This window comes from Autumnicola tepida, from assembly GCF_031846485.1.
In the GTDB taxonomy this organism is placed as follows: Bacteria; Bacteroidota; Bacteroidia; order Flavobacteriales; family Flavobacteriaceae; genus Autumnicola; species Autumnicola tepida.
Genome location: NZ_JAVRHQ010000030.1, coordinates 1 through 55094, shown reverse-complemented (window position 1 = coordinate 55094; position 55094 = coordinate 1). Strand labels below are relative to the sequence as shown.

Annotated in this window: 46 protein-coding genes; 33 read left to right on the top strand and 13 right to left on the bottom strand. The window is 41.1% G+C overall.

The features are described from left to right. The first annotated feature begins 108 nt into the window (after positions 1 to 108). From RM553_RS17530 to RM553_RS17505, 6 genes are read left to right on the top strand one after another with little or no spacing between them, the layout of a single operon-like run. Entirely contained in the window at positions 109 to 1101 is a 993-nt protein-coding gene (locus RM553_RS17530; protein ID WP_311536261.1) for a TRAP transporter substrate-binding protein, read from the top strand. A 1-nt stretch (position 1102) separates the two neighbouring features. After that, positions 1103 to 1570, top strand: coding sequence for a TRAP transporter small permease (locus RM553_RS17525; RefSeq protein ID WP_311536260.1), 468 nt, complete (start codon positions 1103 to 1105; stop codon positions 1568 to 1570). Beyond that, on the top strand, positions 1567 to 2856 hold the full coding sequence (locus tag RM553_RS17520) for a TRAP transporter large permease (protein ID WP_311536259.1): 1290 nt from the start codon (positions 1567 to 1569) through the stop codon (positions 2854 to 2856). Before RM553_RS17525 ends, RM553_RS17520 begins: the two co-directional genes overlap by 4 nt. Before the next feature lie 19 nt (positions 2857 to 2875). Continuing rightward, on the top strand, positions 2876 to 4336 hold the full coding sequence (locus tag RM553_RS17515; protein WP_311536258.1) for a tagaturonate reductase: 1461 nt from the start codon (positions 2876 to 2878) through the stop codon (positions 4334 to 4336). A 13-nt stretch (positions 4337 to 4349) separates the two neighbouring features. Continuing rightward, positions 4350 to 5966: a UxaA family hydrolase gene (locus RM553_RS17510; RefSeq protein WP_311536257.1), complete on the top strand. Its 1617-nt coding sequence runs from the start codon at positions 4350 to 4352 to the stop codon at positions 5964 to 5966. 13 nt (positions 5967 to 5979) lie between these two features. Then, positions 5980 to 7164, top strand: a complete 1185-nt coding sequence (locus RM553_RS17505) for a Gfo/Idh/MocA family protein (RefSeq protein ID WP_311536256.1) — start codon at positions 5980 to 5982, stop codon at positions 7162 to 7164. Between the two features lie 9 nt (positions 7165 to 7173). Here RM553_RS17505 and RM553_RS17500 read toward each other — a convergent pair whose 3' ends face one another. Next, positions 7174 to 8220, bottom strand: a complete 1047-nt coding sequence (locus RM553_RS17500) for a LacI family DNA-binding transcriptional regulator (RefSeq protein WP_311536255.1) — start codon at positions 8218 to 8220, stop codon at positions 7174 to 7176. Positions 8221 to 8659: 439 nt separating this feature from the next. Between RM553_RS17500 and RM553_RS17495 the strand changes: the two genes are divergently transcribed. The 14 genes from RM553_RS17495 (at position 8660) to fbp (ending at position 26855) form a co-directional block, all read left to right on the top strand. Beyond that, entirely contained in the window at positions 8660 to 10084 is a 1425-nt protein-coding gene (locus RM553_RS17495) for a glycoside hydrolase family 28 protein (protein ID WP_311536254.1), read from the top strand. 34 nt (positions 10085 to 10118) lie between these two features. After that, the gene (locus tag RM553_RS17490) at positions 10119 to 11132 is read left to right on the top strand and encodes a DUF4861 family protein (RefSeq protein WP_311536253.1); all 1014 of its coding nucleotides are present in this window, start codon (positions 10119 to 10121) and stop codon (positions 11130 to 11132) included. Between the two features lie 5 nt (positions 11133 to 11137). After that, positions 11138 to 12388 carry a glycoside hydrolase family 88/105 protein gene (locus tag RM553_RS17485; RefSeq protein ID WP_432271471.1) on the top strand — a complete coding sequence of 417 codons (1251 nt, stop codon included), beginning with the start codon at positions 11138 to 11140 and terminating at the stop codon, positions 12386 to 12388. A 14-nt stretch (positions 12389 to 12402) separates the two neighbouring features. Next, on the top strand, positions 12403 to 14031 hold the full coding sequence (locus RM553_RS17480) for a glycoside hydrolase family 43 protein (protein WP_311536251.1): 1629 nt from the start codon (positions 12403 to 12405) through the stop codon (positions 14029 to 14031). Between the two features lie 298 nt (positions 14032 to 14329). Beyond that, a complete protein-coding gene (locus tag RM553_RS17475) occupies positions 14330 to 17128 on the top strand; it encodes a right-handed parallel beta-helix repeat-containing protein (RefSeq protein WP_311536250.1) in 2799 nt (932 codons plus the stop codon). A 42-nt stretch (positions 17129 to 17170) separates the two neighbouring features. Further along, complete coding sequence (locus RM553_RS17470) at positions 17171 to 19072, top strand: pectinesterase family protein (protein WP_311536249.1); 1902 nt, start codon at positions 17171 to 17173, stop codon at positions 19070 to 19072. 2 nt (positions 19073 to 19074) lie between these two features. Next, positions 19075 to 19863, top strand: a complete 789-nt coding sequence (locus tag RM553_RS17465; protein WP_311536248.1) for a rhamnogalacturonan acetylesterase — start codon at positions 19075 to 19077, stop codon at positions 19861 to 19863. A 61-nt stretch (positions 19864 to 19924) separates the two neighbouring features. Beyond that, the gene (gene pelA, locus RM553_RS17460; RefSeq protein WP_311536247.1) at positions 19925 to 20977 is read left to right on the top strand and encodes a pectate lyase; all 1053 of its coding nucleotides are present in this window, start codon (positions 19925 to 19927) and stop codon (positions 20975 to 20977) included. Between the two features lie 257 nt (positions 20978 to 21234). Further along, on the top strand, positions 21235 to 21570 hold the full coding sequence (locus RM553_RS17455; RefSeq protein ID WP_311536246.1) for a cupin domain-containing protein: 336 nt from the start codon (positions 21235 to 21237) through the stop codon (positions 21568 to 21570). Between the two features lie 9 nt (positions 21571 to 21579). After that, positions 21580 to 22494 (top strand): alpha/beta hydrolase, encoded by a 915-nt coding sequence (locus tag RM553_RS17450; protein ID WP_311536245.1) that lies wholly within the window; start codon positions 21580 to 21582, stop codon positions 22492 to 22494. A 65-nt stretch (positions 22495 to 22559) separates the two neighbouring features. Beyond that, a complete protein-coding gene (gene uxuA / locus RM553_RS17445) occupies positions 22560 to 23765 on the top strand; it encodes a mannonate dehydratase (RefSeq protein WP_311536244.1) in 1206 nt (401 codons plus the stop codon). A gap of 4 nt (positions 23766 to 23769) precedes the next feature. Next, positions 23770 to 24576: an SDR family oxidoreductase gene (locus RM553_RS17440; protein ID WP_311536243.1), complete on the top strand. Its 807-nt coding sequence runs from the start codon at positions 23770 to 23772 to the stop codon at positions 24574 to 24576. Positions 24577 to 24588: 12 nt separating this feature from the next. Further along, the gene (locus tag RM553_RS17435; RefSeq protein ID WP_311536242.1) at positions 24589 to 25827 is read left to right on the top strand and encodes a tagaturonate epimerase family protein; all 1239 of its coding nucleotides are present in this window, start codon (positions 24589 to 24591) and stop codon (positions 25825 to 25827) included. A 17-nt stretch (positions 25828 to 25844) separates the two neighbouring features. After that, positions 25845 to 26855: a class 1 fructose-bisphosphatase gene (fbp, locus tag RM553_RS17430; protein WP_311536241.1), complete on the top strand. Its 1011-nt coding sequence runs from the start codon at positions 25845 to 25847 to the stop codon at positions 26853 to 26855. Between the two features lie 182 nt (positions 26856 to 27037). On the opposite strand, the gene RM553_RS17425 is transcribed toward fbp, so the two are convergent. The 6 genes from RM553_RS17425 to RM553_RS17400 form a co-directional block, all read right to left on the bottom strand. Continuing rightward, positions 27038 to 28033 carry a zinc-dependent alcohol dehydrogenase family protein gene (locus RM553_RS17425; RefSeq protein WP_311536240.1) on the bottom strand — a complete coding sequence of 332 codons (996 nt, stop codon included), beginning with the start codon at positions 28031 to 28033 and terminating at the stop codon, positions 27038 to 27040. A 117-nt stretch (positions 28034 to 28150) separates the two neighbouring features. After that, positions 28151 to 30322, bottom strand: a complete 2172-nt coding sequence (locus RM553_RS17420; RefSeq protein ID WP_311536239.1) for a S9 family peptidase — start codon at positions 30320 to 30322, stop codon at positions 28151 to 28153. A 265-nt stretch (positions 30323 to 30587) separates the two neighbouring features. Then, positions 30588 to 31979, bottom strand: coding sequence for a TolC family protein (locus RM553_RS17415; protein ID WP_311536238.1), 1392 nt, complete (start codon positions 31977 to 31979; stop codon positions 30588 to 30590). After that, entirely contained in the window at positions 31976 to 33331 is a 1356-nt protein-coding gene (locus RM553_RS17410; RefSeq protein WP_311536237.1) for an HlyD family secretion protein, read from the bottom strand. Before RM553_RS17410 ends, RM553_RS17415 begins: the two co-directional genes overlap by 4 nt. Further along, positions 33332 to 34996, bottom strand: coding sequence for a peptidase domain-containing ABC transporter (locus RM553_RS17405; RefSeq protein WP_311536236.1), 1665 nt, complete (start codon positions 34994 to 34996; stop codon positions 33332 to 33334). Continuing rightward, positions 34986 to 35672, bottom strand: coding sequence for a TetR/AcrR family transcriptional regulator (locus RM553_RS17400; protein WP_311536235.1), 687 nt, complete (start codon positions 35670 to 35672; stop codon positions 34986 to 34988). Before RM553_RS17400 ends, RM553_RS17405 begins: the two co-directional genes overlap by 11 nt. 128 nt (positions 35673 to 35800) lie before the next feature. On the opposite strand from RM553_RS17400, the gene RM553_RS17395 reads away from it, so the two are divergent. Further along, positions 35801 to 35965 carry a hypothetical protein gene (locus RM553_RS17395; RefSeq protein ID WP_311536234.1) on the top strand — a complete coding sequence of 55 codons (165 nt, stop codon included), beginning with the start codon at positions 35801 to 35803 and terminating at the stop codon, positions 35963 to 35965. A 121-nt stretch (positions 35966 to 36086) separates the two neighbouring features. After that, a complete protein-coding gene (locus tag RM553_RS17390) occupies positions 36087 to 36737 on the top strand; it encodes a flavodoxin family protein (RefSeq protein WP_311536233.1) in 651 nt (216 codons plus the stop codon). 47 nt (positions 36738 to 36784) lie between these two features. On the opposite strand, the gene RM553_RS17385 is transcribed toward RM553_RS17390, so the two are convergent. The 4 genes from RM553_RS17385 to RM553_RS17370 form a co-directional block, all read right to left on the bottom strand. Then, a complete protein-coding gene (locus tag RM553_RS17385) occupies positions 36785 to 36937 on the bottom strand; it encodes an SsrA-binding protein (protein ID WP_311536232.1) in 153 nt (50 codons plus the stop codon). A 124-nt stretch (positions 36938 to 37061) separates the two neighbouring features. Next, complete coding sequence (locus tag RM553_RS17380) at positions 37062 to 39161, bottom strand: M56 family metallopeptidase (protein WP_311536231.1); 2100 nt, start codon at positions 39159 to 39161, stop codon at positions 37062 to 37064. Continuing rightward, the gene (locus tag RM553_RS17375) at positions 39161 to 39523 is read right to left on the bottom strand and encodes a BlaI/MecI/CopY family transcriptional regulator (RefSeq protein ID WP_311536230.1); all 363 of its coding nucleotides are present in this window, start codon (positions 39521 to 39523) and stop codon (positions 39161 to 39163) included. The genes RM553_RS17380 and RM553_RS17375 overlap by 1 nt, the downstream gene beginning before the upstream one ends. Before the next feature lie 81 nt (positions 39524 to 39604). Continuing rightward, positions 39605 to 40609 (bottom strand): carboxypeptidase-like regulatory domain-containing protein, encoded by a 1005-nt coding sequence (locus tag RM553_RS17370; RefSeq protein WP_311536229.1) that lies wholly within the window; start codon positions 40607 to 40609, stop codon positions 39605 to 39607. A gap of 125 nt (positions 40610 to 40734) precedes the next feature. Here RM553_RS17370 and RM553_RS17365 point away from each other — a divergent pair, with 125 nt between their 5' ends. From RM553_RS17365 to RM553_RS17320, 10 genes are all read left to right on the top strand, one after another. Then, positions 40735 to 41682 carry a calcium/sodium antiporter gene (locus RM553_RS17365; RefSeq protein ID WP_311536228.1) on the top strand — a complete coding sequence of 316 codons (948 nt, stop codon included), beginning with the start codon at positions 40735 to 40737 and terminating at the stop codon, positions 41680 to 41682. Positions 41683 to 41800: 118 nt separating this feature from the next. Next, positions 41801 to 43987, top strand: coding sequence for a glutamine synthetase III family protein (locus RM553_RS17360; protein ID WP_311536227.1), 2187 nt, complete (start codon positions 41801 to 41803; stop codon positions 43985 to 43987). A 485-nt stretch (positions 43988 to 44472) separates the two neighbouring features. After that, a complete protein-coding gene (locus tag RM553_RS17355; protein WP_311536226.1) occupies positions 44473 to 45900 on the top strand; it encodes a hypothetical protein in 1428 nt (475 codons plus the stop codon). Positions 45901 to 45993: 93 nt separating this feature from the next. Continuing rightward, a complete protein-coding gene (locus RM553_RS17350; RefSeq protein WP_311536225.1) occupies positions 45994 to 46506 on the top strand; it encodes a hypothetical protein in 513 nt (170 codons plus the stop codon). 47 nt (positions 46507 to 46553) lie between these two features. Then, on the top strand, positions 46554 to 47294 hold the full coding sequence (locus RM553_RS17345; RefSeq protein WP_311536224.1) for a CsgE family curli-type amyloid fiber assembly protein: 741 nt from the start codon (positions 46554 to 46556) through the stop codon (positions 47292 to 47294). A gap of 5 nt (positions 47295 to 47299) precedes the next feature. Then, a complete protein-coding gene (locus RM553_RS17340) occupies positions 47300 to 47707 on the top strand; it encodes a curli assembly protein CsgF (RefSeq protein ID WP_311536223.1) in 408 nt (135 codons plus the stop codon). Positions 47708 to 47712: 5 nt separating this feature from the next. Beyond that, complete coding sequence (locus RM553_RS17335) at positions 47713 to 49092, top strand: CsgG/HfaB family protein (protein WP_311536222.1); 1380 nt, start codon at positions 47713 to 47715, stop codon at positions 49090 to 49092. A gap of 25 nt (positions 49093 to 49117) precedes the next feature. Then, entirely contained in the window at positions 49118 to 50611 is a 1494-nt protein-coding gene (locus RM553_RS17330) for a carboxypeptidase regulatory-like domain-containing protein (protein ID WP_311536221.1), read from the top strand. A 121-nt stretch (positions 50612 to 50732) separates the two neighbouring features. Further along, positions 50733 to 51911: an AIR synthase related protein gene (locus tag RM553_RS17325; protein ID WP_311536220.1), complete on the top strand. Its 1179-nt coding sequence runs from the start codon at positions 50733 to 50735 to the stop codon at positions 51909 to 51911. 331 nt (positions 51912 to 52242) lie between these two features. Next, on the top strand, positions 52243 to 52704 hold the full coding sequence (locus RM553_RS17320; protein ID WP_311536219.1) for a hypothetical protein: 462 nt from the start codon (positions 52243 to 52245) through the stop codon (positions 52702 to 52704). Positions 52705 to 52750: 46 nt separating this feature from the next. On the opposite strand, the gene RM553_RS17315 is transcribed toward RM553_RS17320, so the two are convergent. Then, positions 52751 to 53119 carry an ATP-binding cassette domain-containing protein gene (locus RM553_RS17315; protein WP_311536218.1) on the bottom strand — a complete coding sequence of 123 codons (369 nt, stop codon included), beginning with the start codon at positions 53117 to 53119 and terminating at the stop codon, positions 52751 to 52753. Then, positions 53070 to 53435 (bottom strand): ATP-binding cassette domain-containing protein, encoded by a 366-nt coding sequence (locus RM553_RS17310; protein ID WP_311536217.1) that lies wholly within the window; start codon positions 53433 to 53435, stop codon positions 53070 to 53072. Before RM553_RS17310 ends, RM553_RS17315 begins: the two co-directional genes overlap by 50 nt. Before the next feature lie 410 nt (positions 53436 to 53845). On the opposite strand from RM553_RS17310, the gene prfA reads away from it, so the two are divergent. Next, positions 53846 to 54922, top strand: coding sequence for a peptide chain release factor 1 (gene prfA, locus RM553_RS17305; protein ID WP_311536216.1), 1077 nt, complete (start codon positions 53846 to 53848; stop codon positions 54920 to 54922). The last annotated feature ends 172 nt before the right edge of the window (positions 54923 to 55094 follow it).

Genomic DNA, 55094 nt, shown 5'->3' with positions numbered 1-55094 from the left:
GGGCATCGGTTCTAAACTTTTTCAGAAAAAAGAAGACGGGAGTTTCAATTATGAAGGGATTTCAGAAAAAGTAAATTCTGCCATTAAGATTATCGAAAGCTTTAGAAAATGAAAATATTGAAATTTAAATATTTGTTCAACTTCCTGCTTGCCGGGCTGGTGCTTTTTACTGTGATGAGCTGTGAAAAGAATGATAAAACCAGGGTAATCAAACTTGGGCATGGCCTGGATGTAAGCCATCCGGTGCATAAAGCCATGGTATTTATGGCCGATCGTGTAGCTGAAAAGTCCGGTGGTAAAATGCAGATTGATATTTATCCCAGTCAGCAACTGGGTTCAGAACGGGAGACCTTAGAGCTTTTGCAGATTGGCAGCCTGGGAATGACTAAGGTATCAACCGGAGTAATGGAAAATTTTGCACCGGGATTAAAAGTTTTCGGCCTGCCGTTTTTGTTTCGGGACAGGGAACATCGTTTTACGGTATTGGAAAGTGAGATAGGAGAAGACTTCCTTAATTCCAGTATAGATAAAAGGTTAAAGGGACTTACCTTTTATGATGCCGGAAGCCGTAGTTTTTATGCTAAAACTCCAATTAAAACCCCAGAAGACCTGGAGGGGCTAAAACTAAGGGTAATGGAAAGCCAGACGGCAATAAATATGGTAAAAAATTTAGGTGGTTCTCCTACGCCCATTGCCTGGGGGGAGCTTTACACTGCTCTCCAGCAGGGAATTGTTGATGGCGCTGAAAATAATTTGCCCAGTTTTTACCTGTCTCGGCATTATGAAGTATGCAAATATTTTCTTGTAGATGAACACACTGCCTTGCCGGATGAGCTGGTAATTGGGACTCCCGTTTGGAACGACCTTTCTGAACAGGAGCAGCAGTGGCTGAAAGAGGCCGCTATGGAATCTTCAGAATATGAAAAGAAACTTTGGAGGGAAGCCGAGTTAGAGGCTTTGGAACAAATACAGGAAGCCGGGGTTACGGTTATTGAAGCCGATAAAGAAAAATTCCGTGAAAAAGTACAGCCCATGTACAAGGAATTTAGCCAGGACCCAAAGATGGCAAAAATCATAGAAGAAATACAAGCAGTCGAATAATATGAAAAGAAGCTTAGATAGAATTCTGGGAGGGATTTTAGTACTCCTCATGGCGATCATGGTTGTTGCTGTTTTATGGCAGGTGTTTTCCAGGTATGTCATGCAGTCGCCCAGTTCCATAACAGAGGAACTGGCAAGATACCTGCTCATCTGGATCGGGATATTGGGAGCGGCTTATGCCGCAGGGCAGCAGGCACATCTGTCAATTAACCTGCTTGAAGAGAAATTGAATGCAGTAAATCGAAAACGATTGAGGATTGGGATCAATATTTTGATCATTTTCTTTTGTATTACCGTACTCATTGTAGGCGGCGGAAACCTTGTGTATGTCAGTTACGACCTGGGGCAGCGTTCTGCAGCCCTGGAAATTCCGCTGTACATCGTTTATTTCGTTATTCCGCTAAGCGGCGTCCTTATCATAATCTATAAAATCAATGAGATTTTAAATCCCCAAAAGTATTTAGTATGATTTCAGAAATTCTAATCCTGGTCATTTCGTTTGTGGTGTTACTGGCAATTGGCGTGCCTGTTGCCTGGTCTATTGGCCTTTCCTGTCTGTTTACCATGCTGGCAACAATAGACTCCCTGGCAGCTTTTACCACCGTTGCCCAACGTATGGGAACCGGGCTGGATAGCTTTGCTTTACTGGCTATTCCCTTCTTTATTCTCGCAGGACAAATAATGAATCAGGGGGGGATTGCCAACCGGCTTATAAACTTTGCCAAAGCGCTCATTGGTTCGCTTCCCGGCGGACTGGTTTATGTAAATGTAATCGCGGCCATGCTTTTTGGGGCAATTTCCGGTTCTGCCGTTGCTGCGGCCTCAGCTATTGGAGGGATCCTTGGCCCACCTATGGAAAGGGAAAATTATTCCCGTGAATTTGGTGCGGCTATTAACGTGACTTCTTCCACCACAGGGCTGGTGATTCCACCATCAAATATCCTGATTGTATATTCCCTTGCCAGTGGCGGAGTTTCTATTGCATCGCTCTTTTTAGCGGGGTATCTCCCCGGAATTTTAATGGGGCTGGCTCTTATGCTGGTGGCGGCGATATGGATTAAAAAGAAAAAATATCCTGCCGGAAATGCCAGTAGTTTTGGAAAAATTGCCTCTACTTTCCTAAATGCGCTACCAAGTTTATTGTTACTGGTAGTGGTAATTGGAGGAATAGTTACGGGGATTTTCACAGCTACCGAGGCTTCCGGAATAGCGGTGCTTTACTGCCTGATCCTTTCTCTTATTTACGGGGAACTTAACCCAAAAATGCTTTACAACGTATTTTTAAGTTCTGTGGGAACAACGGCCATTGTAATGCTGCTTATCGCCACGTCCATGAGTATGTCCTGGGTGATGTCTTACGAAAATATTCCGCAGTCGGTAAGTTCAGCTTTATTAAACCTTAGTGAAAATAAATATGTGATCCTACTTATTATCAACCTGCTGTTGTTGTTCGTGGGAACATTTATGGATATGACCCCGGCGGTGCTCATTTTCACGCCAATCTTTCTACCGGTAATGGTAAATCTGGGCGTAGATCCGGTACATTTTGGGATCATCATGGTGATGAATTTATGCGTGGGATTATGTACACCGCCTGTTGGTGCAGTGCTTTTTATTGGGGTTGGCGTGGCCAAAACCACGCTTCAAAAAGTGATAAAACCGCTGCTTCCGCTCTACCTTGTAATGGCTATTGTCTTGTTGCTGGTAACTTTTATCCCTGCCATCAGCCTTTGGCTGCCAAGTTTATTTGAATAAAATTAACCATCAAAAAATTATGGAAAATACAACGACTAAAAAACTTAACCGCGCAAATGCAGGGCTTGACCATAAGCTTCCCATCAAGGTTATTCAGTATGGGGAAGGAAATTTCCTGAGGGCTTTTGTAGATTATATAATCGACCAGCTGAACAAAAAAGCCGGTTTTAATGCCGGTGTGGCCGTGGTGCAACCTTTGTCTGGCGGATTGATCGATATGCTGAATGAACAGGACGGGCTTTACAACCTGTTCATGAAGGGAGTGAAAAAGGGCGAGGAAATTCAGCAAAAAGAAACCATTTCCTGCATCCAAAAGGGCATTAATCCTTATAAAGATTACGAGGCCTATCTAAATTTAGCTGAGGAAGAAGAGCTTAATTTTTTAATTTCCAATACTACAGAAGCGGGGATCGCTTTTGACGAAACTGATGCGCTTGATGAAACACCACACAAGAGTTTTCCAGCCAAAGTAACCGCTCTTCTTTACAGGCGCTTCAAACATTTTTGGGGAGCCCCAGATAAGGGTTTAAGCATTATCCCCTGCGAACTTATTAATTATAATGCCGATACTTTAAAGGAAATTATCCTGAAGTATGCCGGGCTATGGGAGCTGGAAGAAGAATTTGTGGCCTGGGTTAAAAATCATAATGATTTTCATAACACCCTTGTAGACCGCATTGTTCCTGGTTACCCAAAAGATGATATAGAATCTTATCAAAATGAGTTGGAACTGGAGGATAAATTAATTGTTTCTGCGGAAGTCTTCTTATTATGGGTGATAGAGGGCGGAGAGCAATTAAAAGCTAAGATACCATTTGATAAAATTGATGAAAATATTAAAATTGTAGAAGACCTTCAGCCTTACCGCACAAGGAAAGTGCGCATCCTGAATGGGGCGCATACCACTATGGTTCCGTTTTCTATTCTCTTTGGAAATGAAACAGTGAAAGAAACCGTAGATCATGAATTTACCGGGAAATTCATTAGGGAAGCCGTATTTAAAGAAATAAATCCCACACTTCAACTATCTGAAGAAGAATTGAATTCCTTTGCAGAAGAAGTTTTCGACAGGTTCAGAAATCCGTTTATCAGGCACCAGCTCTCCAGCATTGCCTTAAATAGTATTTCAAAATTTAAGGTTAGGGTATTGCCGAGTTTGTTAACTTTTCAAAAAAAATACAATCGATTGCCTTTACGCCTTACCTTTGCATTCGCATGTCTTATAAGGTTTTACCAAGGCACCTGGAATGGGAACAGCCTTCCGGTAAATGATGATAAAAAAACGACTTCAGAATTAAAACATGCCTGGGAACAGCATAGCTATAAAGAAATAGCAGAACGTGTTTTAAAGAATGAAGAGTTTTGGGACAAAGACCTGAGAACGGTGCCGCAACTGGAGGAAAAAATAGCTTTGGCCCTGGAGCTAATTGAAGCAAAGGGCGTACAGGAAGGTTTTGAAGTTTTTTCCGATAAATTTTAGAAAGAAAAAAGTTATGAAAAGCAAATTGATAAAAGTTCATCCTGATGATAACGTAGCCATTGCCCTGGTAGATTTATGGCAGGGGGACCGCCTCCTGTTTGAAGGTGAAGAAATAATTGTACTAAGTGATACACAGGCTAAACACAAGATCGCCATGGTGGACCTGCAGCCGGAGGATAAAATATTTATGTATGGTGTGCTGGTGGGAAAGGCTGTTTCAGGAATAAAGAAAGGGGATAGGTTAACGACTGAAAATGTAAGGCACCAGGCGAGCCAGACTACTCAAAAAACGGAAACTACTACCTGGAAAGCTCCCGATGTTTCCAAGTGGAAAGATCGCACTTTTATGGGATATCACAGGCCAGACGGGCAGGTAGGAACTGCGAATGTGTGGTTGTTTTTTCCCCTGGTTTTTTGTGAAAACAGAAACGTGGAACTCCTCAAGGATGTTTTTGAAAAGGAATTCTCTTTTCATAAATCGGCGAAACAACGCCAGTTACTTCGAAATTTAATCAGGGGGAAAGATGAAGATGCCACTGTTGATTTTGAAGAAGAGGAAACCGGCATTTTTGACAATATTGAAGTCAAATTCATTACCCACCAGGGTGGCTGTGGAGGAATACGTCAGGATGCGGTAATGCTTTCCAAGTTACTCGCAGGTTATGTAAATAACCCCAATGTGGCAGGCGCGACGGTACTCAGCCTGGGTTGTCAAAACCTGCAGATCGATATTTTTAAAAAATCCCTGGAGGCTATAAATCCGGACATAAAAAAACCTGTGCTTATTTATGAACAGCAACAGGAAGGAACGGTAGATGAAATGCTGAATAAAATCATCAGGGATTCCTATGAAGGGATTAAAAAAGCCAACGAAATAAAGCGGCAGCCTGCGCCTTTGTCTAAACTGAAATTAGGATTGGAATGTGGCGGATCTGATGGGTTCTCGGGAATTTCGGCCAATCCTGCTTTAGGATATGCTTCAGATATTTTAGCAGCTTTAGGCGGTTCTCCAATTTTATCTGAATTTCCCGAATTATGTGGGGTGGAGCAGGAGCTGGTAAACCGCTGTGTGGATGATGAAACTGCAACTAAGTTTATGGCACTCATGAAGGCTTATGAAAATGCAGCGGAAGCTTCAGGTTCGGGCTTTGATATGAATCCCTCGCCGGGAAATATCAAGGACGGATTAATAACCGATGCGATGAAATCTGCCGGGGCCGCAAAAAAAGGTGGGACTTCACCTATACAGGCGGTGCTGGATTATGGGGAATATGTTACCAAACCGGGCCTCAATTTGCTTTGTACCCCGGGAAATGATGTGGAAAGTACTACGGGAATGGTAGGTTCCGGGGCCAATGTGGTGGTATTTACGACCGGCCTGGGAACTCCAACGGGAAACCCGGTTGCCCCTATTATAAAATTATCTTCTAATTCTACACTTGCCGGGAGAATGCCCGATATTATTGATGTGGATGCAGGAGCAGTAATTAAAGGGGAAAAGACTATCCCTGAAATGGGAGAGGAACTTTTTGAATATATTATTAATGTGGCTGAGGGTAAAATTAGATCGAAGGCAGATGAGCTGGATCAGGATGATTTTATTCCATGGAAGCGTGGCGTTTCACTATAATAAATAACAGAAGATGGATGAAAAACAGGTTGTACGGGCAGGCATAGTAGGTTCCGGTTTCGCGGCAAGATTTCACTTTGATGCTCTGCAGAGGGTATACGGTGTCAAAATTAAAATCACAGGGGCTTATTCCCCCAATCCCGACAACCTGAAGAGGTTTTCTTTAGAAAAAGGAGTAGAATCCTATAAAAGTCTTGAAGAACTTATCAGGGATTCAGATGTGCTTCATCTATGCACTCCGCCGGTAACACATGAACCTCTTGCGGTGGAAATACTTCAGCATGATAAAGATGTTATTATAGAAAAACCACTTACCGGTTACTTCGGAAATGACAAGGAAGATTTTTCGGGCGATAGTTTTTCAAGGGAGGAAGGGCTTCAGCACGCATTGCAAAGTATCAGGAATATCATAAAGGCCGAGAAGAAAAGTAAAGGCCGTATTTTGTATGCTGAAAACTGGGTTTATGCCCCGGCCATCCAGAAGGAGAAGGAAGTAATAGAGAAAACAAATGCCCAGGTCCTGTGGATCCAGGCACAACAATCCCATTCCGGCTCCCATTCCAAAGATTATGGTAAATGGAAACTTTCCGGCGGTGGCTCACTTATGGGCAAAGGTTGCCATCCGCTAACCGGCGCAATTTATCTTAAACATGTGGAAGGTAAGGTGCGTAATGGTAAACCCATACGGCCAAAATCTGTAAGCTGCAGAACCCATGCCATTACCAGGATGCCTAATTTTGAAAATGAATTACATCTACGGGATTCTTATACCGATGTTGAGGATTATGCCACCACTCACATAGTTTTTGAAGATGGAACGGTGGCCGATATTGTTGCCAGTGAGCTGCTTCAGGGTGGAGTCAAAAATTACCTGGAGGTGCATGCAAATAATCATCGTAGTATTTGTAATCTCACTCCCAATAACGCTATGCAAACCTATAATCCTGTGCATAGTAATTTTGATGATATTTATGTGGTTGAAAAAACCGGGACCAAGCAGGGCTGGTCCAGTATTTCTCCCGATGAAGCCTGGTTTAACGGCTATCAGCATGAAATGGAAGCTTTTTACCGAACTATAGGCCTGGGGGAGAATCTGGAAAGTGACAGTAATCTTGCCGGAGATGTGATAGCCACCATCTATGCTGCTTATCTTTCTGCGGAACAAAAAGGTTTGGAAACTGAAATTCCTGCTGTTTAGGAAGCTTTATTAACCTGTTACTGTTTTCAATATACTCCTTCCGGAAGAATTGCGAACAAAAAGTTCGGGAGAAAGAACAACCTTTTTTTCTATGCTCACGGCCTTGGTGCCTTTTACCTGCTCCAGGAATACCTGCGCAGCGATTTTCCCCATTAGTTGTGGAGTCTGGTCCATAGACGTTATCGGTAATTCCATATATTTTGTAAATGGCTCGTTACTGAAGCCTACCACACATACGTCTTCGGGAATCCTGATATTCCGGCTTTTAAGTTCCTGAATTGCACCTAAAGCAGAATAATCACCGGCTGAAAATATTGCGTCTGGCTTCTCATCACATTCCCAAAGTTGCGCTACTGCCTGCTGGCCGGATTCAATTTTACTGTTGGTCTGGATAATGTGCTCCGGATTTGGCGTAAAACCATGTTTCTTGAGAGCCGATTTATAACCCTCATACCGGTTTTTGTAAATTTCCAGGTTGATATCTCCGGAAAGATGGGCGATTTTATTACAACCTTCCTTAATTAAATGTTCTGTAGCCATAAAGCCCGCCTTAAAATCATCCAGCACCACAGAACTCACGCCCGGCACTTCTATCTTCCTGTCAAAAAATATTAAAGGCGTATTCTCTGCCAGGGCTTTTTTAATGTGATCTGTATTTTTGGTGGTTTTGGAAACAGACATAAAAATTCCGTCAATCTGCGTGTTTAAGAGAGCGTTCAACTGGTTGATCTCATTTTTCACTTCTTCATGGGACTGGCAGATAATTACATGATACCCATGGGGCGTGAGCTCTTCTTCAATCCCGCGGATCACCGAAGAGAAAAAGCTCCGGTTAATATACGGAACAATAACCCCCACGTTGTTGGTCCGGCCGCTCTTAAGAGCCTGGGCTAACCGGTTTTGTTTGTAATTCATTTCCAGGGCTGTTTCCGCGACTAGCTTCCTGGTTTTTTCGCTGATTTTCGGATTTTGATTAAGTGCCCGGGATACCGTGGCAGCACTTATATTCAACTTTTTGGAAATGTCATAAATGGTAACTTTTTCCTTTTGCTTCATTTAAAGTATAATAGAGCTTATCATAAACAGTCCTAATTCCAAAATAAACAACTTATGGATTGGCTTCGGACTGCTCCTGACAAATGATTAGATACAGATTTTTTAAAAATAAATAAAATTTTTGCCTTTTAGCAAATTCTATTTTATTTACGTAATCGATTACAAATTAAAGTAAAAGCTACTTATTTCAATATAATTGTAGCTTATTCTTTTTAAAATTTTTAATAGCGTATAGAAAATAAAGTGCAGCATTAAAGAAATTATTCATCTGGTACTGGGGCAAAAAGGCGGTAGTAAATTTCATATTATTTCACTTTTAAAACGTCAAATTAAAAGTATGAATTAGTATTTTTTGCTGATTTGTTATTTTTAAGAGAAAAAATTATGCTGATTAGTAAAGCTTTATTATTTTAGTGCAATCGATTACAAAATTTGGTATATGAAATTAAAAATTTTTGCAAAGCTCTCTGCGCTTTTATCAGTTATGGGCTTTTTACTTTTCCTGTCTTGTAAAGCCGGGAAAACGGAATTATCTTCTGAAAAAGCCTGGAATAGGGCTGATAAAATTCTTGAGGATATTGTAGTGCCGCACTTCCCTAACCGCACCTTTGATGTGACAGAATATGGAGCAAAGGCCGATGGCAGTACCAATAATTCTGAAGCTTTTAGAAAGGCGATAGCCGATTGTAATGCCGCCGGGGGAGGAATGGTTTTGGTTCCTGCCGGAAAGTATGTTACCGGCCCAATTCATTTAAAAAGCAATGTGAATTTTCATTTAGCTGAAGGCGCAGAAATTCTCTTTTCACAAGATAAATCCGATTATCTTCCTATGGTCCACACCTCTTATGAAGGAGTGGAACTCATGAATTATTCCCCGCTTATTTATGCCTTCAACCAGGAAAATATAGCGGTAACGGGAAAAGGAGTTTTCAATGGCCGGGCAGACAACAAGAACTGGTGGGATTGGGTTGGAAAAGAAGAATATGGATATAAAGAAGGTATGCCCAAACAAACAGATGAGCAAAATCTGCCAAGGCTGCGTAAAATGAATGAAGATGGCGTAGCGGTTGAGGAACGTACTTTTGGGGAAGGTTATAACCTGCGGCCAACATTTTTTGAGCCCTTTGGTTGCGAAAACGTTCTCGTGCAGGGCGTAACTTTTACCAACGCGCCATTTTGGGTAATGCACCCAATTAAATGCAATAATGTAACGGTAGATGGCGTGACAGTGAGGAGCCATGGTCCTAATAATGATGGTTGTGACCCCGAATATTCTAAGAACGTCCACATTAAAAACTGCCTTTTTGATACGGGAGATGATTGTATTGCCATAAAATCCGGGCGGAACAATGACGGTCGCCGGGTTGCTATTCCCAGCGAAAATATTATCGTTGAGGACTGCGTGATGAAAGATGGCCACGGCGGAGTGGTAATGGGAAGTGAAATTTCTGCAGGCGTGAGAAATGTTTTTGTGAGGAATTGCCAAATGGACAGTCCCAACCTGGACCGTGCAATTCGAATAAAAACCAATACGCTTCGCGGAGGATTCGTGGAAGACGTTTATGTAAAAGACCTTCAGGTGGGGCAGGTGAAAGAGGCCGTGTTAAAAATTAACACCTATTACGGTATCTATGCCAACCAGGAAGGGGAATTTATACCTACAATTAAAAATATTCTGTTAGAAAATGTGGTGGTGGAAAACGGGGGAGAATACGGCCTGCTGATTAAAGGGCGGGAGCAATCCCCGGTGCAGAATGTAAAGCTTAAAAATGTTACTATTAAGAATACAGAAACTCCGCTGCAGGTTGAAAATTGTGAACCTGTAACATTTGTAAATACTACTATTAATGGCAAAGAATACTAACCAAAGCAATAACTCAACAAAAATCATTTGAATCATGAAAAAAATAGCTGTTTTACCTGTTTTAGCTGCCTTTGCCCTCATTTCCTGTAATGATGGGAAGAAGGATAATAATTCTTCCGAAGAGGCTGAAGATACTTTAAAGGTAGATGATTATAATTATGATACCTATGCCGAGATATCCGTAAAAGAAGGAGGACACTGGGAAGGCCGGGAATATATTGATGGACAATTCAAAAATGTGGAGAAGCTGGATGTTCCTAAAGAACATACAGACCATAGCTGGTTCATCAGGTATGAAGGTCCGGGTTGGGAAAATGCTCAGGTTGGTTACCGTTTGTATCTCGACTGGCGAAACGCCATAGATATCTTCGGAAAAAAAGTGGATACGCTGGTATTACCATACGTGGGGCAGGATAATTTCGATTCTTACCATGAACCGGCTCCATGGGGGCAGGATATTCTGAAAGCAGGAAAATCCCTTGGAATTGGAGGGTATGGAAGATATATGAACGATACCGTGGCGCATTTCAGAAATGTGGAGAACACCCAGGCCCGGGTAAGTAATTCTGCCGGCAGTTCTTCCGTTGAAATAAATTATAAAGGCTGGAGTACAGGCCGGGATACCATAGATCTTGACTCGCAAATTACTATTTATCCCGAAGGCCGGGAATTAAAGGTGGAATTAACACCTTCCGAAGAAATTGAAGGTCTTACTACGGGAATTGTAAAGTTTGAAGATGTGCCTTTAATGCAAAAAGAAAGCGCAGGGGGGAATTGGGCATATATTGCCACTTATGGTACCCAAACCCTGGTAAATGATGAAGACAAACTGGGAATGGCCATATTTTATAAACCAGAACAGCTGGAGCAGCAGGTGGAAGGGCCAGATGATCACCTGCTGGTTTTTAAACCTACTTCAGATAAGATCACTTATTATCTCCTGGGTGCCTGGGAGCAGGAAAAAGGCGGAATTACCACAGAAGAAGGTTTTGTTTCAAATCTTGATGAACTCCTACAGACATTAGATTCAAACGATAATTTACAATAAGAATGATGAATGTTCAGAAAAACGCCGGTCGTTTATTTACTATATTTTTTACCATTACTTCAATAATGGGCTGTAAAAATACTGAAGAAAAGAAAGGTGAAGAACTCGCTGCCCCAGAGCAGGAGCAAATTGTTCCTGAAGATTTAAAATGGTCTGAAAGAATGATGCTTTCAGAAATGAAGCGTTTCCCTGAAGCCTCTAAACTTGATTTTAGGGAGGAGCCTAAATGGAGCTATACCAACGGACTCGTTTTAAAAGCAGCCAAAGAGGTTTATGAGGAAACAAATAAACAGCAATATTATGATTATATCTATGATTATGCCGATACCATGGTTACCAATCAAGGTGAGATAAGAACCTACAAGTTAAGCGACCAGAACCTGGATATGCTAAATTCGGGAAATGTGCTTTTGTATTTGTATCCAAAGACAAAAGAAGAGCGGTTTCTCGAGGCTTTAAAGTTATTAAGAAGTCAGATAGAAACCCAGCCCAGAACCAAAGAAGGTGGTTTCTGGCATAAAAAACGCTATACCCAGCAAATGTGGCTGGACGGCTTATATATGGCCGAGCCGTTTTATGCCCATTATACCCAAATGTTTAGCGAAGGGGAAAAAGCACAGGCTGCTTATGATGATATTGTGCACCAGTTCGATCTCATTCAGGAGTATGCGAAAGATGAGAAAACAGGCCTGCTTTACCATGGATGGGACTCCAGCAAACAGCAAAAATGGGCCGATAAGGAAACGGGTACTTCCCCTAACTTCTGGTCTCGCGCCATGGGCTGGTACGGAATGGCTATGGTAGATGTGCTGGATTATCTTCCGGAAGATCATGAAGGCCGGGAAAAAATCATAAGATATTTAAACGAATTTGCAGAAGCCGTTACCAAAGTACAGGATAAAGAATCCGGCCTTTGGTACCAGGTTCTGGACCAGGGTAACCGGGAAGGAAATTACCTGGAGGCATCAGGTTCTTCCATGTTCACTTACACCTTCGCCAAAGGTGTTAAAAAAGGATATCTGCCAGAAAAATATATGGAGGTTGCTGAAAAGGCCTATGATGGAATTCTTCGAAACCTTATAAGCGTAGAGAAAAACGGGGTGGTAAACCTTAACCAGGTTTGCGCGGTAGCCGGGCTTGGAGGCGATCCTTACCGGGATGCGTCTTATGAATATTATGTGAATGAAAAGATAAGGAGCAACGACCCGAAAGGTACCGGGCCATTTATTTTGGCCAGCCTTCAGTTAAACCGATAAGCCCAAACAGGAAAATGAGGAATTCTTCAATACTCGCTTTTTTATTAATTAATCTGAATCTTCTCGCGCAGGATTCAGGTAATTATAAATCTGAAGTATGGGTTTCCGATAATGAGGATGGGACCTACACGAATCCTGTACTTTATGCCGATTATTCCGATCCAGATGTTACCAGGGTAGGTGAAGATTATTACATGACGGCTTCCAGCTTTAACGCGGCGCCAGGTTTGCCCATTTTGCATTCCAAAGATATGGTGAACTGGAAATTGATCAACTACGCTTTACCCAAGCAGGTGCCGGAAGAAACTTTTGGGGTTCCGCAGCACGGGAATGGCGTGTGGGCTCCGAGCATCCGCTCCCATAAGAATGAACTTTACATTTACTGGGGAGATCCAGATCATGGAATTTATATGGTAAAGACCGATGATCCTTACGGGAACTGGGAAAAACCGGTGCTGGTTATGAAGGGCAGGGGCCTGATAGATCCCTCCCCGCTTTGGGACGACGATGGTCGGGCTTACCTGGTTCACGCTTACGCGGGAAGCCGCGCGGGAGTGAAAAGCCTTCTTTCGGTGAATAAAATGAATGCTGAAGGCACCAAGGTGCTGGATGCGGGGCGCCATGTTTTTGACGGCCACGATAATCAGCCAACCATAGAAGGTTCAAAATTTTATAAAAGGAACGGTTATTATTACATTTTTGCCCCTGCCGGCGGAGTGCCCACCGGCTGGCAGCTGGTGCTAAGGTCGAAGCATATTTACGGCCCCTATGAGGAAAAGATTGTTCTTGAACAGGGTAGTACAGCAATAAATGGTCCGCACCAGGGTGCATGGGTGCCAACGCCCGGAGGTGAAGACTGGTTTTATCATTTCCAGGATGTGGAGGCTTATGGCAGGATTGTGCATTTGCAGCCTATGCGCTGGAAAAATGACTGGCCGGTGATGGGCGAGGACAAAGACGGCAATAGCATAGGAGAGCCGGTAAAAACCCATGAGAAACCAAAGATTAAGGGGGAATATTCTGTGGTCACTCCGGCAGAATCTACCGAATTTAAGGGCGACAGCCTGGGGCTGCAGTGGCAGTGGAATGCAAATCCTGAAGTGGTGTGGTACGCTAAGCTTCCGGGGAACGATTACCTGAGGTTATTTTCTATAAAAACTCCCGTGAATGTTGAAAATCTCTGGATGGCCCCAAATTTATTGCTGCAAAAATTTCCGGCCCCAAATTTTACCGCTACAACGAAAATAAGCCTTTTTCCGGAGGAAGCTCAGGAAGGCAAACGGGCAGGGCTCATTATTATGGGAATGGATTACGCCACCTTAACATTAACGCATGATAAAGACGGCTTTATTATTAAGCAAACCCAGGCAATAAACGCCATAGACGGCGAAGAGGAAGTAACCATTGCTGAAAAACGAATCAAGTCTAATCATATTATTTTCCGGGTACAGGTGAGTGCTCCTAATGCCATTTGCAGTTTTAGTTATAGTGAAGACGGGCAGAATTTTACCAATATCGGGGAAGCTTTCCAGGCAAAGCCCGGGAAATGGATTGGCGCCAAGGTAGGCTTGTTCAGCGTGAGTACACAGGAAGCCAAGAGGGGCGGTTATGCCGATGTGCAGTATTTTAGAATCAGTGAATAATAGTAATGCCAGAGATCATGCTGAGACCAGTGATAAAGGAATTTTCATGCCGTAGGGATACGCCGCAATCTTCTTTACGTTGGAATTTTTTGGTTCGTTTTTTTTGGACAGGCAAAAAATGAACAATATGAAACAAAATAAATTATTAATGACCGAAGGGAAAATTTTATTATTGAAATGAATACGTCTATGGAAGCCTGTCTGCTGACAAGGCAGGCCTGTTTCAACATCTCATATTTCTGAAAAAAATTCAGCGATAATATTTCTGAATCTCATGAAAATTTCAAATAGCAAGTAAATGAAAACAATTATAAAAATATGCCTGTCAATCTTCACAATTTCATGCTTCGGAATGCTTCCTGCACAGGAGAATACGGACTGGCTTTATAAGAATATCGAATTTGAGATGCCCAGGGTGCAGGAGCCGGAATTTTTCGATTACGAGGTGAATATCCTGGATTTCGGCGCGGTAGGGAATGGCCTTCAGAAAAATACTGAAGCTTTTGAAAAAGCCATCGCCAGTGTTGCTGAAAAAGGCGGGGGCAGGATAATTGTGCCCAGGGGAATGTGGCTTACCGGGCCCATTCACTTCCGCAGCAATATAAACCTGCACCTGGAGGATGGCGCTTTTATAATTTTCAGCAAAGATTTTAACGATTACCCCCTGGTACGCACCAGTTTTGAAGGTTTAAATACCGTACGCTGCGTTTCTCCCATCAATGCCCGGGATGTGGAAAATATCGCTATTACCGGGAATGGGATTATTGACGGCAGCGGGAATGCCTGGCGCCCGGTAAAAAAAGGGAAAATGACCACTTCTCAATGGGAGGAGCTGGTAAAGTCTGGCGGGGTTCTGTCTGAAGACCAAAAAATGTGGTTCCCTTCCGAAGGTTCTAAAAAAGGCTATAACAGTACCTCAAATTTTAACGTTCCCGATAAAATTTCAGATGAAGAACTAAATGCGGTAAAAGATTTTCTAAGGCCGGTAATGGTGAGCATTGTCAACAGTAAAAAAATCCTGCTGGACGGGCCAACTTTTCAGAATTCGCCGGCCTGGAATATTCACCCGCTAATGAGTGAAGATATTACCATCCGCAATCTTACGGTTAGAAACCCCTGGTATTCGCAAAATGGGGACGGGCTGGACCTGGAATCCTGCAAAAATGTGGTGATCTATAACAATAGTTTTGATGTTGGCGATGATGCGATTTGTTTTAAATCGGGTAAAAATGAGGATGGCCGGGAGCGCGGAATGACTACCCAAAACGTGATTGTAAAGAACAATATCGTTTACCACGGGCATGGCGGCTTTGTAATTGGCAGTGAAATGTCTGGCGGTGTGAAAAATGTGCATGTTTCCAACTGTACATTTATTGGCACCGATGTGGGCCTGCGGTTTAAAAGCACCCGCGGCCGGGGCGGCGTGGTGGAGAATATCTTTATTTCTGATATTGATATGATCAATATTCCCACCGAAGCCATCAGGTTCAATCTTTTTTACAACGGCAATTCGCCTGTTCTTGAGGAAGACCAGGATGCTGAAGATGAGGCACGTGATGAAAGCCTGGTTGCGGTAACCGAAGAAACGCCCTCCTTCCGCAATATTCACATGAAGAATATTACCGCGACAGGCTCGAATACCGCGGCCTTCTTTATGGGGTTGCCTGAAATGAAATTACAAAATGTGAGCCTCGAAAATGCCATTCTGGAAGCCGGAAAAGGTATAAGCATTATAGATGCCGACGGGATAAAGCTTAAAGATGTAAAAGTGCTGCAAAAGGAAGGGCCTGCGCTGGTGCTATATAACAGCAAAAACGTAGTGTTGAACAATTTTGAATACAAAAGGAATAAAGAGGGGGCTTCAATAAAAATTCTGGGTAAGAGCGAAAAAATCGATTTTTTGGGAATTCCTGAAGCTGATATTTTAAAAAAAGTATCGGTAGGTTTTCAGTCAAAAAAACAGAAAACTCTAATTGAGGTAGAAAATGCACAGCAGTTGGTACAGGCTATAGATAAAGCCAGGCCCGGGGATTCCATTTTTGTACATGCCGGGAATTATGCTCTAAAAGAGCGGATTTATATCAATGATTCCGGTACGGCTTCAGAAAAAATATACCTGGTTGGAGATACTCGCGGGGAGCGTCCAAAACTGGACTTTTCGGCAATGGAGGAGAATTCCTCAAACCAGGGAATCGTGCTTAAAGCAGATAACTGGCATATTAAAGGCCTGCGTTTTTTTAAAGCGGGAGACAATGGGATGCATGTAAGGGGAAATAATAACATGATTGAATTTTGCAGTTTTTCTGAATGTGCCGATACCGGCCTTCAGCTGGACGATGGGGCTTCAAATAATACCATTTTAAACTGCGATTCCTACTATAATGCCGATTCCAAACTTGAAAATGCCGATGGTTTTGCCGTGAAAATGGATGTGGGTTCGGGGAACAAATTTATAGGTTGCCGCGCCTGGAACAACCTGGACGATGGCTGGGACGGCTACCTTCGCGAGGCCGATAATGTCAAGACCACCTACGAAAACTGCTGGGCGTTCAATAATGGTTATTTAAAGAACGGCAGCAAGGGAAAAGGGGATGGCAACGGATTTAAAACCGGTGGAAGCGATAATAAAACTCGTAAACACAACGCCTCTTACTATCGCTGCATGGCGGTAAATAATGCAAGCGATGGGTTTGACCATAACAGTAACCGCGGAATAGTTTCTATTATTAATTGTTCTGCTACAGCAAATGGAAGAAACTTCGCTTTTTCAGAGAAAAACGGACTCGAAAAAATTGTCCTTATCAATAACCTGGTTTTTGGGGATTTGGGAAAATATAATGCCGAAGTTGAAGAAGTAAGGAACAACAGCTGGCAGATGAATATAGATATTGATCAAAATGATTTCATTTCAATGGATACTTCAGAATTGGCGGCACCAAGGAAAAGTGATGGCAGTCTGCCGGATATTCGTTTTATGCGTCCTGCGGAAGGAAGTCAGCTGGTGAATGTAGGCACTAAGCTTAAAAAATCTTATTCGGGAAAAGCGCCGGATCTTGGAGCGCTGGAATCTGAACCAATGGAATATTATCAGCCATAATCAAAAATTAAAAAACCGGGTAAAAATAAATTCAGCATCAAAATGTTTTTCAAGAACCATCTAATTATACTGGTGATAATTAGCTTTTTCGCTATTCCTATTCGTGCCCAACAGCACGAAATAAAACCCTATACTATACCGGGGACTTACGAAAAACTCAAGAAGGATTATCCTTTTATTAGTCCTGTGGAAAGCCTTTCTTCTGAAAATATTATCGCTGAAGAAGATGTGGTTTATAAGAAATCAGCCGAAAAAGATTTAAAGGCCGATGTTTATATGCCAAAGGCTGAAAATGGTAAAAATTACCCCGCGGTTTTGCTTATCCATGGTGGCGGCTGGCTTACCGGAAGTAAGGAAAACCAGCGTATTATGGCACAGTATCTTGCAAAGAATGGTTATGTGGCGGTAACTGCCGCTTATAGATTGGGTACTGAAGCTATTTATCCTGCGGGAGTGAAGGATTTAAAAGACGCTATAAAATGGATGCGCCGGAATGCCGAGAAATACCACCTGGATCCTGAAAAAATCGCGGTTCTTGGAGCTTCGGCGGGAGCGCAGCTGGCAACCCTGCTGGGTGCAACTCCCGGTGCTGAAAAGTATAATACTGAAAATAATGATTTTTCAGATAAAGTCGAGGCGATTGTGAATATAGACGGAATAGTTTCCTTTGTCCATCCCGAAGCTGAGGAAGGCTGGATGGGGGCCACCTGGCTGGGCGGTTCCAGGGATAGCAAACCCGAAATATGGAAAGAAGCTTCCCCGCTGGAATATGTAAATGAAAATACTCCGCCCACCCTTTTTATCAACAGTTCGCAGGCCCGTTTTCACGCAGGAAGGGACGATATGATCAAAATTTTAGATGAACTCGGAATTTATTCCGAAGTGCATACCATTGAAAATTCGCCGCACTCCTTCTGGCTGATGCATCCGTGGTTTGAGGAAACTTTGAATTTAACAACATCTTTCCTGGATAAGGTGCTGCAGAATCCTTCTTCGGCTAAAAAGGCCTATCGGGAAATTACCGTGGCACAGGATGGTTCAGGCGATTTTGCCAAAATTCAGGAAGCCATAAATTCCACCCGAGATCTTGGCCCGGGGGAAGTGGTAATTCATATAAAAAATGGAACCTATAATGAAAAACTGGAAATCCCCAGCTGGAAACATCAGTTAACATTAATTGGCGAGAGTAAGGAAGGTACAATTATCACCAATAACGACTATTCAGGAAAAATGGATCCCCAGACTGGGAATAAGCATTCTACTTTTACATCTTACACTGTGCTGGTGCGCGGCGATGATATCAAAATTAAAAACCTTAGCATTAAAAACGCTTCCTGCGGGGAAGGGCAGGCTGTGGCCCTGCATGTTGAAGGTGACCGTTTTATGATTAAAAACTGCAACATCCTGGGTTGCCAGGATACCATTTATACCGCCACAGAAGGCAGCAGGCAGCTGTATCTTAGTTGTTACATAGAAGGCACAACAGATTTTCTCTTTGGAGAAGCTACTGCCGTTTTTAAGAATTGCACCATCCAAAGTCTTAAAAATTCGTATGTAACGGCTGCGGCAACTCCCCAAAACCAGGAATTTGGCTATGTGTTCATCGATTGCAAATTGATTGCTGCGGAAGGCGTAGATGAAGTTTACCTCGGGAGGCCCTGGCGTCCTTATGCCAAAACGGTTTTTATCAATACTGAATTAGGTGAGCATATTGTTGCGGAAGGCTGGGATCCGTGGAAGGGGGACGCGATGTTCCCGAATAAGGAAAACACGGCTTTTTATGCTGAATACAACAGTTTTGGGCCGGGGGCTTCTCCCCAAACCCGCGTGCCCTGGGCTCATCAATTAAACAGAAGGGAGGCGCAAGAGTACACACTGAAGAATATCTTTAGTAGCTGTGAAGACTGGTTTTGGGCTTCTCAGGTAACTAACAACAGGAAATAGAAATGGAAAAGCTTAAAAGAATGGATAAAATGATTCTCTGTTTACTGATGATCTTGTCTGTGAAAGTTACGGCGCAGCAGAAGACCACTTTATATTTAATAGGGGATTCCACCATGTCTGATAAAAAAGACCCGGAAGAAAATCCGGAACATGGCTGGGGCCAAATGCTTCCGCAATTAATGACTTCAGAAATAAATATTAAAAACCATGCGGTGAATGGCAGAAGTACACGGAGCTTTATTTCTGAAGGTAGATGGGAAAGAGTCAAGAGTAAACTGCAGCCGGGGGATTTTGTCTTTATACAGTTTGGGCATAACGATCAAAAAATTAAAGATCCGGAACGATATACCAATCCGTTTACGCAGTACAGGGCAAACCTGGAAAAGTTTGTGAGGGAAACCCGTGAAAAAGGTGCAACCCCTGTTTTAATGAGTTCTATAGTAAGAAGAAATTTTAATGATGAGGGCACTCTTGTGGACACACACGGCGAATATCCTCTTGTTATCCGTATGGTGGCTAAAGATCTAGAAGTACCATTTATAGACATGCAGTTGCTCACGGAACAATTGGAAATAGCTTATGGCCCTGAAGCTTCCAAAGACCTGCACCTGCACCTGGAACCCGGAGAAGATCCTTACGAACCGGACGGCCGCCACGATGATACCCATTTATCAGAAAAAGGGGCGACTATCGTGGCAAGCCTGGCGCTGCAGGAAATTGCAAAACAGGGCCTGGAATTGAAGAAATTCGTAAAACCCGAAGTATTGAAAAAGGATTTAATAAAGAAATAAAATCGAAGTAATGTTAAACAAGTTCAATTTTAAACGTCAGTTAAAAAATGCCGTTTTAGGTATGGCATTTCTAGCTGGAATGCTGCAACAATCCGTAGCTCAGGAAGGTGAAAATTCATGGGAAAAGGCGCAACATCAGGACGGGGAATGGTATGCTTCTGCAGAAGCACAGCGAATTGCAGACAATGTTTTGCTTTATCAACATGACAATGGCGGATGGTATAAGAACATAGATATGGCAGATAAGCTGACTTCCGCAGAAAAAGACAGCCTGAGAAGCCTAAAATCGAAGTCGGTTGGCACTACCATAGACAATGGCGCGACCCATACCCAGCTAAGGTACCTGGCAAAAGTTTATGAGGCCACCGGCAGGAAAGAATATAAAGAAGCATTTCTGGAAGGAATAGATTATTTGTTAAAAGCACAATACGACAATGGCGGCTGGCCCCAGTTTTATCCCATAAGGGAAGGCTATTATGAGCATATTACCTATAATGACGGGGCGATGATTGGGGTGATGGAACTGCTACGGAACATCTCCAAAAACAACAAGCCGTATAACTTTGTAAATGCAGGCCGCAGGAAGAAAGCCAAAGAAGCTATAGAAAAGGGCCTGGAGGTGATCCTCGCCACTCAGGTTAAGGTAGATGGCAAATTAACGATCTGGTGTGCACAGCATGATAAAGATGACTACAGTCCCGCAAAAGCAAGGGCATATGAGCTTCCATCTTTAAGCGGAAAAGAAAGCACCGGCATTGTGGAGTACCTGCTTAAAATTGAAAATCCTTCAGAAGAAGTTAAGCGCTCCATCAGGAGTGCGGTAAAATGGTTTGAGGCGCACAAAGTAATGGGAGAAAAAGTAGTTTGGGTAAAAGATACTTCTTATGTTGAAGGGTACGACAGGGTGGTAATTAAAGATGATGCGGGTGGCCCTCTTTGGGGAAGGTTTAATGATATAAAAACCGGCACTCCTATTTTTGTTGGCCGTGACGGAATTATTAAGCAGCACCTGGCAGATATTGAGCAGGAACGCAGGGTAGGTTATAATTATATAGATAATTATGCTGAAGATTTGCTGAAGCGGGAATACCCCGAATGGGAGAAGAAGTATTAAAGGCCATAGACCGCTTCGCTGAAAGAAAAAAGAAAATAGACCAAAGACCGCTGTGCTGAAAGAGGAAAGAAAATAGATCCTGGCTCAATACCGATTCTTGTTTGGGGTAGGAGAAGGTAATTTAATTTATGAGGATTTTTCGGCCTATCGAATATTTATCAATAAAGATTCGTAAGCCTAGATTTTCTTGGTTCGTTTTTTCATCAATGGAAAAAATGAACAGATTGTAATTAAATCAATGGTTCAAAAAGTAAAATATGTTACAGGGAAAAACATTTTTAAAAGAAAAGGAATCGGCATGGGAAGACGCCGGGGAAGGTATCACCAGGAAGATTACAGGCCACAACAGTCAGATGATGATGGTAAAGGTGAAGTTTGAAAAAGGCGCGATCGGGTTTGTACATGATCATTTTCATACACAATCTTCGTATGTTGCTTCCGGTAAATTTAAAATCACCATAGACGGGCAATCCGAAATCCTGGAAAAAGGCGATACATTTTTTGTGCAGCCAAATTTAAAACATGGGGCAGAGTGCCTGGAGGCCGGGATTTTAATAGATGTTTTTAGTCCTGTGAGAGAAGATTTTCTTTAATAGAGTTATATGAAAAAGCTAATTCCTGGTTTAATTCTTTTTCTGCTTAGTGCTGCAGCGGGATTCGCGCAGGACTTTACCGCGCTCTGGCCAGCAGGAAAAATGCCCAATTCCAAAGGTATCAAGCTGGAACATATTGAAGCAAATCAACGAATTACTCAGATGGCTGAACCGGGTTTTTACAGTTTTTTACCAGCCGCTGAAGATAATAAGGGAGCGGCTGTATTGGTACTGCCTTCCGGAGGTTACCACCATCTCACCTATAATCTTGGTGGCTTTCAGGTAGCAAAGTGGTTTAATACGTTAGGAATACCAGCTTTTGTGCTTAATTACCGCCTGCCCACTTCCCCCGATCTGGAGATTAGATATAAAGGCCCTATTCAGGATGCGCAGCGTGCAATGAAAATTATACGGGCCAATGCTAAAAAATATAATATAGATCCTGATAGAATTGGGGTTTTCGGGACATCTGCCGGTGGGCATCTGGCAAGTACATTAGGAACACATTCGGGGGATTTTTCAGTTATTGAAAATGATAGTTTAGCCGAAGTTTACTTCAGTCCGGCCTTCATGATCCTGGTGTCCCCCGTAATCAGTTTTGGGAAATATGCGCATGAGGGAAGCCTGGAAAATTTGCTTGGCAAATCTTCTTCCGAAGAATTAAAAGAGGAATATTCAAACGATTTGCAGGTCACTGAGGACACACCTCCTTCGTTTCTGGTCCATGCCCAGAACGACCCCGTGGTTGATCCCATGAACAGCATTTTGTTTTACCAGGCTCTACTGGAACACCAGGTAACGGCCAGCCTGCATGTTTTTCCGCAGGGAAAGCATGTAATTGGGATAATCAATGATTCTGCTTTTACCGATGAATGGAAAAGCTTATGTGCAGAATGGCTGCTGGAAATGGGTTTAATTAATTGAGGAGTGTAGGGGATTTTAAAAACATTTAGTTAACTTAAATTTTCTGCAACAGAGAAAACAATAATATGAAAAGAATTTTTGAACAAAGCTGGAGATGGTATGGGCCACAGGACCCGGTAAGCCTTAGCACCATAAAGCAGGCCGGGGCAAACGGGGTGGTTACCGCTCTACATCATATCCCCGTTGGGGAAGTCTGGACGGTGGAAGAGATTGAAAAACGCAAAAAACTGCTTGAAGACAGTAATAAGCAACATCCTTTCGCGCTGCACTGGAACGTGGTGGAAAGCCTTCCCGTGCATGAACATATTAAACAGGCAAGAACAGACAGGGGTAAGTTTATAGAAAATTACAAGCAAAGCCTAAGAAACCTTGGCAAATGCGGGATCACCCGCGTATGCTACAATTTTATGCCTGTGCTGGACTGGTTGCGCACTAACGTAAGGTATCAGCTGGAAGATGGCAGTACGGCCCTTCTTCATAACCTGGAAGACCTTATAATTTTTGATTTGTTTATTCTGAAAAGGGATAACGCTGAAGCAGATTATGATGCAGATCTGATTGAAAAAGCCAAAGCCAAATATGCTGAAATGGAGCAGGAAGAACTGGAGGTGCTTAAGCAAAGTCTGCTAATGGCATTGCCTGGAGATAAAGAAGGTTTTACGCTGGAAAAATTAAGGAATGGGCTGAAGGATTATGAGGGGATTTCAGCAGAACAGTTAAGGGAACATCTGGTGGAATTTCTAGAAGAAGTGGTTCCTGTGGCAGAAGAAGCCGGGGTGGTTATGGCCATTCACCCAGATGATCCGCCATGGCCGGTACTGGGACTGCCAAGGGTGGTAAGCACCGCTTCAGATCTTGATTATATTTTCAGTGAGGTGCCGCAGAAGGCTAATGGACTTACCTTTTGTAGCGGTAGTTTAGGTGCTTCAGAGAAAAATGATTTGCCGGAAATTATTCAGAAGTATTTTGACCGTATTCATTTCGTCCACCTAAGGTCTGTTCAGCGGGAAGAAAATTCCAGGTTTTACGAAGCCAATCATCTGGAAGGCAGTGCCGGAATGTACAGGCTGGTAAGGAGCTTTTATGAACTTCAGAAGAAAAATAACAGCTCAGCTTTACCTATGCGGCCAGACCATGGGCATGAAATGCTGGATGACCAGGGCAAACCATATTACCCGGGATATTCTGCTGTGGGCCGGCTGAGAGGGCTTGCAGAATTACGCGGACTTGAATTTGGAATACTGAATACTTTAGAAAATCAACAATATTAAATATATGTATAATTTAGATAATAAAGTAGCGGTAATTACAGGTGGAAACGGAGTATTGGGAGGAGCCATCGCTATGGGCCTGGCCAAAAATGGCGTTAAAGTGGGCATCCTGGGGCGTAGTGAAGATACCGTGCAGGAAAGGGTGGAGGAAATTAAAAACTCAGGCGGGGAAGCAGTTGCACTGGTAGCCGATGTGTTGGATAAAGAAAAGCTGATTTCAGCAAAGGAAAAAATCGAAGCCGAATTTGGCACAGTGGATATCCTGGTGAACGCCGCGGGTGGCAACATGAAAGGCGCGACAATTACTCCGGAGCAAAGTATTTTTGATCTTGATATTAGTGATTTTGACAAAGTGAGTCAGCTAAATTTTAAGGGAACCGTGCTACCTACTTTAGTTTTTGCAAAGGGAATGGTGGAAAAAAAGAAAGGCAGTGTAATCAATATTTCATCTATGGCCGCGCAAAAGGCACTTACCAGGGTGATGGGCTATTCGGCGGCCAAGGCAGCGGTAGATAATTTCACCAAATGGCTTGCTGTGGAAATGGCGCATAAGTATGGAGATGGGATCCGGGTGAATGCAATTGCACCAGGATTTTTTATAGGAGAGCAAAACAGGAGCCTTCTTCTTAATGAAGACGAAAGCCTCACCTCCAGGGGCGAAACAATTATTACACAGACTCCAATGAAGCGCTTTGGAGAACCCGAAGAATTGCAGGGCGCTGCAAACTGGCTGGCAGGAGATGAATCTTCTTTTGTTACCGGCATTGTAATTCCTGTAGACGGAGGTTTTGGGGCATTTAGCGGCGTATAAAAAATAAAAATTATGGCAAGATTAGGGAAATATTCTTTTGGAACAGGGGACAGGTTTGGAAAAGAAGGAAAAGCACAGCTTAAAGCGGTGCTTAAAATGCAGGAAAAAGGAATTGAAGTAATACCGGTGTGGAATAAATCCAACCGGGAGCATCTAACGGTTGGAACCAAAGCGCCCGAAGTGAGAAAAGAAGCCGATAATGCCGTAAAAGAATTGGGGTATAAAGGCGACTATCTGGTGGATGCCGATCATATCAGCCTACAGACAGTAGAACCTTATCTTGCCGTAAGCGATTTTTTTACCATAGATGTAGCCGATTTTATAGGGAAAAAAGCTTCGGAAAAGGAGGAAGAAGAATTTCTTGAATTTTTTGAAAAATACCTGGGTGATTTTGAAATTCAAGGAATTGAACACAGAATTGAAATTTCAAAAATGCATCTCAGGAAAATGCTGGATAATTTTCTGCTGGCAATGAGTAAAGCCGGAGAAGTTTACTGGTATATAGCTTCGGAAAAAAAAGAGGAATTTTCTACTGAAGTTTCTATAGATGAGGTGGAGAGCCCGCAAACACCGGTGGAACTATTTTTTATCCTGGCGGCCCTGGCTTTCTATAAAGTACCCGTTAATACCATAGCACCCAAGTTTACAGGAGAATTTAACAAGGGTGTGGATTATCGTGGCGACCTGAAGCAATTTAAAAAGGAGTTTGAAGAAGACCTTTTGGTACTGAAATTTGCCATTCAGGAGTTTGGGCTTCCGCAAAATTTAAAACTGAGCGTCCACAGCGGCAGCGATAAGTTCTCTATTTATCCGGTTATGCAGGAGCTTATTAAAAAACATGATGCCGGGCTGCATCTAAAAACTGCCGGCACCACCTGGCTGGAAGAGTTAATTGGCCTTGCCGAAAGCGAAGGGGAAGCCTTCAGTTTTGCGAAGGAAATTTATGCTGAAGCTTTAGAGCGCTATGAAGAGCTTACCAAAGATTATACAGAAGTGCTTTCCATAGATAAAGACGAATTACCTTCCGCAGAAGGATTCACAAGCGGGAAAGATTTTGCCAATGCGCTAAGGCACGACCAAAAAAGCAATGCCTATAATCCCAATTTTCGGCAATTGTTGCATTGCGCGTATAAAGTAGCTGCTGAAAAAGATAATTTTCAGGAATTACTGGAAAGGCACAGGGCTAAAATAGAAGAAAACGTTACCTATAATCTTTACGAAAGGCACCTGAAAAATATTTTTCCTGCCTAACCAAAAAACAAAATTAAATGGACAGACACATTACCCTGGGAGAATTTATAATTGAAAATCAAAAGGATTTTCCATACGCCAAAGGAGAATTAAGTGCCTTGCTAAGTTCCATAAGATTGGCGGGAAAAGTAGTGAACCAGCAGATAAATAAAGCCGGGCTGGCCGAAATTTTAGGTAAAGCCGGTAAAGAAAACGTGCAGGGAGAGACGCAGGCAAAGCTTGATATTATGGCAAATGAAGTGTTTATCAGTACATTAAGAAATCGCGGCGAGATTTGCGGTCTGGCTTCAGAAGAGATGGAGGATTTTCTCGCTTTTGATGAAGATATGCATAAAGATGCCAAGTACATCGTGCTTATAGATCCTCTGGATGGTTCTTCTAATATTGATGTGGACATCACGGTGGGAACCATTTTCAGCATCTACCGCAGGAAGTCTGAAACTGGAAATACCGTCAATATGGAAGATTTTCTCCAGCCGGGAGAGAACCAGGTTGCTGCCGGTTACCTTATTTATGGAACCTCTACTATTCTCGTTTATACTACAGGAAACGGGGTAAATGGTTTTACTTTTGATCCTGGAATAGGATCCTTTTTCCTGTCACACCCAGATATTAAATTTCCTGAAAAAGGGAATATTTATTCCGTTAATGAAGGGAATTATGTGCATTTTCCAGACGGTGTTAAAAAATACATCAAATGGGTGCAGCAGATTGATGAAGAGGATGGCCGGCCTTTTACTTCCAGGTATACCGGCTCCCTGGTGGCAGATTTTCATCGGAATATGCTTTTAGGCGGTATTTATCTGTATCCCCAGGGAACCACTGCGCCTAATGGTAAGTTGCGATTGTTATATGAATGTAATCCCATGGCATTTCTTACAGAACAGGCTGGGGGAAAAGCATCGGACGGGCTTAGAAGAATTATGGAATTACAGCCAAAGGAACTGCATGAGCGGGTACCATTTCTTTGCGGGAATAAAGAGATGGTGGAGAAAGCTGAAAATTTTATTAAAGAGAATCAATCCTGAAAATTCCAATGCTGGTGCAAATACCCGAAAAGGCTTTGCATTTTTTGGCCTAGCGGAAAAGGAGTATACAAACAAAACAGCTGCCTTAAAATAAATTACTTAAATGCTTTTTTAAGCTATTCGGAATTTTATTTTAAGGCAGCCGGTAAATAAAAATGCTTGATTTTTTCTTGTAAAAGAAATTAAACCTTAACCACAATTTTACCTTTTTGCTGGTTGGATTCCATGTATTTATGGGCTTCTACAATATCTTCAAAAGCAAAGGTCTTATCAATAGCAGGTTTAAACTTTCCTTCTTCCAGCGCTTTGAAAATATAATCCTTCGCAGGTTTTAATTTTTCAGGATTGGTGGTGATATCCATTAATATATACCCCTTAATGCTAAGCCTGTTTTTCAGAAGGGAACCAAAGGGAAAAGCAGCAGATTCGCCCGATAGGGAACCGTATTCTATGATGGTTGCCTGCTCTGCCGCGGCTTTGGCCAGTGCTTCAATAATGGGTCCGCCAATAGGGTCGAATATAATGTTGAAACCTTTCTCTCCGGTAATTTCTATTGCTTTTTTAACTAAATCCTCATCATCGGTAACAATAACATGATCTGCCCCTGCATTCAGGAGATCCTGCTTTTTTTCCTGTTTCCGGGTGCTGGCAACGGCAATACCACCCTTGGCTTTAGTAATATCTATAGCAGCCAGGCCAACGCTGCTGCTGGCAGCGGTAATCAGCACATAATCATCTTTTTTCAGGTGGCCGGTTTCCACCAATCCTCCGTATGCCGTTATAAAAGGCATCCAGATAGCCGCGGCTTCTTCCGCAGAAAGATTTGAGGGATATTTCGCCACCGCGTGTTCCGGCACGATAACATCTTCACCATACATTCCATATTCCTTCATAGAGAAGGAAGGAATCGTACTAACTTTGTCTCCTGCTTTAACCGATTTTACATTGCTCCCCACAGCATCTACCACACCACTGGCTTCATAACCTATCTTTGAAGGGAAATCGGGTTGTTCCAGATATTGGCCGCTTCGAAAAGCTACTTCAGCCCGGTTAAGCCCAATTGCTTCAGTTTTAAGCCGTACCTCATTTTCTTTAGGTTCCGGTAGGGTGACCTCTTCTATTTTGAGTACCTCTGCAGGACCCGTTTCATGAAATTGTACAATTCGTGTTTTACTCATAGCTTTTATTTTTTTGAAGCTAAAAGTTCGTGATTAGTGCTTTTCGAAACAAAAAGTTTAGCATAAATAACATAATGTTTGCAAAGGCTTTTACAATGTTAATGGTGTTCTTAATATTTACTCATCCCGTTTGATTTCAAATCCTTCAGGTGGCACGGCGCCCATTAAATTCTTTACAAAATAATCCCAGCGCCGTCGCATCATATAAGAATTGTCTTCTCCATAGCCGTGGCGTGCGTTGGGAAAAATGATGAGGTCAAAATCTTTATTTGCGTCAATTAACGCGTCAATCAAAAGATATGTGTTGTATGGCGGCACATTATCATCAAGTCCGCCATGCGCGATCAATAAATCCCCCTGAAGGTTTTCCGCGTAATTCTGGTTGGCCTGGATTTCATAATTTGAACCTTCCTCATTTTCCTGCAGGAGCCCTATGTAGTGCTCGCCCCAATCATCTTCATAATTCCGGTTATCGTGATTTCCGGATTCTGAAATTCCTACTTTATAAAATTCCGGATAGCGAAACATGGCTGCCGCTGTGGCAAAGCCGCCGCCGGAATGCCCCCATATTCCCACACGCTCAAGGTCCAGGTAGGGATATTTTTCTGCCAGTTGTTTTAATCCGGCAATCTGATCTTCCAGGGTATTATCTGCCATATTGCCGTAGCAGGCATCGTGGAAAGCTTTAGAGCGGCCCGGGTTACAGGTGCCGTCTATCACCACAACCACAAAGCCAAGTTCAGCCAGGGCCTGATGGTCCCTCCGGGAAGCTGAAAAAGAACGGCTGCCAACGCCACCACCTTGTGGCCCCGGATAAATATAGTTTACCACAGGGTACTTTTTAGATTCGTCGAGAGTTGTGGGGGTAAACATTAAACCATATAAATCCCAACGCCCGTTTGCCGATTTTACGGTTATGGGTTTTGGGGGCTGCCAGCCTTCAGCTTTTAATGCTGAAATATCCTGCTGCTCCAGCTCCATAATTTTTTTACCATTCATATTTCTTAAAACTGAAATATTGGGAACATCGGGTTGGGAATAATTATCTACAAAATAATCGCCTTCAGGAGAAATGTTAACACTGTGGTTGCCATCTTCCGGGGTCAATAATTCAAGATTTTTTCCGCTGAAGTTTATACTGTAAAAATGACTAAAATAGGGGTCACGGCCTTTTTCCCGGCCATTGGCCATAAAGTAAAGCCTGCGTTTCTCTTCATCTACTTTAAGGAGGCGGGTTACCACAAAATCCCCTTTGGTAATCTGGTTTTTAAGTTCTCCGCTCTTGGCATCGTATAGATAAAGATGGCCCCAGTTGTCCCTTTCGGAATACCAGATAACTTCATTGGAATCTGGCAAATAGCGCCAGTTGATGGAACCCTGTCCAGATTCGTATTGGGTTGGCACTTCTTCGGTAAAAATTTCCCTGACTTCACCAGTTTTAGCATCAGCAATACGCATCCGGGCGATTTTATGGTCACGGGAGCTGGAGACAAAAGCCAGTTTTTCTGAATTTGGGGTCCACTGGTTATCATCAAACGAGCCGGAACAGGAAATATCATCGCAGGAAGTGCCACGACGTGGATCTGCAGGGATCTGGAGCGGGATTATTTCCCCGCTTTCGGTATCTATAATTAGTCTTTCAATTTTAATAATTTCATCATCCTGCGGAATGGGATACTTCCATTGCTGCAGTTTTGGCTCACCCACAGTTGTTTCCACAAGATACATATCACTAACATGGCGTTGGTCCTGCCGGTAGGTTGCAATTTTTTTGGAATCGGGGGACCAGAGCAGGATTGGTTTGTCACTTTTTCTCCAGCCGGCATTATCTGTGGCATAGCCGTAGTTTTCAATTCCATTTGTGGTAAGCCGGGTTTCCTCGTTGGTTTTAGTATCGCGGATCCACAGGTTCCAGTCCCGTATAAAAGCTACTTTGGAACCGTCTGGCGAGGCAACTTCAGTTCTTGAAATCTGCTGCCGGTTATTTGCTGAAGTATCGGCGCCAATTAGTTCTTCCAGTTTTTCAGCAGTTTGTTTTGATTTCTGCTTTGGGTCCACCAGTACAAATAAGTTGCCTTCAGCGGTAGAATTCCTGTACCAGAATTTTCCATTTTCCATCCAGTTTGGGCGTACGTAGCTACTGTACACCAACGGAAAAGTATTGAAACCAAGAAATTTTACGGCATGTTCATAATCATCTTTAGTAAGGACTTTTTGCTGGTCCTGTTGCCCATAACAAATCGAAAGAAAAGTGATAAAAATGAGGCTTAGAATGCTGTTCTTTTTCATTTCAGTATTAAAAATATTGCAATTGATATTATCCCCTAGGAGTTTTACTGCTTCGGATTTTCAATATACAGACATTCCGGAAAACAGATAGAAAAAGGTAAGCTTAATAATTGCAATTTTCAGGTATTCACAAAGTTTAGGTTACAGGAAAAAACCTGAGGATCCAAAGCTTAAAAATGAAAGCGGAAATTACCAATTACGATTTTCATCCTCCAGGAATTTGAGAAATATGAAATTGAATTACTGGAATACTGCTTTTTATCTCCTAATATTCTGTAGTTAACCTTAGCAGGGCTGCCTGGCTTTTCAGGTATTTTACAATTACCTGGATTTCCTTTAGTTTAGCTGAAATAAATGAATTCTCCCTGTTGTTCACCAGGAATAAAGAACTGTCTCCCAATTCAAACTTCCTCCGTTCTGCCGAAACCAGCCTTTCATAATCGGAAACCAGATTATTCATCTTTAACCGCTGATTCCTGTAGGAGGTAATTTCGCCCTGGACAGCTTTTAATTTATTAAGGATTTCCAGATTGGCGTTCATAAGTTCATACCTGGAATCTTCCAGCGCTATTTTCGCCAACTGAAGGTCCCCGCGTTCCTTTCTTAAAAAAAGTGGCAGGCTGAAATTAAAACCAAACTTGTAGTTAGCAGTGTTTATAGCCTGCCATTCTTCGGGTTTGCTGGTGAGAAAATTATAATTAAGGTCAAGGTCTGGCAGAAGTTTATTGGCACTTAATTTTCGCTCTACTTCCAGCATTCCCACCTCGTATTCCAGGAATCTGATCTTGGGATTTTGCTGAATATTTTCCACAGCCATTAATTCATTTTCGAGCCAGATATTATTGACTTCTTCAAAAAGGCTCTTGTTCGGGACGACTTCTGAAGTGATCTCGAGCGGGATATTATTTTCTGCCCACAGATAATTGGACAACTTTAAGGAGGCTTTGTAGTAATCCAGTTGTGCCTGTTGTAACTGAATTTCCCGGTTTTCCAGGGTAATATTGGCTTCCAGCGTGTCTACCGCGGGTTTGTCCCCGGCATTAAACTGGGTTTTTACAGATCGCAACCGGAATTGGGCATTATTGAGAAAATTTTGATAAAGCAAAAGCTCTTCATAAGCCGCAAACCATTCAAAATAAGTAGTCGAGGCTTCATAAAGGACTTCCGCGGCCAACAAATCCCTTTTTACTTTCGATTGATTACGGTAAATTTTAGCTTTTCGCAGAGCCGCCATACGCCCGCTCAAAAAAATGCCATTGGTAACATCCAGCGACACTCCTGCCGAATACAAGCCTTCTTCAGGAACCGTGTTTTGTGGGTTAAGGTAATAGCCGGAATTCTCTTCATACTTGGCATTAAATTCCAGTCCGTAATAGGTTGGAATTTTAAATGCGGCATTGAACAGGTTGTAATATTCTGTTGATTTAAAATCTTTTTCAGAAAGATCTGCTGCAATCTTTGGATCAAAAGCGCCGCGGGCCTTCATCAGCTTAAACTTTCCTTCATCAACTACCAGGCCTGCCTGTTTTACCAGCGGATGAAATTTTTTCACGATTGCCAGGTACTCCTCAAAATCCAGCTCCTTACTATTATTGCCCTGGCCGGTTACCGGCTCCAGTGCCAAAACCCAAATAAGAACGAAAATCAATTTTTTCATTTTTTTGAAACTTTGGTTTTTTCCGCATTTTCGGGAGAATAGTAATTTGGAGGGAAGCCATTTAACTGCCGCCATATTTCATACCATATTGGCACATCCTCCAGCAAGGCAAGAGTAGAAGCCCCCGCCCCAATTTTTATGTCTTCTGGCCAATTGTGATCTTCGGCTTTTGGAGCCAGTAACACCCTGTACTTTCCGTTATCGCTAATAAAATTTTCGATAGCAACAATTTCCGCGGCATAGGTTCCATAGGAATTGTTGGGCCAGCCGCTAAAAACAATCGCCGGCCAGCCATCAAACTGCACCCTCACTTCTTCGCCAACGTGGAGCAGCGGCATATCAATAGGCGCAACAAAAGTCTCTACGGCAATGTCATAATCTGAAGGCATGATTCCAACCAAGGGTTCTCCCTCTTTAAAACTCTCCCCAATCCCGGCTTTTATTGCTTTGTTAATGTAGCCGGCCTGCGGTGCTTTAATATAATACAAGCCCCTGCGGGTATCATAATTTGCATACGAGGTTTCAAGCTTGCTTATATCTGCCTGGGTTTGATACAAGGCGCTTTCTGCGGAAGAACGATCACTTTGTGCCTTGGAAATTTTCTCGCCGTATTCTGCTTCAATCCTGTTTAGTTCAATTTGCGAATTAATGATCTCATTCCTGGCGGCAAGTACTTTATTTTCCTGTGCCACGCGTTTAGCCTGTGCTTCCTGTAGCTTTAAGCGGGAGTTCTCCAGGTCTGTGGTAGATTTTAAGCCTTCCTCGTTAAGGGTTTTTGCCCTTTCAAACTGTCTTTCGGCAATATCCAGGTTGGTTTTGGCAGCTTCCAGGTCTATACTGTCACTTCTGAACTTTAGCCTGCTCTGTTGCAGCTTGTTTTTTGCCTGGTCAATCTTTAATCTTTTTTCCTGCTGAATAGCTCCTATCTGATTGGTAAGAAACTGTATTTTATTTTGATAGGAATTTTGAGAGCTTTCCTTCACCTTAATCTGGTCCCCGGTCCTGTCTACAAGTTGGGGATCAAAATACTCGTTTTTTACTTCTGAAATATGCAAAATAGTGTCACCTTCTTCAACAAAATCCCCTTCATTAACATACCATTTTTCAATTCTCCCGGGTATAGGGGACTGGATGGTCTGAGGGCGTTGATTTGGCTTAAGGGTGGTTACGTATCCTTTTCCTGCAACAGTTTGCGTCCAGGGAAGGAATAAAATAATTATTAGTATAAGTCCGAAGGCGATCAAAAACCTGTTGAAATATTTCTGGTTTCTTTCATTGAACACCTTCTTTCCGGCTTCGTACTGCAGGAGGTTAACTTTCTCATGCAGTTTATTATTTGTGATATTCAGCATTTATTCGGTGTTTTTTATAATTTTTCCTTTTTCAATTTGAATTATCCTGTTGCAATATTTTTCCCATTTTTTATCACTGCTGGCCACGATTACCGACCAGTTATTCTCCTCATTAAAGAGGAATTTCAGGATCCTGTCTTCCTCCTCGGCATCAAGCTGGTCCAGTGGATCGTTTAAAATTAGAAGTGAAGGACGTTTCACTATACTGCGGGCCAGGATCATTTTTTTAGATACGGAATATGGCATTTGTATGCCTTCAGGATAAATAATGGTATTTAAGCCTTTTGGCTGCTGTTTTACAAAGTTTAGCAAACCAGTGTTTTCCAGCGCCCACTGTACATCCTGCTTGGAAATATGCTTATCGCCCAGGGTGATATTTTCCAGGATGGTACCTTCAAAAGGGGACTCTTCTGTAATGGAATGCCCCAGTAGGGCGCGGTAATGGCTTGGTTTAATGCTTTTAAGCGAAATATTGTTAATGTAAATATCACCGCTGGCGGGCTGGATGAGGCCGGCGATGAGCTTTAATAAAGTAGATTTCCCGGCCCCGTTGTTTCCTTTAAGAAGAATTTTATCCTGTGGTTTTATTGCTAACTTAACATTCCGGATAATTTTTTCATTGTCAAAACCTCGGTACACCACATCATCAAGTTCAATGGTAAGTGGCTCCCCAACCTCAAAAGGTTCTTCCCCGCTCTGGTTTTCCAGTTCTTTATCCACAACCTGTCCCATCTTTTCCAGGGAAGTAAGAATATCGTAGAACGATTCCAGCCCAAGGATTATTTTTTCAACAGAACCTATTATGAGGAGTATAATAATTTCCGCAGCTACAAACTGCCCGATATTCATCTGCTGGTTTAATACCAGCATCCCGCCAATAGCCAGGAGGCCGGCGGTAACAAGTACTTTAAAAATAATAAGTTGCACAAACTGAATGCGCAATACCTGGAAATGGCCTTCCCGGGCATCAAGGTAACTGCTTAGCATACTGTCGTTCTTTGAAATAGCCAGATTGGTGCGCCCGGAGATCTTGAAACTTACCAGCGCCCGGGCAACTTCCTGTATCCAGTGGGCAATGCGGTACTTATATTTAGATTCTGAGATACTGGCATCCAGTCCCTTTTTACCCGTAATTTTAAAGCCTATGTAGATAAGGAGCACAAGCAAAACTCCGTAGATAATAAAAAACGGATGATAGAGTGAAAGCAGGATCAAGCCAAAAATTACCTGGGTGAGGGCCGCGGGAAAATCAATAATCACTTTAGAAAGGCCTTTTTGGATGATAAGCACATCAAAAAACCTGTTTGCAAGTTCCGGTGGGTAAAAGTTTTTCAGCTGGTCCATTTTTATCTTTGGGAAACGATAAATAAATTCGAACGATGCCCTGGTAAAAATCTTTTGCTGAACGTTTTCCAGGATGCGAATCTGCATTAACTGAAGCACTCCCACAAAGGCCACTCCTAAAGTAACCAAAATAACCAGCACAACCCAGGAGGTGGAAATTCTCGCGCCCTGCATAAGGTTCACGATCGCCTGGATGCCTAAGGGGACCGAAAGGCTTACCAGTCCGGCAAATATGGCGTAGTAAATAATTTGAAGGAAGTCTTTGCGCTCCAGCTTCAACAATCCTACAAATCTCTGAAAAGGTGTAAGTTTATTTTGCATTATTAGGTGTTAATAGGCTTGATATCATGTTTTTAAAATATACCGATGGAGTGATCTCATTGGTACAGTCTGTAATACTCGAGAAATGTTTGCTCAAGAAATGCTGATGTAAAGACCCGTCTATAATTGTTGTGGCAAGGCTAAAAGGATACTGGTAATCTGCATCTACTTCAGTTATCATTTTGCTTATTCTTTTTACGAGCCCTTTATAAAGCATAAAATGCCCATGCTTGTTTTCCTCATCTACTTTCTTGGTGAGATAGGATTTGGAGGATTCATTGATGATGATATTATTTAAAGCCACCTCGTTAATGTGCTTAAAGCGCATATCTTCTTCTACCGGGTGGGCAATCACTTCAACCGCCTTCAGCAGCCTTTTTTCAGCATTATCAATACCATAAGTTGCTATGGCCAGCTGGTATTCTTTCCAGCCCCAGAACCAGTTGGTGATATAGACCAGGAAGCTATGTTTATTTTCGAAGTACCGGTAAATTGAACTTTCATTGGACTGGATTTTTTCACCAAGCTTTTTAAAGGTGAATTTTTCAAATCCAATTTTATCGATCAGGATAATTCCATTGCCAATAATTTTTCTTCCCAGTTCACTGGACTCCGGGTCTTTTAAATAAAGGCTCTCGCTCACCGAGATTTTCAGGTTTTTCAACAAATCTTCCATTCCAAAAGTATTTCGCCCAAAAATAATAGTAATACTATTAAGAAAAAAAGTTTTACTTTTATTTAACAGAAGCAGTAAGAACTTTTGCTGGAACTATGGGGGAAGTTTCTTGTTGCTTTCTGCAGAAAATGGTTAAGAAGAACCAGGTCCCGGAAGTTTATATGTTGTGTTTTGTGCCGGATAATAATGAATATTACGCTCCGGAAGATTGGCATGTAATTCAGTTTTTAAAACTGATTTTTCCTACCGGCAATTATAAAACAGAAGGAACTTTTTTGATGAAACCTCAATAAGTTTTTTAACCAGGGGAAAGCGCCCTAACAAAAATCTAAGTCTTCTTTAACCCCATTTTAACTGCCAGTAAGCCTGATATTTAATAAGTTCAGGAAAAAATTAACTGTAAAAAGAAAAATTATGGCACTTAAAACACTATTTCTGAACTGTACATTAAAGAAATCCCCGGAAACTTCTAATACGGAAGCTTTTATAAAAAATGCTGAAAAGATCTTTCAGGAACTTAATGTGGAGACAGAAATAATAAGAGTTGTGGATCACGACGTGAAATTCGGCAATACTTCAGACGAAGGCGATGGCGATGCCTGGCCTTCAATCCTGGAAAAAGTCAAGGCGGTAGACATGCTGGTCATTGCAACGCCTATATGGAGAGGGGACCGCGGCTCTGTGGAAAAAATGATAGCGGAACGTTTTGACGGGATAATGGAAGAAGGCAATGACGAAAATGGCCAGTATCCAACCTATAATAAAGTGGCAGGAGTGATGGTGGATGGAAATGAAGATGGTGCCAAAAAAGCAATTTCCAGCATCACATTCGACCTTTCAGAACACGGCTTTACCGTGCCGGTAAATGGTTTCACCTACTATGTAGGTAAGGCCGGGCCGGGGCCAAGCTATATAAAGGCAGAAGGGAACAAGCATGAATTTACCAATAATATGATCCTGCTTATGGCACATAATATGGTTCACCTTGCCAAAACCTTAAAGGAAAATCCATATCCTACACAGGTAAATAAATTGGAAGAAAGGGCTAAAGAAATGAGCAAATAATTAAGGATCCTGTAGAAAAGGAAGCAGAAGTAAAATTAAATAGGAACCTAATCCAGGGAGTTTTTGGTAACCCAGAGTTTCCAGCCAATAATTGCCTTCTGCACATTGCTGGCTTTTTGAAGGTCCAGCTGCTGTTTACTATAACTGGGAAGAAATTTCTTGTTGAATTTGGATAGCGCTTTGAAAAACTTCTTTTTCATAAGGTTTAGGCGTTTCTTCAAAGATATCAAATTATATACTTTGAATTAAACATCAAAATAATGTAAAAAGCCATCGTCGTTGATGGCTTTTTTCTTTTTATTTCAGCATTTATGCCGGGATTAGTTAATTTTTCTGCCAGTAAAATTTGCTGGAAGAAATAATAAGGTTTTCATCTTCATCCAGGCCTACAACCACATCGGGAATGCCATTATCCTGGCTGAAACTGGCGCTGGCATTTTTTCCTTTTGCAGAAGCTTGAATAGTAATAGCAGTAATTTTACCATTATCATGTCGCTTTATTCCTGAAAATTCCACATCCAGGTTCTTTTTGCTTTTCAGGGTTTTCCTGATATTTTCCAGGGCCTCATTGGAGTAAGAGGAACTTAAATGCCAGTAATTGGAATCTGTAGAAAAGCCTTTGCCAACTTCATTCTTCTTCAGGTAGATCTCCACAACTCCTTTCTTCCCTTTTTTTCCATATTTGTCGGTAGCCGAATTGCCTTTTAGCACATTGATATGATCGATATTGGAAGGATCAATATCCTTTCCGGTGAATTTTCCCGGCTGCACTTTTCCGTTTACTACAAATATAGGACGAGGTTTTTGTTGATTCTTGCTGTGTGCAATAATTACATTTAAATTATTTTTGTTGCTTTTGGTGGTTATTTTCACTGTGTCTTTTCCAGATCCATTTTTCCTCACCGAAATCTTCGCGATAGATTCCGGGTCAATATCATTTTCATTAAAACTTTCTCTAACTTCTCCGTCAACTGTTACCTTTAGGTTGCTGTATTTGGAGGAATCGCGGGATTGGGAATGAGCGAACCCAGCCTCTGTGGAAGATGAAGTAGTCTGGGAAATAGTTATTTTTCCGCCACCTTTAGATCCGTGGCCGTAGCGTTTATTTCCACCTGAAGCATGGAAGGTTTTTGAAGAATCAGAATGATTGTCTGTATTAACAGTAATGCGGCCCTTGCCGGTTATTTGAATATTTTCCTTTTTCTGCTTCTGTCCAGTAGTTGGACCAACGGTTGTTATTTGCTGATCCTTTTTTTCAACAGGATGTAATCCTATAGTACCATCGGGCTGGATATAAAAAGTAAAAGGACTTATTCCTTCTGCTTTTTTTAAACTTAGCTCGCCCTTTCTGCCAGTGTTTTGGTCTTTGAACTTTGTGGTAATAGAGGTTAGCAAACCTTCAGAAGAGCGTTTGATATTTTTGAAATCAAGCCTGATATTCTCCTTTTTAAATTTCTCAGAAAAATTACTCAGTTGGTCATCAGTGGTGTTTAGATCAATGATTACAGAAACCGGCCTTTTTGATTTACTGGCAGGAGTTTCCTTTTTTTCTACAATTTGCGCTTCCGTTTCAACATTAAAGAGGAGCATAAAGCCCAGGAGTAAAGGAAGAATAAGGCTCATTTTCCAAATTTTGGGGCGTGGGTTGATGTTTTTGTTAAGCATAAGTATTCGTTTTTTGATAAATGATTGATAAAAATGATTGGTTAAGGCGGGATGAAAATCTGGAACAGCCACTTTAACCAGGGTCTGCTGATATTTTGTTTTGGAAGGTGAAAGTGCCGCCGTTTTGGAATCAGCAATAAATTCCAGGTTTTCCTCCACACTTCTTTTATAAAGCCAGGCCAAAGGATTGAACCACAAAATACCTGAAATAAGATTTACGAGAATAATGTCTACCGAATGGAATTGCGCGGCATGAACTTTTTCATGCTGAAGGATCATTTCCAGTTCTTCCTGAGAATGTAATTCCGGATTATAGAAAATATACTTAAAAAAGGAAAAAGCGCCGGTGTTGCCGGGGTCTTCAATTAAACGATATCCTTTGGAAGCTGAAGCCGTGCTGCTCATTACCAGTTGTACAGCTTTGTAAATCCTGTAAATCAACTTTAGCAGCATGAGTCCTGCCACAACAGCATATATTATCGTTACGACTTGCCACCAGTCTGTGGTGGTTTCCTCCGTATTACTTACAGCATAGTTGATGAGTTGGCTGGAAGGCCGGAGATTTTGCTGTGGCACTTCTATAAAAACAACTTTTGTGAAGTAAATTGCTGGCAGCGTGAGGGAGGAAATAATGCCTGTTATAAGAAATTTGCGGTTTGCTTCAAAAGAGGTTTCTGTTCTAAGGAGCAGGACATAGAATAAATAGAAGAGGCTAAGGATGCCTGCACTTTTAAGAATATAGATTATAAAGTTTTCCATTACTTCTTCTTTTTTTCAATGATATCCAGGATTTCCCTTAGCTCTTCAGCACTTATTTTTTCTTCTTTGGCAAAAAAGGAAACCACGCTTTTATAAGAATCATCAAAGAATTTTTTTGTGGCCTGCGTCATAAATTGTTTCCGGTAGGCTTCCCTGGAAACCACAGGGAAATATTGGTGGGTGTTTCCGTAAGCTTTGTGAGAGACAAAGCCTTTTTCTTCAAGGTTCCTTACAATTGTGGACACGGTATTGTAATGAAGTTTTTGCTCTTCAATCTCGGGTAGAATTTCTTTTACAAAAGCTTTTTCCAGCTTCCACAAAATCGCCATGATTTCTTCTTCTTTGTTGGTGAGTTTTTCCATAATTCTAATTTTAGATCAAAGCAGTATTGTATTTCGCTAATATAACTATAAAAATAGTTTTTATACTATAAATGTAGTTTTTTATCTCATGTAATTTAAAGGAAGCATATGGGCTATCCTTCCACTGGACATTCTTCCGCTAAAAATGATGTTTTGCGGCGGACTATGGTTCCCAAAACCATCAATCACAAACGGCCCTTCCGTACTCATAGAAGATTGTTCCGAATGATTGTACAGGATTACAATCTTCTCGGTTAGTAGCTCCACGCGGGTTAAATCTGCATATCTCATCAGTTTAAAGAATTTATATGGGGCTACTTTAAAACGCTCATGATAAATTTCAAACCCGTTTTCTTCGAGGCTTTTTACGGCAAGAGACCTCATAAAGTGAAGTACAGATCCTTTGTAGGTACTGCTTCTGTGCCCTAAAATTTTTCTTTTAGGTTCTTCTTTTAATTCTTTAAAAAAGCTGGTGCCGTCATAGTATGTGAAGTGAAGGAATTGGATCCCTGAACTTCCCGTATCAAACTGGACCTCGAAATTGCGCAAATCATATTTTATCTGATAACCTAAAAATTTATTCACTATAATAATTGGTTCGTTGGAAAAAGCAGTGAGGGTCTCTGTTGATGGGCGATAATTTAGCTTTATTGCCGCTTCATTTTTAATAGTGCATTTCTTTGCTTCCGGAGAAGTGCCAATAAATTCTTTCCTGAAGATGTCCAGTTTTTTCTTCCGCGTCCATGGATCGGCTTCAATTGTAACCGTTTCCAGGTTTTCTTCGGAAGGTTTTAAATAAACAGGAGGTAAAACTGAAGTGTAGGCATTATAATTGGAAATAATCATAGTTTCAAATCCAAGGGAGCTTATCACAAGTGGAGCGGTCATTTCCGGAGGTTTTTGTAATGTAAAAGAGCCATTTTCATTGGAGGCAACTCCCACGCTTGTTCCATCAAAATAAACGGATGCGCCAAATACGGCAGAAGAATCCTGCGCATTGTAAATAGTACCTGTTAGTTTTTCCTGGCTACATGCGATGCTTGTGTAGATAAGCAGAAAATAAAAAATGAAAAGTGGCGACCTCATAAAAATAAATAGGAGCTGAATATACAACTATATTTGTAGTTTCAAAACGAGATATATAGTTTTATTCCGGATTTCCTAAAGAATGTGGCTTAAAAAGATTCTGTTATCTTCGTATAAAAAAGCAAATGAGCGTTATTTTCATTCTTATAGGATTGGTTCTTTTGGTCGTTGGGGGGGAATTTCTGGTGAGGTCCTCTGTGGCATTATCTTTTAAACTAAACCTTTCGAGAATGGTGATAGGGCTCACGGTGGTTTCTTTTGCCACCTCGGCCCCCGAGTTGCTGGTGAGCCTGCAAGCCGCCCTACAGGGATTTTCAGATATTTCCCTGGGGAATGTGATAGGCTCAAATATTGCCAATATCGCCCTGGTTTTAGGGGTAACGGCAATTATTACCCCGCTTGGGATAGACCGTGATTTCTATAGGTTTAACTGGCCTGTAATGATGATCTTCTCCATTGTGCTTTACTTTTTTCTGAAGAGCGGCGGGAACATTTCCCGGCTGGAGGGGGCAGCCCTGCTTATTGGAATAGCCATTTACCTTATACTCCTTATTACCAGGTCCCGTAAAAAAAAGAATATTGTGGTGGAGGAAGTGGATGAATCTCTACAGACAGTTTCGGTTTTTAAGATCGTAGTATGGCTGCTCATAGGAGGTGCTGCTTTATATGGCGGGTCAGAATTGTTGGTTACGGGGGCTGTAGACCTTGCCACTGCAATGGGGGTGAGTGAAAGGGTGATTTCGGTAACCATGATCGCGGTGGGTACCAGTGTACCAGAATTAGCTGCTTCTGTTATGGCTGCTCTAAAGAAGGAAAAGGCACTTTCCCTTGGCAATCTTATAGGGTCCAATATTTTTAACATTGCTTCTGTTTTAGGTATTACCGCCATAATACAGCCCATCTTCGTTAAATCGCCTGAGATACTCAGTAATGATATTTTCTGGATGCTTGGGGTTGCTTTCATTTTAATCCCACTGGCATTTTTGCCCACCAGGCTTGAAATGGGGTGGTATAAAGGTGCGATTTTGTTTTTAGGTTACTGTATTTTTGTGAGTCTTGCATTTTTGGGCTGAAAATAGGGGGGTGTAATGCGAAATGCTTAATTCTTCACAAAAGGAGTTCAAATTTTAGGGGGGTTGGATAAAAATATTTAAATTGGCGGGCAACTTAAAAATTATCAAATAACGCAATATGTCAACCTTAAGATTTGAAGCTTTAAAGCAAACTTTTAACCGAAAGCCGGTAAAAATTGAAGAACCTTCTAAAAGATCAGAATTATTCGGGAGCAATGTTTTTAATACTTCCGTGATGAAACAATTCCTTACCAAGGAAGCTTACAAAAGCGTAGCAGACGCGATAAAAACAGGATCAAAGATAGATCGTGGCGTGGCAGAGCACATTTCTTCAGGCATGAAGCAATGGGCCATGGCTAAAGGTGCAACACACTATACCCACTGGTTCCAGCCATTAACCGGTTCTACTGCTGAAAAACATGATGCTTTTTTTGAAACTACCGGGGACGGTGGAGCTATTGAGAAATTTGGAGGAGGAGCCCTGGTACAACAGGAGCCGGATGCTTCAAGTTTTCCTAACGGAGGAATAAGAAATACTTTTGAGGCAAGAGGTTATACCGCATGGGATCCTACTTCTCCTGCTTTTATCTGGGGAACCACCCTTTGTATTCCAACTGTTTTTGTTTCTTATACAGGAGAAGCTTTAGATTATAAAACGCCACTATTGCGCGCTTTGCAGGCCGTAGACCAATCGGCTACAGCAGTCGCAAAATATTTTGATAAGAATGTAAGTAAGGTTAATGCAACTTTAGGATGGGAGCAGGAATATTTCCTGATAGATTCTGCCTTGGCAGCAACGCGTCCGGACCTTCAGTTATCTGGCCGTACCTTACTTGGCCATGCACCGGCAAAAGGCCAACAGCTGGATGACCATTATTTTGGTTCTATTCCTTCCAGGATACTTGCTTTTATGAGAGATCTGGAAATAGAATGTATGAAGCTTGGAATTCCAGTTAAAACACGCCATAATGAGGTGGCTCCAAATCAATTTGAGTTGGCTCCTATTTTTGAAGAGGCCAACCTTGCCGTAGACCATAATTCTTTAATTATGGATGTTATGGGGAAAATTGCTGAAAAACATCATTTTAAGGTGGTGTTGCATGAAAAGCCATTTGCCGGGATTAACGGTAGCGGTAAACATAACAACTGGTCTTTAGGAACAGATACCGGAACAAACCTGCTTTCTCCCGGTAGTACTCCAATGAAAAACCTGCAATTCCTTACCTTTTTCGTTAACATTATTAAAGCTGTTTATGAGAATGAGGAATTATTAAGGGCTTCTATAGCAAGTGCTTCCAATGACCACAGGCTTGGAGCCAATGAAGCGCCTCCGGCGATTATTTCAGTTTTTATTGGATCTCAGCTAACCGCTGTTTTGGATGAGCTTGAAAAAGTGACTGACGGAAAATTATCTCCTCAGGAAAAAACAGAACTTAAACTTAATGTGGTTGGGAAAATTCCTGAAATCCTTCTTGATAATACAGATCGTAACAGGACTTCTCCTTTTGCCTTTACAGGTAATAAATTTGAATTCAGGGCTGTAGGTTCCCTGCAGAACTGTGCCAGCCCAATGACTGTTTTAAACACCATCGTGGCCAAGCAGCTGAAAGATTTTAAAGTTGAGGTAGATAAGCTTATTAAAGAGAAGAAAATGAAGAAGGATGATGCTATCTTCAATATTCTTCGGGAATATATTAAAGACTCTAAGAAAATTCGCTTTGAAGGAGATGGTTATGGCGAAGCATGGGAAAAAGAAGCTGAAAAAAGAGGCCTAAGCAATAATAAGAAAACGCCGGAAGCCCTTAAAGTTCAGATTTCCGAAGAGACCATTAAGCTTTATGAGGAACTTGAGGTGATGAATAAGGTTGAAATAGAAGCCCGCCACGAAATAGAACTGGAAGAATATGCCATGCGCATCCAGATTGAAGGCAGGATTCTTGGAGATATTGCCAGAAATCACGTGATTCCTACTGCTATTCGATATCAGAATATTTTGATAAAGAATGTTAGGGGTATTAAAGAAATATATGCCGAGCATTATAAAAAGCATGCTGATGAACAGCTTGATATCATCGAAAAAGTTTCCGGCCACATTGCTGCAATTAATAGTAAGGTTGGTGAAATGATAGAAGCCAGGAAAGTTGCTAACCAGATAGAAGATGCAGAAGAGAAAGCAGTTGCTTACTGTAATGACGTGCGGCCTCACTTTGATGAGATAAGATATCACTGTGATAAGCTTGAATTGCTTGTAGATGACGAATTGTGGCCATTAACCAAGTATAGAGAATTGTTGTTTACGAGGTAACATAAACTATTTGGCTTATTTTAAAGTCCGAAAAGCTTAAAAATAAATGGGGTCAGACGTTAAGTCTGGCCCTTTTTTTTGATCCTGAAGAAAAACTTTTAGGCTGATTGGCTCTGGATCCTTTATTTTACCACAAAATACATACTGGTGCTACATGATATTTTTTCTTTTTCCAAACTATAAACATGGTATTCCAAAATTTTATCTAACTGTTAGCTTTTTATTCAAATTAGATAAAAGTCTCATTTTAACAGATGTTTTACACTTTTATAAAAACCCCGTTTAATTTATCCTACCATCAAAGAGGTATAAATTCATTATTTTTTACATTTTAACGAAAAAATTAAGTTAATATCGAATAAATTGTAATAAATGGTTTTCTGTTTCTATATTAGTTGTGTTGTTAATAATTCTGCCCTACCTAATTTTTTCACAAAATAATTTTCAACTCTTAATCAATTTTAACCATTTATAAACATTTTATTATGAAAAAAGTTATTTTAAGCGCAGCAGCGCTAATGTTCGGGGCAGTAACTTTTGCCCAGCAGGATGTCAATCATGCAGAACGTCAGGAAGCCAGTCAGGTAACTAATCATTCCTCTGATGTTGATGCAAACAGAGCAGATGTTGATCAATGGAACACTTCTCAGAAGGCATTTGTTCAACAAGTTGGAGAAAGAAACTCGGCTCAGGTTGACCAGAGCGATGGAGCGTATGGTGGCACTGGAGGAAACCAGGCAATGATTTACCAGAGTGGACCTTACTCGCTTTCCGGCCCTTGGTATAATCTTCAGTATGAAAGCGAAGCAGAGGATAATCAGGCTGAGGTAAATCAGGCAGGTACAACCAATGAGAGTGCCTTGTATCAGAGAGGTAGTAATAACGACGCCCGTAGTGATCAGGGGCTTGATGGAAGTGCTAGCGACAACAAGGTTGCAATATATCAAGGAGATTTTGATAATTATCCTTATAGCGGAAATAGTGGTAATGATGCTTTTGCTAAACAGGAAGGAAGTGAAAACTCTTCACTCATCGCTCAAGATGACAATAATAATGATGCGATGACTGCACAGGATGGAGATGGTAACAAAGTATATGTTACTCAAACATCACGTCAGGACGGTAGCGTAGATGAGGGGCAAATGGCTTTAGTAGAGCAGTATGGAGATATGAATGAATCTACTGTTGCTCAAGATGGAAGAGGAGCTAGAAATAATGCTACAACTTACCAATTAGGAAACAATAACAAAGCCTGGCAGAAGCAATACAACACCAGTGATGACGCTGGCGATGAAAATACAGCTACTATAACTCAGGGTACTCTTGGTTATATACCATCTGATTATGCTATAGCAATTCAAGACCAGCGTGGAGAAGATAATGAAGCTTCAATTACGCAGTATGATGGTAATGAGGTTGCTTCTAACTATGCTCAACAAGACCAGGATGGTGATGATAATGATGCTGCTATTACACAAGAAAATGTGTTTGAAGGACATGACAATTTCGCCAAACAAATTCAGGATGGTAACTACAATGAAGCCATAATTGGACAAAAAGGAGATGGGCATAAGGCTCAACAGTGGCAAAAAGGGAACAATAACTTTGCAGAGTCTCACCAACAGGGAAAAGATCATAAGGCTTTTGTATGGCAACGTTATGATAACAACTATGCCTTCACCAATCAGAATAATATTGGGAATGACGCGCTGGTGGTACAAAGCGGAGGCCAAAGTGCTACTGTGGATCAATTAGACGGATCTGGAAATGAAGCTACAGTTTTCCAATCAGGTCCTTATGGAATGCCTTACGGCGCACCACAACATTGTGATTTTGATTCACCAATTGGTACACCTTCAGTACCTACACCAGATGACCTTACTCTTGCAGATCCTTGCCCAGACTGTAACTAATCAGTAGAGGAAAACAGAATAAATAGGAGGGGAAATTTCCCCTTCTATTTATATTTTGGAAACTTTAAGAAAAAATTTCATAAATTTATAATTATGAAGAAGATTGTTAACTTCAAGGTCTTTCTTTTAGGAATATTTTTATGGGTGGGACAGTCTTTAACAGCTCAGACTTATATTCAGGAAAAAGTTGTTGATGAAAAAATACTGGAAGCCAGCCTGAACGGTTTAGGAATTATTACTACTAAACCCAATTTTAATGCGGTAGAATCGAATGCAGTGGCTTTAAAACAAATTGGGGATTATAACCAGGCGAAGATCCGTACACAAACGAAATACAGTGACATTCAGCTTACCCAGGAGGGTGATTATAATGAAACAAAATTGAATTATACAGCCAATACTGCCATAGCCAAACTTCTTCAGGAAGGGAATAATAATAAAATTAAGGACTATGTAAATCAGGCGGGTGCAAACATTTCTCTGGAACTTGAACAAAAAGGAGATAATAAGATATTTGAAAGAGAAGGGGCTAATGAGCTCACTCAATCATTTAAGTTTATTCAAACCGATGCCACGCCTTCACTTATAATCAGAAGTTATAATTAATGGAAATGCGGGGAACAAATATTGTTGAAACAATAATAATATTGTGCATGACAATTTTTATTTCCGATAATTGCTTTTCGCAGTTTTACAATAAAGAAATTGTAGCAAAGATTAAAGTAGAGGATAAAGGAGAGTTTATAAACTTTAGCGCGACTGCAGAAAATGTTACTCCTGCAGGACGTAACCTGAGATATGAATTTTCACTATTTAAAAAGGACGATTCAGGCAATACTACCAAGTCAAGCCAAGGTAACCGTTTTTACCTCGAGCCTCACCAAAAAGAAATACTTTCTTCAACTCAGGTGAATAGGAGTGATGAAGGTTCGGTGATAATTCTTCTTCTAATTTATGACCAGGATGATAAGCCCATTGGTAAAGACCGGTTGGAATTTAAAATTACTGAAGAATCCATTCAGGAAATTCAGGAACAAGAGAAGCAGGTAATTCATCTTTCAGAAGATCAGGCTAAACCCCAGGATGGAGTTATTATTAATGGCTTGATAATAGAAAATACTATTACTAAGGCAGGCCGTGATTTTTATCGGTATTTTTATTCAGAATATTATAACCGGGAAATTATAAGCCCTCAGAACATCGAAATTGAGGAGGTTCCCGGGAGAGGGAGAATGACTCGTGTTTCAGTACATGTTGGGGATCAACTTGTTATGCAGTTTTTTGCCCGCCCAAAAAAAGAATATCTAAAACAAATGGCAAATGTAACGCTTGCGCGCGTTCTGACTCAGATACAGAGATTGGGACAGCAGGCTAATAACTTTAAACATTACTAGGATTAATGAAAAAATTATTTTTACTCAGCTGTTTATTATTTTTCGGAATTCCGGTTCAATCTCAACAACTTACTTACCAACCCACAAACCCGGCTTTTGGAGGAAGTTACCTCAACTATAGCTGGATGTTAAGTTCGGCTTCTGCTCAGAACAGTCTAAAGGCTCCTGGAAGGAATGCTCAGCAGCAATCTGAACTTGATAGATTAGGACAGGATATTAATAGACAAATTCTCACTCAAATTTCAAGATCGTTATTACAGGAGCAATTAGAGGGGTTCCAATTCGATCAGGAAGGGACCTTTACTTATGGTACGCTTAATATTGAAATTTATGAAACCCTGGAGGGATTGGTGATAAATATTTTAGACACCTCCACCGGAGAAGAATCTCAAATTGTTATCCCAAATAATTAAATTTTATGAACAAGACCTACCTTGTAGTGCTATTATTAATATTTAGCACTTTAAGTTCCTGTGGGGCTTACTTTAACCAGCCATTTAGTAAGAATCCTGCCCGCCGAGGGGAGCAAACAAATAATTCCAAGCCGTTATTGGAATTACCACCTGCTAATGATCCTATAGAGGTAGCTGTATACAACTTTAGTGATCAAACAGGGCAATATAAAGCCGTAGAAAATGGTTCTACTTTTAGTACTGCCGTTACTCAGGGTGCTACTACTATTTTAATTAAAGCTTTGGAGGATTCCGGATGGTTTATCCCTATTGAGAGAGAAAATTTAAGTAACCTATCCACCGAGAGAAATATAATAAGAAATACCAAGCAGGAATACATTAAAAATTTAAATCCTAATGAGCCTCCTTTACCCGCCTTACTCTATGCTGGCCTAATTTTAGAAGGAGGAATTATCTCTTATGATACCAATATTTTAACAGGGGGAATAGGAGCAAGGTACTTTGGACTAGGAGGATCGGCTAAATACCGGCAAGATAGAATTACAGTCTACTTAAGAGCGATCTCTACAAATACAGGGGAAATCCTTAAGACAGTGTATGTTTCAAAAACTATCCTTTCACAAGCTCTTGATGGTAGTTTCTTTAGGTTTGTAAAATTTCAGAGATTATTTGAAGCAGAAACCGGTATCACTCAAAATGAACCGGTACAAATGGCTGTACAGGATGCCATAGAAAAGGCTGTGAGAGATCTTATTTTGGAAGGGGTGAAAGATAGATTATGGGCAGCACAGGGAGGTAGGCAAGTAAACGAGCAGTTGGTACAAGTCTATACGGCAGAAAAAAAGGACCAGGAATCCATAGGACTATACAATAGGCTTTTTATTGATTCTATACCCAAAAACAATTTAAGTTTTTCAGGGGGAATAGCTTTAATTGATGGTGATTATTCAAATAAAGAACCAGGTTATTTTGTTCGTATTGGATATGAAAATAGGCTTTTTTCACATTTCTCGATTGGAGGTAATCTTAATTACATCACGCTCGATAACGGGAGACAATTTAAAGGGAAATTTGGAGGAGTAGATATTAATGCACGGTTCAATTTCTTGCCTGAAGATGATCTGTCACCTTTTGTTTATGGAGGGCCAGGATTTCTAATGGAATTGGGCGATCCTGAAATAGATACCGATGCAGAAAATCTGGAAAGTAACTTTTTTAAGTTTCAATATGGGGGGGGATTACACTATTTCTTAAATTCCAGGTTGGGCGCCCGCATATTTGCGGAGCATAACCTCATTACGAATGACAGGCTGGATAACTTAATCCACGGAAAAAGAAATGACCACTACTTCAATTTTGGTGTGGGTCTGGATATTTATTTTTAAAATTTGAATTGAACTTGTGGAACATATGAATATAATCTTTAAATATTTTGCACTAATAGTTTTATTGGCATTATGTGCCTGTTCTGAAGACACTGTTGGGGAATCAATCACAGGAAATATTTCCGGAAAAGTCGTGGAGGAGTCAAGTAATGAGCCTATAGAAAATGTGAAAATCACAACCAGCCCTGCATCCAGTACGGTTTTTACTGATGAAAATGGCGATTTTTTTCTTTCGGAAGTAATAGTTGATCAATATTCGGTTAAAGCGGAAATTGAAGATTATGCGACGGCTTTTGAAGCAGTTACTGTTACAGAAGGTGCAACTTCAAACGTGGCTTTTGAAATGGTGATGTCCGGAGCAAATAACCGACAACCTTCTACCCCTGAGCCTATCTCTCCTGAAGACAATGCTACCGGATTAGATATTACAGTAGATTTTGTGTGGCAGGCCTCCGATCCTGAAAACGATGAACTAACTTATCAACTGGAATTGAGAAACAGCGCCGATGATGAAGTTAGAACATTTGAGAATATTAGTGATACCACTTATACAGTTGAAGGATTAAATTATGGATATAAATATTTTTGGCAGGTAAAGGTGTCGGATAGTATTAATGACCCCGTTTTAAGTCCCTTATATTCTTTTGAAACATCAGAACTTCCGGAAAGCCGTTATTTATTTGTGAGGCAAATAAACGGGAATAATGTTATTTTTTCGTCTAACGATGAAGGTGATGAGTTGCAGCTAACTTCTTCCAGTGTAAACAGCTTTAGGCCAAGAAGGAATAATGCAACAAATAAAATTGCCTTTTTAAGGACTGTGGGAGGAAGAACACAGCTATTTACAATGATGTTAGATGGAACAAATGAATTTCAGGTTACCTCCGAAATTCCGGTAAACGGATACGATCTCGAAAAGCTAGGATTTTCCTGGGCCAATGATGGCAACTCCCTTTTATATCCCAATTTTGGGAACCTGTACAGTGTAAATGCCACCGGTGGAGGTACTCAAAAAATTTACACCACTGCAAATGGCAAATTTATCACAGATGTGACAGCCAGTGAGGATGGTAATACCATTGCACTATTAACAAATAATGCTAATGGATATGATGGCGCTATTTATACCATAGATGCTGAAGGCAGCCGCATACGTACAGTAATTTCTGGCATGGACGGTGCTTTGGGAGGAATAGATCTTTCTGTAGATAAGCGTACTTTACTGTTCACGCGTGATGTCTCTGAATTTGAGAATGATGATAATCGTCAGCTGGATTCAAGGATGTTTCTTTACACCTTCGCTACCGGGGAAATCAGGGATATCAGCGAAAATAAGCCTGGAGGAACCAATGATTTGGACCCAAGATTTTCACCTAATGAAGCTGAAGTTGTTTTTGTCAATACTTCGAATGACGACATTTCGCAAAGGGACATCTATATCCAAAGTATAAGTAATAATAATGATGAAAATGACAGAACCCAACTTGTCCAGGATGCGATAATGCCAGACTGGGAGTAGAAAGATTTAGATAAATAAACAATAATTGCGGTGGCTTTAAAAGGTCGCCGCTTTTGCTTTTGTATACTTCGGCGGCAATTTTAATCTGCTTATCTTTGACCTCAAACTTATTTTCATACTCATGAGCCAGGAAATCAGCAAAAGATATGCACAACGGGGAGTTTCAGCAGGAAAAGAAGATGTTCATAATGCTATAAAAAATGTAGATAAAGGACTTTTTCCTAAAGCTTTCTGTAAAATAGTTCCCGATTATCTTACAGGAGACAAGGATTATTGCCTCCTGATGCATGCCGATGGCGCTGGCACAAAATCTTCCCTGGCTTACATGTACTGGAAAGAAACAGGAGATCTTTCGGTTTGGAAAGGTATCGCCCAGGACGCCTTAATTATGAATATTGACGATTTGTTATGCGTGGGCGCGACAGATAAAATCATGCTCTCTTCCACTATCGGGCGGAATAAAAACCTGGTTCCGGGGGAGGTGATTTCAGCAATAATAAATGGCACTGAAGACTTAATCGCAGAGCTCAAGGAATATGGAGTGGAAATCCATTCAACCGGGGGCGAAACTGCTGATGTTGGTGACCTTGTGAGAACGATAATTGTAGATTCCACCGTCACCGCACGTATGAAGAGGAGCGAGGTAATAGATAATGCCAATATTAAACCGGGAAATGTGATCGTGGGTTTATCCTCTTTTGGGCAGGCTTCTTACGAAAAGGAATACAACGGCGGAATGGGAAGCAATGGTCTTACATCCGCAAGGCATGATGTATTTTCTAAAGTTTTAGCTGAAAAATATCCTGAGAGCTTTGATAATAGTATTCCGGATGATTTAATTTATTCCGGCACAAAAAAGCTCACAGATAAAATTGAAAATTCGCCTCTTGATGCAGGGAAACTTGTGCTTTCCCCCACACGTACTTATGCCCCGATTATTAAAAAAATTCTTTCCCGTTTCAGTAATAAGGAAATTTGCGGAATGGTGCATTGCAGCGGGGGCGCCCAAACTAAAATTCTTCATTTTATAGAAAACCTGCATATTATTAAGAACAATATGTTTGAAGTGCCGCCGCTTTTCAAACTTATTCAGGAGGAAAGTAAAACCGACTGGAAAGAAATGTACCAGGTTTTTAATATGGGCCATCGTATGGAGCTTTATGTGGATGCCTCTGTGGCCGATGAAATTATTTCCATTTCCCAGTCCTTTAATGTAGATGCTCAAATTATAGGCAAAGTGGAAGCTTCTGAAAATAAAAAGTTAAGCATTAACAGTGAATATGGTAACTTTGTCTACTAAATTCTTGGAAGAAGTGAGGAGATAGCTGCAAAACCTTTATCTTGTGAAAAAAACAATTTGCCCCCATTGTTTTTGAACTTAACCTAAAATGAAAGCTTATAAAACACGATTATTGCTATCTCTTATATGCTTGGTGACTATCAACTGTGCTGTAATTCTTGCCTACGGAGAAACCGTTGGGAACTTTACCCGGGTTCTTTCCACTTTTTTATTTTTTATTTTTTTTCTGTTTCAGCATAGAGGATTGCCGGATAAAAGAGGACTTGGCATATTCTTTTTGCTGTTACTGTGTGACGCTCTTCTGTTTAACTATGAAAATGAATATTTTAAGATGTTCATTTTTCTATCCAGGATGCTCCTGTTCATATTATTGGGGTGGATGATTTTTCCAAAAGTAAGAGCTCTTCAATCAAACTTGTTTCAGAAAATAGTATTCTTTGGTGCCGTTGGATTAAATATCTTTTTGCTGCTTGAGCTGCTGCATATGATGGCTCCTGAAAATAATTATCTTCTTTCAGATATTTTAATAGTGCTTTTTGGAGTGTCAGTCATTAGCGTTTCAACTTTGGGAATATCTTATAATAACCGCTACTCAAATAAATCTTCCTTCTATTTTGTGCTAACAATTATAGGCTTTGTTTTTTCAGATGTGGCCTATGTAATTGCCGCCTACTTGGAATTTAAAGTATTCTATCTGGCAGATATTGTGGCAAACATTACCGGACTCACGGCCCTTTTGAAATTTTTATATTATGAAAACAGAGAGAAAGATATCAGGGTTTTAGAAGTCTAAAGAGTCTTTTCTGGAAATTGGAATAATGGTTTTTCGTTGTAATTCATCAAAAACTATCTGCTGTGATATAATTATGTTCTTCAAGCTCTTCCCGGTCTCTTATGAGCATGCTGCAATTATTTTTTATCAGGTAAATATTATCCGCCAGGTTTAAAATGTACCGGTACATGTGATCTGTCACAATAATTGCCTTTTTTTGTTTTTCCTTCTGAAGGAGTTCCGTTATTTTTTCAATATAAAGAGGGGAAAGATGAGTAAAAGGTTCATCTAAGAGGATAATTTCAGCACTGCTGCATACAATGATAAAAACTTCCGTTAGACGGCGTTCCCCACCAGAAAGTTTATCAAATTTCGCATCGGCATGTTTACCAATTTTCAGGAAATGCCGAAGTAAAAGAATCCAAGTCGGCTCCAAATAGTTCGAAAGCTTTTTTTAGGCGAAGATCCTTTGGAAAAAGAGGATGCTGCGGTAGATATTTGACCTTTTTTGATGAATAGAGCGGCTCCAGAATAACTTTATTGTTGATTTTAATTAGTTTGTTTTTAGGCTTCAGATTACCGAAAATAATTTTAAGTAAACTGCTTTTTCCGCAGCCATTGGAGCCTAAAAGGCCGGTGATTTTTCCTTTTTCAGCCTTGAGGTAAATTCCACCGAGGATCTTTTTTCCGGAGTAATTCAATTCCACATTATCTATTTCCAGCTTCATATAATAAACAATATAGATAAACATGCGGTGGTTAAAACAAGTTCATAGAATAAAGCAATTGCAAAAAGGCTTCTGCTCCTAAGGCCAAGGTTGTGGTAGAAAATCAGCTTTTCATTTGCAGGCGGTATTTTAATCAACACAAAGATTAAGGTTGCCATAAAAATCTTGTAAATCACCATTACCACCGGCACGATTTCCATAAAAATCATGAGGAAATTGAGTAGGAGGGAAGGGATGATATATTTTTTATAAAAGATGAAGCCTGTTTTAAAGTTCCTGATCATTTTTATGAATATTTTCAAAAGTACATTTTTTATCACAATTCGCCTTTAGTTTAACCTGAAGGAAATTGTGAAGAATTTAGATGCTTTCTTTTCCATCATACAATTCCATGATTTTATCGTAAATTTGCTATCCTAAAATCAGAAGGATTTATGATTGAGAAGCTTAATATAGTAAAGCAGCGTTTTGATGAGGTGAATGATTTGATCATTCAGCCAAATGTGATTGCAGATCAGAAGCGGTATATAGAACTTAACAAGGAATATAAAGATTTGAAAGCTCTTATGGAAGTGCGTGGCACATACATGGAGCTTAACCAAAATATAAAGGAAGCTGAAGAGATTATTGCCGATGGCAGCGATCCTGAAATGACTGAGATGGCAAAACTTCAGCTGGAAGAAGCTAAAGAAGAACTTCCCGGTCTGGAAGAAAAAATCAGGATGATGCTGGTGCCAAAAGATCCTGAAGACGCTAAAAATGTGGTCATGGAAATCCGTGCCGGTACCGGTGGCGACGAAGCCAGTATTTTTGCCGGAGACCTTTATCGTATGTACACCAAATATGTGGAAAGCAAAGGCTGGAAACATAATATTGTTGATTTTAGCGAAGGGACCAGCGGCGGATTTAAGGAGATGATTTTTGAAGTTTCCGGTGAAGATGTTTACGGAACTTTAAAGTTTGAAGCCGGGGTACACCGGGTGCAGCGGGTGCCGCAAACCGAGACCCAGGGTCGTGTGCATACCTCTGCAGCCACGGTGATGGTCTTGCCGGAAGCGGAAGAGTTTGATGTGGAAATTGATCCAAAAGAAGTACGTATAGATTATTTCTGTTCTTCCGGTCCCGGCGGGCAGTCGGTAAACACTACCTATTCTGCGGTACGCTTAACACATGAGCCAACGGGATTGGTGGCGCAGTGCCAGGATCAGAAATCGCAGCATAAAAATAAAGAAAAAGCCTTTCGGGTACTTCGTTCCAGGTTGTACGAAATGGAACTTGCCAAGAAGATGGAAGCCGATGCCGCAAAGCGGAATTCCATGGTTTCCAGTGGAGACCGTAGTGCAAAAATCCGCACCTACAATTATTCACAGGGCCGGGTGACCGATCACAGGATAAACCTTACGCTTTACGATCTTTCCAATATCATTAACGGAGATATCCAAAAGATAATAGACGAACTTCAGTTGGTTGAAAATACCGAAAAACTCAAGGAAAACTCTGATGTTTTTTAGTGAGTGAAGGGTGAAAAGTGAAATGTAACGAGTGATTGGTGAAAAGTGTATAACTTCCGGAAAATAAATGGGAATTATTTTTTGCTGATTACCAGGAAAGACGAACTTCTGATAACTGATAACTGATAACTGATAACTGATAACTGATAACTGATAACTGATAACTGATAAC

Bases quoted from the DNA above. Each gene is read 5' to 3' on its own strand.
- RM553_RS17340 (WP_311536223.1), top strand. From the start codon at position 47,300: ATGAAAAAATTATTTTTACTCAGCTGTTTATTATTTTTCGGAATTCCG.
- RM553_RS17500 (WP_311536255.1), bottom strand. From the start codon at position 8,220: ATGAAGCAAAAGGAAAAAGTTACCATTTATGACATTTCCAAAAAGTTG.
- RM553_RS17485 (WP_432271471.1), top strand. From the start codon at position 11,138: ATGAATGTTCAGAAAAACGCCGGTCGTTTATTTACTATATTTTTTACC.
- RM553_RS17520 (WP_311536259.1), top strand. From the start codon at position 1,567: ATGATTTCAGAAATTCTAATCCTGGTCATTTCGTTTGTGGTGTTACTG.
- RM553_RS17380 (WP_311536231.1), bottom strand. From the start codon at position 39,161: ATGGAAAACTTTATAATCTATATTCTTAAAAGTGCAGGCATCCTTAGC.
- pelA (WP_311536247.1), top strand. From the start codon at position 19,925: ATGGCATTTCTAGCTGGAATGCTGCAACAATCCGTAGCTCAGGAAGGT.
- RM553_RS17495 (WP_311536254.1), top strand. From the start codon at position 8,660: ATGAAATTAAAAATTTTTGCAAAGCTCTCTGCGCTTTTATCAGTTATG.
- RM553_RS17450 (WP_311536245.1), top strand. From the start codon at position 21,580: ATGAAAAAGCTAATTCCTGGTTTAATTCTTTTTCTGCTTAGTGCTGCA.
- RM553_RS17330 (WP_311536221.1), top strand. From the start codon at position 49,118: ATGAATATAATCTTTAAATATTTTGCACTAATAGTTTTATTGGCATTA.
- RM553_RS17345 (WP_311536224.1), top strand. From the start codon at position 46,554: ATGACAATTTTTATTTCCGATAATTGCTTTTCGCAGTTTTACAATAAA.
- RM553_RS17405 (WP_311536236.1), bottom strand. From the start codon at position 34,996: ATGCAAAATAAACTTACACCTTTTCAGAGATTTGTAGGATTGTTGAAG.
- RM553_RS17360 (WP_311536227.1), top strand. From the start codon at position 41,801: ATGTCAACCTTAAGATTTGAAGCTTTAAAGCAAACTTTTAACCGAAAG.
- RM553_RS17400 (WP_311536235.1), bottom strand. From the start codon at position 35,672: ATGGAAGATTTGTTGAAAAACCTGAAAATCTCGGTGAGCGAGAGCCTT.
- RM553_RS17455 (WP_311536246.1), top strand. From the start codon at position 21,235: ATGTTACAGGGAAAAACATTTTTAAAAGAAAAGGAATCGGCATGGGAA.
- RM553_RS17355 (WP_311536226.1), top strand. From the start codon at position 44,473: ATGAAAAAAGTTATTTTAAGCGCAGCAGCGCTAATGTTCGGGGCAGTA.
- RM553_RS17475 (WP_311536250.1), top strand. From the start codon at position 14,330: ATGAAAACAATTATAAAAATATGCCTGTCAATCTTCACAATTTCATGC.
- RM553_RS17470 (WP_311536249.1), top strand. From the start codon at position 17,171: ATGTTTTTCAAGAACCATCTAATTATACTGGTGATAATTAGCTTTTTC.
- fbp (WP_311536241.1), top strand. From the start codon at position 25,845: ATGGACAGACACATTACCCTGGGAGAATTTATAATTGAAAATCAAAAG.
- RM553_RS17510 (WP_311536257.1), top strand. From the start codon at position 4,350: ATGAAAAGCAAATTGATAAAAGTTCATCCTGATGATAACGTAGCCATT.
- RM553_RS17390 (WP_311536233.1), top strand. From the start codon at position 36,087: ATGGCACTTAAAACACTATTTCTGAACTGTACATTAAAGAAATCCCCG.
- RM553_RS17415 (WP_311536238.1), bottom strand. From the start codon at position 31,979: ATGAAAAAATTGATTTTCGTTCTTATTTGGGTTTTGGCACTGGAGCCG.
- RM553_RS17530 (WP_311536261.1), top strand. From the start codon at position 109: ATGAAAATATTGAAATTTAAATATTTGTTCAACTTCCTGCTTGCCGGG.
- RM553_RS17425 (WP_311536240.1), bottom strand. From the start codon at position 28,033: ATGAGTAAAACACGAATTGTACAATTTCATGAAACGGGTCCTGCAGAG.
- RM553_RS17365 (WP_311536228.1), top strand. From the start codon at position 40,735: ATGAGCGTTATTTTCATTCTTATAGGATTGGTTCTTTTGGTCGTTGGG.
- RM553_RS17375 (WP_311536230.1), bottom strand. From the start codon at position 39,523: ATGGAAAAACTCACCAACAAAGAAGAAGAAATCATGGCGATTTTGTGG.
- RM553_RS17440 (WP_311536243.1), top strand. From the start codon at position 23,770: ATGTATAATTTAGATAATAAAGTAGCGGTAATTACAGGTGGAAACGGA.
- RM553_RS17480 (WP_311536251.1), top strand. From the start codon at position 12,403: ATGAGGAATTCTTCAATACTCGCTTTTTTATTAATTAATCTGAATCTT.
- RM553_RS17385 (WP_311536232.1), bottom strand. From the start codon at position 36,937: ATGAAAAAGAAGTTTTTCAAAGCGCTATCCAAATTCAACAAGAAATTT.
- RM553_RS17410 (WP_311536237.1), bottom strand. From the start codon at position 33,331: ATGCTGAATATCACAAATAATAAACTGCATGAGAAAGTTAACCTCCTG.
- RM553_RS17490 (WP_311536253.1), top strand. From the start codon at position 10,119: ATGAAAAAAATAGCTGTTTTACCTGTTTTAGCTGCCTTTGCCCTCATT.
- RM553_RS17350 (WP_311536225.1), top strand. From the start codon at position 45,994: ATGAAGAAGATTGTTAACTTCAAGGTCTTTCTTTTAGGAATATTTTTA.
- RM553_RS17310 (WP_311536217.1), bottom strand. From the start codon at position 53,435: ATGTTTATCTATATTGTTTATTATATGAAGCTGGAAATAGATAATGTG.
- RM553_RS17325 (WP_311536220.1), top strand. From the start codon at position 50,733: ATGAGCCAGGAAATCAGCAAAAGATATGCACAACGGGGAGTTTCAGCA.
- prfA (WP_311536216.1), top strand. From the start codon at position 53,846: ATGATTGAGAAGCTTAATATAGTAAAGCAGCGTTTTGATGAGGTGAAT.
- uxuA (WP_311536244.1), top strand. From the start codon at position 22,560: ATGAAAAGAATTTTTGAACAAAGCTGGAGATGGTATGGGCCACAGGAC.
- RM553_RS17525 (WP_311536260.1), top strand. From the start codon at position 1,103: ATGAAAAGAAGCTTAGATAGAATTCTGGGAGGGATTTTAGTACTCCTC.
- RM553_RS17435 (WP_311536242.1), top strand. From the start codon at position 24,589: ATGGCAAGATTAGGGAAATATTCTTTTGGAACAGGGGACAGGTTTGGA.
- RM553_RS17505 (WP_311536256.1), top strand. From the start codon at position 5,980: ATGGATGAAAAACAGGTTGTACGGGCAGGCATAGTAGGTTCCGGTTTC.
- RM553_RS17335 (WP_311536222.1), top strand. From the start codon at position 47,713: ATGAACAAGACCTACCTTGTAGTGCTATTATTAATATTTAGCACTTTA.
- RM553_RS17515 (WP_311536258.1), top strand. From the start codon at position 2,876: ATGGAAAATACAACGACTAAAAAACTTAACCGCGCAAATGCAGGGCTT.
- RM553_RS17395 (WP_311536234.1), top strand. From the start codon at position 35,801: ATGGTTAAGAAGAACCAGGTCCCGGAAGTTTATATGTTGTGTTTTGTG.
- RM553_RS17420 (WP_311536239.1), bottom strand. From the start codon at position 30,322: ATGAAAAAGAACAGCATTCTAAGCCTCATTTTTATCACTTTTCTTTCG.
- RM553_RS17370 (WP_311536229.1), bottom strand. From the start codon at position 40,609: ATGAGGTCGCCACTTTTCATTTTTTATTTTCTGCTTATCTACACAAGC.
- RM553_RS17465 (WP_311536248.1), top strand. From the start codon at position 19,075: ATGGAAAAGCTTAAAAGAATGGATAAAATGATTCTCTGTTTACTGATG.
- RM553_RS17320 (WP_311536219.1), top strand. From the start codon at position 52,243: ATGTTCATTTTTCTATCCAGGATGCTCCTGTTCATATTATTGGGGTGG.